The following is a 57,671-nucleotide window of genomic DNA, read 5'->3' as shown; positions in this document are numbered from 1 at the left end:
GATGCGGTCAGAACCGGCATCTTTCAGTTCGCGACGGATGCGGGTCAGCGCTTCCGGATCGTCGAGGTGAACTTTCGGGTCGAAGCCATTAGCTCCGACTTCCAGCCCGCGCAGCGCTTTCTGCATCGATTCCTGGAAGGTGCGGCCAATCGCCATCACCTCACCCACCGATTTCATCTGGGTGGTCAGGCGATCGTTGGCACCGGCAAATTTTTCAAAGTTGAAGCGTGGGATCTTGGTCACCACGTAGTCAATCGAGGGCTCGAACGAGGCTGGCGTTAAGCCGCCGGTGATGTCGTTCATCAACTCATCGAGGGTAAAGCCGACCGCCAGTTTGGCTGCCACTTTAGCAATCGGGAAGCCGGTGGCTTTGGACGCCAGCGCGGAGGAGCGCGAGACGCGTGGGTTCATCTCGATCACAATCAGTCGACCGTTTTTCGGGTTGACCGAGAACTGCACGTTGGAGCCACCGGTTTCGACACCGATTTCACGCAGCACCGCCAGCGAGGCGTTACGCATGATCTGGTACTCTTTATCGGTCAGCGTCTGGGCAGGTGCGACGGTGATCGAGTCACCGGTGTGAATACCCATCGCATCGAAGTTTTCGATTGAGCAGACGATGATGCAGTTGTCGTTCTTATCACGCACCACTTCCATCTCATACTCTTTCCAGCCAATCAGCGACTCATCAATCAGCAGCTCGTTGGTCGGAGAGAGGTCGAGACCGCGTTCGCAAATCTCTTCAAACTCTTCGCGGTTATAGGCGATACCGCCGCCGGTGCCGCCCATGGTGAACGAAGGACGGATGATGCAGGGGAAACCGACATCTTCAGCCACCGCCAGCGCTTCTTCCATATTGTGCGCGATGCCTGAGCGGGCGGTATCCAGCCCGATACTTTTCATCGCCACGTCGAAACGGCGACGGTCTTCAGCCTTATCAATCGCATCAGCAGTGGCACCAATCATGGTGACGCCAAATTCCGCCAGCACGCCCTGACGTTCCAGCTCCAGCGCACAGTTCAGCGCTGTCTGGCCGCCCATGGTCGGCAGGACCGCATCCGGGCGCTCTTTTTCGATGATTTTACGTACTACTTCCCAGTGAATCGGCTCAATGTAGGTCGCATCGGCCATTTCCGGGTCAGTCATAATGGTCGCCGGGTTGGAGTTGACCAGAATGACGCGGTAACCCTCTTCACGCAGCGCTTTACACGCCTGCGCACCGGAATAGTCAAATTCGCAGGCCTGGCCGATCACAATCGGACCGGCGCCAAGAATCAGGATGGATTTTATGTCTGTACGTTTTGGCATGATTAGCTCCTGATTACTTCGCTTTCGAACGGAATGCGTCAATCAATTCAATAAAGTGGTCAAACAGCGGTGCGGCATCGCCCGGTCCCGGACTCGCTTCAGGGTGACCCTGGAAGCTGAACGCGGGCTTGTCCGTGCGGTGAATCCCCTGCACGGTCTGGTCAAACAGCGAAATGTGCGTCACGCGCAGGTTCGCCGGCAGATCGGTTTCATCCACCGCAAAACCGTGGTTCTGCGCCGTAATCATCACGCGGTTGTTATCCAGATCTTTCACCGGATGGTTGCCGCCGTGGTGGCCCAGCTTCATCTTGACGGTTTTCGCTCCGCTGGCCAGCGCCAGTAACTGGTGGCCAAGGCAGATACCAAACAGCGGAATATCGGTTTTCAGGAAGGCCTGAATGGCGCTGATGGCATAGTCACAGGGTTCCGGGTCGCCCGGACCGTTGGAGAGGAAAATGCCATCCGGGTTCAGCTTCAGCACTTCTTCGGCCGGTGTCTGTGCCGGAACGACCGTCAGGCGACAGCCGCGATCCACCAGCATCCGCAGGATGTTACGCTTGGCACCGTAGTCATAAGCGACCACATGGTAAGGCAGCGCTTCCGCTGAGGCCTGCTCTGGCAGTCCTCCTTCCAGCTGCCAGCTGCCCTGCTGCCAGCTATAGGTTTCCGCTGTGCAGACTTCTTTCGCCAGATCCATTCCTTTCAGACCCGGAAACGCCTGGGCTTTTTGCAGCGCCAGCGCAGCATCCGGGTTGTCACCGGCAATGATGCAGCCGTTCTGTGCCCCTTTCTCACGCAGTAAGCGCGTCAGCTTACGGGTATCAATATCGGCAATCGCCACAATGTTATTGCGCTGCAGGTAGGCGGATAAGCCCTCTTCGCTACGGAAGTTGCTGGCGATCAGCGGCAGATCACGAATAACCAGGCCCTGAGCATGAATCTGACTGGATTCTTCGTCGGCGGCATTGGCACCGACATTGCCGATATGAGGATAAGTGAGAGTGACGATTTGGCGGGAATAGGAAGGATCAGTGAGGATTTCTTGATAACCGGTCATTGAGGTATTGAAAACGACTTCCCCCACTGCCGACCCTGTTGCCCCGATGGCCCGACCGTGGAATTGGGTTCCGTCTTCCAGAACCAAGAGCGCTGACTTAATCAAAACATCCTCCAGGGAATAAACAGTCACAATATCTGCATATTAATTCAAAATAGTGGCCTGAATCAATGCAAAAACCGCCTGAATTGTCGATTTTTGGCAAATTGCGCGCATTCTAATGATCGACCTGGTGCTTGTCTACCCTGAGCCGGTATTTTTTCACTATTATCTGCCTTCTGAGTGGTAAAACAGGCATGAGCGGTAAAAAGAGAGGAAAACTCGGTGGAATAATCGTTTGCCAGACAGCAAAAAATCGAAACCGTGACGTAGCGGCGGTTATTTTTGACCAAATGGTCAAAATTAGCAATTTTAAGAGCCGAAAACCAACAATAAAGATTAAAAATAGATTTTACGATGCATTATGACATCGAAACGCCTGTTTTGGATAAAATTAAGGGCAATGAAAACATTGCCCCTTTTCAATCAAGTAATTACCGATTGAAACAACCACATCACGATGGTTCACAACACTCACAACATCGATAAATCCAGCACATCACGCATATCGAACAGGCCAGATTTTTTGTCTTTCAGCCAGGATGCCGCCTTAACGGCACCATTTGCAAAGGTCATCCGGCTTGAAGCCTTGTGGGTAATCTCTACCCGCTCGCCAATATCAGCAAACATCGCCGTGTGCTCACCCACGATATCCCCCGCCCGCACCGTCGCGAAGCCGATGGTCTGTGGCTGGCGCTCACCGGTATGGCCTTCACGGCTATAGACCGCATGCTCATCCAGTTTCCACTGCATGGCATCGGCAATCGCTTCCCCCATCGCCAGCGCGGTGCCAGACGGCGCATCCACTTTATGACGATGGTGAGCTTCAATAATTTCGATATCCGCATAGTCGCCCATTACTTTGGCCGCCTTCTCCAGCAGCTTCAGCACCAGGTTCACGCCCACGCTGAAGTTAGCGGCGAATACAATGGCGATCTCTTCTGCGGCGGCACGGATCGCTGCTTTACCGGCTTCATCAAAACCGGTGGTGCCAATCACCATCGCTTTCCCCTGCTCACGACAGACAGCCAGGTAATCCAGCGTGCCTTCCGGGCGGGTAAAGTCGATCAGCACATCGAAGTCATCGATCACGGCGCCTAAGTCGTCAGCGATAATAATGCCGTTTTTGCCAATACCGGCCATCTCACCGGCGTCGCTGCCGATCAGCGAAGAGCCCGGACGCGCCAGCGCGGCACCCAGTTCTACCCCGTCCGCCTGCTGCGTCGCCTGGATCAGATGACGGCCCATACGGCCCGGTGCGCCGACAATGGCAATGCGGATATTCTTCATATTTATTCATTCCTAAAACAAAACTATGCATCCAAAGCGTCATCAGGTTAACCACGAGTTAACAGGCACGCCACTATTAATCAGGGATAATAAGAATTTTATGCCAGCCGCGCGCGATTATCAGTAAAAGCAATCATGGCAGCGCGTTGGCGAGAGAGAAAAACAAAAAAGGCCGAACAGAGTCGGCCTTTATTTTAAATCACAATCAGTCACTTACTGCACGTTACGCACATCAACCCGCAGTTCTTTCGGCACTTCAAAGACGATATTCTCTTCACGACCAATCAGCTCAATCGCCGCTTCACCGCCCAGGTCACGCAAGCGCTGGATCACCTGCTGCACCAGAATATCGGGCGCTGATGCACCTGCGGTCACGCCGATGCAGTCAACACCTTTGACCCACTCTTCCTGAATATCATCGGCAGAGTCAATCAGCTTCGCCAGTTTACCAGCACGCTGGGCCAGTTCCGCCAGACGGTTAGAGTTAGAGGAGTTTTTCGAGCCTACCACCAGCACCACATCCGCATCTTTAGCCAGGGTACGCACCGCTTCCTGCCGGTTGGTGGTGGCGTAGCAGATGTCATCTTTACGCGGCCCGATGATCGCCGGGAAGCGCTGACGCAGCGCATCAATGATGTCAGAGGTATCATCCACCGACAGCGTGGTCTGCGTCATGAAGCTGAGATTGTTCTCGTCTTTCACCGTCAGCTTAAACACATCTTCCGGCGACTCGACCAGATACATACCACCTTTGGGGTTGTTGTACTGCCCCATGGTGCCTTCCACTTCCGGGTGCCCGGCGTGACCAATCAGAATCGCTTCCACGCCCTTACGGCTGGCGCGCGCCACTTCCATATGTACTTTGGTCACCAGCGGACAGGTAGCATCAAACAGCATGGTGAGATTGCGCGCCTTCGCTTCTGCACGCACCGCCTGAGAGACACCGTGCGCAGAGAAGATCAGAATCGCGTCATCAGGCACTTCACTGATCTCTTCAATGAAGATGGCGCCGCGTTCGCGCAGACTGTTGACCACGTAGCGGTTGTGCACCACTTCATGACGCACATAGATCGGCGCGCCGTACATCTCCAGCGCACGCTCGACAATACTGATTGCCCGATCTACGCCAGCGCAGAAACCGCGCGGATTAGCCAACAGGATTTGCATCGTTCGCCTCCAGTGCCGGATCAATCTCCAGCACCTCGATATCAAACTGAACACGATGACCTGCCAGCGGATGGTTAAAATCGACGGTGATGGAATCACCTGAGACTTCACGGATCACCCCTGGCATTTCACTGCCGCCCATGCCGGTGAACAGCATAATGGCACCCACTTCAGGTTCTCCCGCGTCGATAAAATCACGACGGGAGAAATACTGGATCAGATCAGGACTGACGCTGCCAAACGCCTCTTCGGGCGCCAGGGTGAACTGTTTAGTTTCACCCGCCTTCAGCCCCAGCAGCGCCTGTTCCAGCGCGGCCGACAGGCTGCCATCGCCCAGACGAAACAGCGCCGGCTTGCCGTTTGCACGGGTCGATTCCGCCGTCGAGCCGTCTTCCAGCTTCAGCGTAAAATGCACCAACACCGCGCTGTCGCGCTGTACAGACTCACTCATCACTTACCCTTTCTGTTTTGCCTGTTTGCTGGCCGGGCTGAAAAAGCCCTCCAGCACCACTAACGCCGCACCAATACAGATGCCGCAGTCAGCGATATTAAATGTAGCGAAGTGCCAGTTACCGACGTAGAAATCGATAAAATCGACCACAAAGCCGTGATAAGAGCGATCAAACAGGTTGCCTATCGCTCCGCCGATGATCAGTGCATAGGCGATATTGGCGATCTTCTGACTGGCGCGATTGCGATACATCATCACCAGCAGCGAGACCACAATCGCCAGCGCGATACCGGCAAAGAACCAGCGCTGCCAGCCGCCTTTGTCCGCCAGGAAGCTGAACGCCGCACCGTAGTTGTGGGCGTAGAACAGATTCAGGAACGGCATCAGCGGCTGCGTTTCGTGCAGCATCATGTTGTTCATCACCCACTGCTTGCTGGCGAAGTCGACAACAATCACCACCAGCACCAGCCACAGCCAGCGCAATCCGGTTGAGAAAATAGGTTTACGCATCAGGCAAATTTACGCTCTTCACCGTTGCCGGCTACGTTGGTATAACAGCGACCACACACTTCAGCGTGCTCCGGGTTCTGACCGACGTCGGTAGTGTAATGCCAGCAACGCTGACATTTCTCGCCTTCCGCTTTATGCAGGGCAATTTTCAGACCTTTCAGCAATTCGCTCTGCTGCGCTTCGTCGTTCGCCAGGGCGTAATCCGCCACCTGCGCGCCCGAGGTCAGCAGCACAAAGCGTAGCTCATTGCCCAGCGCCTGCAGTTTGGCCGCCAGCTCTGGCTCGGCATAGAGCGTCACCGTCGCTTCCAGTGCGCCACCGATACGTTTGTCGGCACGCGCCTGCTCGATCACCTTGTTAACTTCGCCGCGCACTTTCAGCAGCTCAGCCCAGTAGGCGTCGTTCAGCGCTTCATCTTCTGCCAGGCCAAACAGGCCCTGATACCACTCTTCGGTGAAGACATACTGCGCGCGATCGCCAGGCAGGTAGCCCCAGATCTCATCCGCGGTAAACGACATGATCGGTGCCATCCAGCGCACCAGCGCCTCAACGATGTGCCACAGCGCGGTCTGACAGCTGCGACGCGCCAGGCTGTCGCCTTTGGCGGTGTACTGACGGTCTTTGATGATGTCGAGATAGAAGCTGCCCATCTCCACCGAACAAAATTGCATCAGGCGCTGGATCACTTCATGGAAGTCATAGTTTTCGTAGGACGCGGTAATATCCGCCTGCGCCGCCTGCGCACGGCCCACGGCCCAGCGATCCACCACCACCATCTCTTCCGGCTGCACCAGGTCGGTCGCCGGATTGAATCCGCTGAGGTTAGCCAGCAGGAAGCGGGCAGTGTTACGGATACGACGATAAGCATCGGCAGAACGCTTCAGGATCTCGTCTGACACCGCCATTTCGCCGGAGTAGTCGGTTGAAGCCACCCACAGACGCAGAATATCAGCGCCCAGTTTGTTCATCACATCCTGCGGCGACACGGTGTTGCCGATCGACTTCGACATCTTGCGGCCCTGACCATCCACGGTGAAGCCGTGGGTCAGTACCTGACGATAAGGCGCTTTGCCTTTCATCGCCGTGGAGATCATCAGTGAGGACATGAACCAGCCGCGATGCTGATCCGAACCTTCCAGATACATATCCGGGGCGTGACCGCCAAACTCCGGACGCGCATCGACCACGGAGTAGCTGGTTGAACCGGAGTCAAACCAGACGTCCAGGGTATCAGGCACCTTAACGTAGTTATCGGCGTCATCGCCCATCAGTTCACGCGGATCGAGATCCCACCATGCCTGAATGCCATCCTGCTCTACGCGCTGCGCGACTTTCTCCATCAGCGCCAGCGTCTCCGGATGCAGCTGCTCGGTCTCTTTATGGACGAACAGCGCCATCGGCACGCCCCAGGTACGCTGACGCGAGATGCACCAGTCAGGACGGTTAGCCACCATCGATTCAATGCGCGCCTGACCCCAGTCCGGGATCCACTGCACGCCTTTGATCTCCTGCAGCGACTGCGCACGCAGGCCTTTCTGATCCATGCTGATGAACCATTGCGGTGTGGCGCGGAAGATGATCGGCGTTTTGTGACGCCAGCAGTGCGGATAGCTGTGCAGCAGTTTCTCAACGTGCAGCAGCGCATCTTTCTCTTTCAACAGCTCAACGATCATGTCGTTGGCTTTAAAGACGTTGACCCCATCCAGCGTCGGATAGGTGCCTGGCAGATAGCTGCCATCCGGACCGACCGGATTGGCGGTTTCGATGCCATATTTCTGGCCGATGATATAGTCATCCGGGCCGTGGCCTGGCGCCGTGTGCACCGCACCGGTACCGGCTTCCAGCGTCACGTGATCGCCCAGTACCACCAGCGACTGAATCGCCATGAACGGATGCTGGAATTTCTGCAGCTCCAGCGCCGCGCCTTTGCATTCGCCCAGCACGCGCCATTCGCTGACGCCAGCGCGCTTCATCACGCTTTCGACCATCTCTTTCGCCAGGATCAGCGCGCGACCGTCGATCTGCAGCAGCTGGTAGTCAAATTCAGCGTTTAATGAGATCGCGCGGTTAGCCGGCAGCGTCCACGGCGTGGTGGTCCAGATCACCAGGGAAATCGGGCCATCAACCTGCGCCGCACCAAACGCCTGACGCACCGCGTCGGCATCGATAGCGTTGAACATCACGTCGATTGAAGGCGAAGTCTTGTCGTAATACTCCACTTCCGCTTCTGCCAGCGCAGAACGGCAGTCGAGGCACCAGTGCACCGGCTTGGCGCCTTTGTGCAGGTGACCGTTACCGATGATTTTACCCAGCGCGCGAATGATGTTGGCTTCGGTGGTGAAATCCATCGTCAGGTAAGGACGATCCCAGTCGCCGAGCACGCCCAGACGAATAAAGTCCGCCTTCTGGCCTTCAACCTGCTCAGCCGCATATTGGCGACAGGCGGCGCGGAACTCGGCGGCAGTGACCTTCTCGCCTGGCTTGCCGATCATCTGTTCAACTTTATGCTCGATCGGCAGACCGTGACAGTCCCAGCCCGGCACGTACGGCGAGTCGTAGCCCGCCATGCCTTTCGACTTGACGATAATGTCTTTCAGAATCTTGTTAACGGAGTGACCAATATGAATGCTGCCGTTTGCATACGGAGGGCCATCATGCAGGATAAAGGTTTTTTTCCCCTTTTTGGCTTCGCGGATAATGCCGTACAGGTTGTCAGCATTCCAGCGTTGCAACATTCCCGGTTCGCGTTTGGCCAGATCGCCACGCATCGGGAATCCCGTTTCCGGCAAATTCAGGGTAGATTTATAGTCACTCATCAGATTCTCGATTCCGTTTTTCGCTCAGGTTAAAGCCCAAAGAACTGCCGGGCCGTTACCACATCTTTCGCAATTTGTTCTTTCAACGCCTCCAGTGAGGCAAAGCGCTGCTCGTTTCGTAATTTATGCTTCAGCACCACGTCGATGTGCCGGCCATACAGATTCATATTGATGTCAAGCAGGTGAACTTCAAGCTGCTGGCGTAAACCTTTTACCGTCGGGCGGGTACCGATGTTGGCGACACCGGGTAGCGGCTCTGGCGTCAGGCCGTGTACCTCTACCGCATAGACCCCTTTCACCGGTGAAACGCTGCGGCGCAGAGGAAGGTTAGCGGTAGGAAAACCCAGCGTGCGTCCCAGTGCATCACCGTGCACCACACGACCTGAAATACTGAAGGGGTGGCCTAACAGCGACTGCGCCAGCGCTAAGTCATCCGCGGCCAGCGCCTGACGAACGGCGGTGCTGCTGATGCGCTTGCCGCCGTCACAGAAGGTTTCGGTGCTGACGACATCAAAGCCATACTCCGCACCGGCTTTCTGTAATAACAGGAAATCCCCCTGGCGACCAGCGCCAAAGCGGAAATCATCGCCCACCGCGAGATAGTTCACGCCCAGTTTTTCGACCAGTAATTCACTGATAAAACTCTGGGCGGACAGGGCCGCAAAGCGGCGGTCAAAGCGAACGCACAACACTTTATCGACCCCAGCTTCAGCCAGGTAGCGCAGTTTTTCACGCAGACGCGTCAGACGAGCCGGGGCTTTGTCACCCGCAAACAGCTCCAGCGGTTGTGGCTCAAAAACCATCACTACCACCGGTAAATTACGCTTCCGTCCCTCTTCACACAGACGGGACATCAGCGCCTGGTGACCGCGGTGCACGCCATCGAAATTACCAATGGTCAGAACGCAGCCGCGATGCTGCTCGTTAAGATTATGAATACCGCGGATAAACTTCATGGCTGACTCAAACCGGTGGAAATCGGCGGATTATACCCTTGAAACCGGCTGAGGTTAACCCGTCAGCACGCCTTTCATGCTTAACGGTGCGCATTTACTGGCGTGGAAGCCCCGGATAAGAATTTTGTCGCGAAATACTGTATTCAGCGAGGCGAAGCTGGTAGAATCTTGCGCCATCAAATACGTAACCGAGTGCTGCTCATAGAGCGACGCTTATTTGCACAAATCCATTGACAAAATCAGGTTGGAAGGGCATAGTCCTCGGCCTTTGATTTGTCTCTATAGAACACATTTGGGAGTTGGACCTTGGCTAATATCAAATCAGCTAAGAAACGCGCCGTAACATCTGAGAAACGCCGTAAGCATAACGCTAGCCGCCGCTCTATGATGCGTACCTTCGTTAAGAAAGTATACGCGGCGATCGCTTCAGGCGACAAAGCTGCTGCGCAGAACGCATTCAATGAAATGCAACCAATCGTGGACCGTCAGGCTGCTAAAGGTCTGATCCACAAAAACAAAGCTGCACGTTATAAAGCAAACCTGACTGCACAGATCAACAAACTGGCTTAATCGCCGCTTGTTCATCGCTTTGTTGAAAGAACCGGCGCTATGCCGGTTTTTTTTCGTCTGCGATATGGCGAGGAAACAGCGCGCTGAAGTCGGCATGGCAGATACGCTGGACGGCCGGATGCTGAATCATTCGCTCAGCAAAGATGATGTGATACTCCTCTAATACCGTATCCAGCCGTCCGATCTCCCTGATCACCTCACGCTGCCAGATCTCCTGCCGGTCCAGTGCCGGAGCGACAAAAAGCGCATTCTGCTGAGCACCAAACGCTTTCATTAACGCGGCATCATCAAACTCGCCCAGAATCTCAACCTGCAAACCCTGACTGTCGATCCAGTTAAGAATCTTACGTCCCAGCATTGAACGGCGTCCCGGAATCAGCAGGCGGCGCGTCTCCAGACAGGCGGGAAAAGGCTGTTCCGGCAGCGGCTGGGTGGACCAGAAACTGACCGGACACTCGCCCAGCTTGACCGAAAACAGCCCTTCCTGCTGGGTCGAGTCGATGGAGCAGTCAGAGATGATCATATCCAGCTTATGCTGACTGAGCTGCTCCAGCAGCATTTCATGGGTCGACTCGAAGCAGCGCAGATGGATCTTCTCTTCCGCCACCACCGCCGTCTCCAGCACTTTGCTCACCAGTTGCTTAGAGAGCGCATCCGCCACGCCCACATCAAACAGCAGATGCGACTCTTTGCGGTAGTTGACGATATCCAGCATCTCCTGACCGAGCATAAACATGCGGTCCGCATAGCGAAACACCAGTTGCCCCAGCTCAGTCGGCACCAGCCCGCGTCCCTGACGGCGGAACAGCTTGCCCTGCAGGCGCTCTTCCAGCGCCTTGATCTGTCCGGTAATGGTTTGCGGCGTCAGGGAGAGCGCCTCCGCCGCACCGACAATCGATCCCTCCCGGCAGGCGTGCCAGAAGTAGTAGAGATGATTGTAATTAATGTGCGACATGGTCCGGATTCCCGCGTAGCTGCGCCGGGCGATTGGCCAGACGCCGCCACAGAATCAGATAGCCCAGCACCGCAGAGAGAATCGATCCAATCAGAATACCGAGCTTCGCCAGGGTAATCAGTTCAGCATTGGTATCGCCATAAGCCAGCGAGCCGATGAAGATCGACATCGTAAAGCCGATACCGCACAGCACGCCCACCGCCGCGATGTCCTTAATGTGGGTATTTTCCGGCAGCCGGGCTAAGCCGGTTTTCACCGCCAGCCAGCAGAACAGGGTGATCCCCAGCGGTTTGCCGATCAGCAGTCCAGCAACAATCCCCAGCGGCAGCAGCGAGAACAGGCTATCAAACGAGACGCCCTTCAGTGAGACCCCGGCATTGGCAAAAGCAAACAGCGGCAGAATCAGCCAGCGCACCCAGGGATGCAGCGCATGCTCCAGGTGAATGGCCGGTGAGTGCCCCTCTTTCTTCGCCAGTGGGATCAGGAAGCCGACCACCACACCAGCCAGCGTCGCGTGGACGCCCGATTTCAGCACCGCCGTCCACAGCACCATGCCAACCAGTAAATAGAGCCCGGTATTGCGGACGTTGAGCAGGTTCATCAGCGCCAGCACGCCAATCGCGGCGGCGGCCACACCCAGTGAAGCGACCGAGAGATCGTGGGTATAGAACAGCGCGATAATCACAATCGCCCCGAGATCGTCGATGATCGCCAGCGCCATCAGGAAGATCTTCAGCGCGGGCGGCACGCGGCTGCCTAACAGCGCCAGAATACCGAGAGCAAAGGCGATGTCGGTGGCGGTCGGGATCGCCCAGCCGCTGCGTGTTTCGGCGTCAGCGCCATTAAACAGCAGGAACAGCACCGCCGGTGCCACCATCCCGCCCAGTGCGGCAATCAGCGGGAAAATCGCCTGGTCACGCTTAGCCAGCGCGCCCATTACCAGTTCCCGTTTGACCTCCAGCCCCACCATCAGGAAAAACAGCGCCATCAGCGCATCGTTGATCCACAGCAGCAGATTTTTGCTGATATCGAGATTGCCAAAACGAAACTCGACCGGTATTGCCAGCAGGTCGCGGTAACCCTGTTGTGTGTCACCGTTGTTGGCAAGAATCATCGCCAGCGCAGCCGCCAGGATCAGCACAACCCCGCCGGTCGCATCACTATTCAGGATTTTTTTTAGTCTGATATTCACACGCGTTATCCTTATCCATCCAGAGATCAATCAAAGTCTCTAAGAGTAACGATAATGATAGCTCGAAAAAAACAGATTATTTAGCGTATATCGCTCGGAAATAGCGAGCTATCGCCCCAGGCAAAAAAAAGCCAGCGACCTGGCGCTGGCTTCGGAGCAGGATGCACTTAGCGGGTTAAGTCATCAAAGAATTTTTTCACGCCGTCGAAAAAGCTCTTGGATCGCGGGCTGTTGTGCTCGCCGCTCGGTCCGCCAAAGCTCTCTTCCAGTTCACGCAACAGCGCTTTCTGTTTCTCGTTGAGGCTGACAGGCGTTTCCACCACCACCCGGCACAGCAGATCGCCAACCGCACCGCCGCGTACCGACTTCACACCGCGTCCGCGCATGCGGAACAGTTTACCGGTCTGGGTTTCAGACGGCACTTTCAGCTTCACGCGACCATCCAGCGTCGGCACTTCAATCTCACCGCCCAGTGCTGCCATCGCAAAGTTGATTGGCACTTCACAGTAGAGGTTGTTCTCTTCACGTTCAAAGATCGGGTGCTTCTTCACCGATACCTGAACGTAGAGATCGCCCGCAGGTGCGCCCTGCTCGCCAGCTTCACCTTCACCACTCAGACGGATGCGGTCACCGGTGTCGACTCCGGCCGGGATTTTCACCGACAGCGTTTTCGACTTCTCTACCCGGCCATGACCATGACAGGCATTGCACGGATCTTTAATCACCGAGCCGCGACCGTGACAGGTCGGACAGGCTTGCTGCACGGTAAAGAAGCCCTGGCGCATCTGCACCTGGCCCGCACCGTGACAGGTCGAACAGGTCTGAGGCTGCGTTCCCGCTTTTGCGCCGCTGCCGTGGCAGACGTCACACTCTTCCAGCGTAGGAATGCGGATCTCTTTGGTCACGCCGCGTACCGCTTCTTCCAGCGACAGCTCCATGTTGTAGCGTAAATCGGCGCCACGGGCTGCGCGCTGACGGCGGCCGCCACCAAAGATGTCACCGAAAACGTCGCCAAAGATATCGCTGAAATCTGCGCCGCCGCCACCAAAGCCGCCGCCACCGAATCCACCGCCGCCCATGCCACCCTGTTCAAAGGCGGCGTGGCCATATTGATCGTAGGCCGCACGCTTCTGCGCATCGGTCAGGATTTCGTAGGCTTCCTTGACCTCTTTGAATTTGGCTTCGGCCTCTTTGTCACCGGGATTACGGTCCGGGTGAAACTTCATCGCCAGGCGTTTGTAAGCCTTTTTGATTTCACGCTCGTCTGCGGATTTGGCGACGCCTAAAATCTCGTAGTAATCACTCTTCGCCATATTTATTTAGCCCTTAACATGATCGCACGGGCGTGGAGAGAACTCCTACGCCCGTGCTGGTTTCAACGGCTGTCAGGCCAACCGTCGCGCCCGGTCAGGGGCAATTATTTCTTGTTGTCTTTCACTTCTTCAAATTCAGCGTCGACAACGTCGTCATCTTTCTTCGCTGACGCATCGCCGGCATCCGCCGCACCCGCCTGAGACTGCTGTGCGGCTTCCATCAGTTTGCCAGACACTTCCATCAGCGCCTGCATTTTGGCGTCGATTTCCGCTTTGTCTTCGCCTTTCAGCGCGGTTTCCAGTGCGGCCAGCGCAGCTTCGATAGGCGCTTTGTCGTCAGCGGTCAGCTTATCGCCCGCTTCATCCAGCTGCTTACGCGTGCTGTGGGCAATCTGGTCACCCTGGTTACGGGTCTGTACCAGCTCTTCGAACTTACGGTCAGATTCAGCGTTCGCTTCCGCGTCACGCACCATTTTTTCGATCTCTTCGTCGTTCAGACCGGAAGAGGCTTTAATGGTGATTTTCTGCTCTTTACCGCTGTTCTTATCTTTCGCTGACACGTGCAGGATACCGTCCGCATCAATATCGAAGGTGACTTCGATTTGCGGCATACCGCGCGGTGCCGCCTGGATACCGTCCAGGTTGAACTGGCCCAGTGACTTGTTGTCATTGGCGCGTTTACGCTCACCCTGCAGCACGTGAATCGTCACGGCTGACTGGTTATCTTCAGCTGTTGAGAACACCTGGCTGTGCTTGGTCGGGATAGTGGTGTTCTTGCTGATCAGCGACGTCATCACGCCACCCATGGTTTCGATACCCAGTGACAGTGGCGTTACGTCCAGCAGCAGCACGTCTTTCACGTCACCGCCCAGTACACCACCCTGAACCGCTGCACCTACTGCAACCGCTTCGTCCGGGTTCACGTCTTTACGTGGCTCTTTACCAAAGAACTCCGTTACTTTGGCCTGAACCAGCGGCATACGCGTCTGACCACCGACCAGAATAACGTCGTTGATGTCAGACACTGACAGACCGGCATCCTGCAGCGCAACTTTCAGTGGCGCAATAGAACGGGCAACCAGATCTTCCACCAGTGACTCCAGTTTCGCACGGGTCACTTTGATGTTCAGGTGCTTAGGACCGGTCGCGTCTGCCGTGATGTATGGCAGGTTAACGTCGGTCTGCTGCGCTGAAGAAAGCTCGATTTTCGCTTTTTCTGCCGCTTCTTTCAGACGCTGCATTGCCAGCGGATCGTTGTGCAGATCGATGCCCTGATCTTTCTTAAATTCTGCGACCAGATAGTTGATCAGGCGGCTGTCGAAGTCTTCACCACCCAGGTGGGTATCACCGTTGGTCGCCAGAACTTCGAAGGTTTTTTCGCCATCAACTTCGTCGATCTCAATGATTGAGATATCGAAGGTACCGCCACCCAGGTCATAAACTGCGATGGTGCGGTTGCCCTGGCCTTTATCCAGACCATACGCCAGCGCGGCTGCCGTTGGTTCGTTGATGATACGCTTCACTTCCAGACCCGCGATACGGCCGGCATCTTTGGTCGCCTGACGCTGCGCATCGTTAAAGTAGGCCGGAACGGTAATAACGGCTTCAGTTACTGGCTCACCGAGGTAATCTTCGGCGGTTTTCTTCATTTTTTTCAGCACTTCAGCAGAGATCTGCGGTGGTGCCATTTTCTGACCTTTCACTTCCAGCCAGGCGTCACCGTTGTCTGCATTGGTGATTTTGTACGGCATGATTTTGATATCACGCTGCACTTCTTCGTCCTGGAAGCGACGACCGATCAGACGCTTAATCGCGAACAGGGTGTTCTGCGGGTTGGTCACTGCCTGACGTTTAGCCGGTTGACCGACCAGAGTCTCGCCATCCTGCGTGTAAGCAATAATTGAAGGCGTGGTGCGATCGCCCTCGGCATTCTCCAGCACGCGTGCTTTAGTGCCATCCATGATCGCAACACAAGAGTTGGTTGTACCCAGGTCAATACCAATAATCTTACCCATCTAAACATCTCCCACTTAAATTCGTTGCCAATTTGGGTTGTGAACCTTTTATGTGGGCGGGTTGTTTGCATTCAACCTGCCAGCACATGCTTTTTTTCCAACGTTCACAACGCTCGATGACAAGTAAATGGGGCCGCTTCGATGCGCATCAAGGGTTAAACCAAAAAAAATTTTCATCATTGGCCCTGTTGGGATCAAAGATCGCTGGCAGGGTGGTGAATATGATGCGGCGCTCCGCTTAGCGTCTGGAGCGAGGCGGAGACCTTTTCTTTCATCAACGATCGTTTAACCGCCGAGGAACTATGGCAAATTCAACGCTGGCTAACCCTGCCCCGCTGGGACTCATGGGATTTGGCATGACAACTATTCTGCTGAACCTGCACAACACTGGCTTGTTCGCCATGGACGTCGCCATTTTAGCGATGGGCATTTTTTATGGTGGGATCGCGCAGGTGCTGGCCGGACTGCTTGAGTTCAAAAAGAACAATACCTTTGGGCTGACCGCCTTTACCTCTTACGGCATGTTCTGGCTGAGCTTTGTGGCGATACTGCTGCTGCCGAAAATGGGTCTGGCAAATGCCACCGACGAACGCTTTCTTGGTGCCTGGCTGGCACTGTGGGGTATCTTCACGCTCTTTATGTTCGTCGGGACGCTGAAGGGTGCGCGGATGCTGCAGTTTGTTTTTGCCTCGCTGACGCTGCTGTTTGCCCTGCTGGCGGTGGCGCATCTGATGCATCTGCCAGCACTGGTGCCCTATGCAGGCTGGGTGGGTATTGTGTGTGGCGCCAGCGCCTGTTATCTGGCAATGGGTGAAGTGCTGAACGAAACCTTCGACCGCGTTGTTCTGCCGATTGGTGCAAAGCAGGTCTGAGCAGCGTTATAAGCGGAGCCTGGCTCCGCTTATGCCGTTACCCTTGTTTCACCGCCTGATACAGGCCAGGCTGATGGCTGATATCACGCCGCAGCCAGATACCCACCACCAGCCCCACCAGCGCCAGGGCCAGCACATACCAGGCGGGCGCGAAGGTCGAAAAACGCATCATCAGCGTAACCACGATAGGCGTCAGACCGCCAAAAATCGCATAGGAAAGGTTGTAAGAGAATGAGAGGCCGGTAAAACGCACCTCAGCCGGAAACGCGCGCACCATCACAAACGGCACCACGCCGACCACGCCGACGCTTAATCCCACCACGCCATACAGCAGAAACAGCTGCTGCGGATGGCTGGCAACCTGATGGTAAAAAAGCCAGCTACACAGCGCCAGTAGCACGCTGCCGACGCACAGCGTGCGGCTGGCACCAAAGCGGTCAGCCGCCATACCGGCAATAATGCAGCCGAAGCAGAGCATCACGGTGGCGATGCTGTTGGCCTGCAGGGTCAGCGCGGGCGCAATCCCTTGCTGCTTCTGCAACCAGACCGGCGACATCAGGATGACCACCACGATGCAGGCTGACAGCAGCCAGGTCAGCAGCATGGAGATCGCCACCGATTTTTTATGCCGGGTGAGCACGGTTTTCAGCGGCAGCGTCTCCGCCAGCGCTTTACGCTGTTGCATCGCCACAAATACCGGCGTCTCATGCAGCCAGCGGCGCAGGTACATCGCCCCCAGCCCAAACAGCCCGCCGAGCAAGAACGGAATACGCCAGCCGCCCTCAAGGATCGCCTGCTGCGTCATCGAGGTATTGATCAGCGTCGCCACCACCGAACCCAGCAAAATACCCACGGTCAGCCCGGCGGTCAGCGTGCCGCAGGCGATACCAATGCGTTTATAAGGAACATGCTCTGCCACAAACACCCAGGCACCCGGCACTTCACCGCCAATCGCCGCACCCTGCAACATACGCAGCAGCAGCATCAAAATCGGCGCAGCGATGCCGAGCGTTTGCCAGGTTGGCAACGCGCCCATCATCAGGGTCGGCAGCGCCATCAGTAAGATGCTCAGGCTGAACATCTTCTTACGCCCGACCTTATCGCCAAAGTGCGCCATGATAATGCCGCCCAGCGGGCGCGCCAGATAACCGGCCGCGAATATCGCGAAGGTTTGCAACTGGCGCAGCCACTCAGGCATATCGGCGGGGAAAAAGAGTTCGCCGATCACTGCGGCGAAGAAGACGAAAATAATGAAGTCGTAAAATTCCAGCGCGCCGCCGAGAGCGGCCAGCGCCAGCGTTTTGTAATCTTTGCCAGTCAGGCGCTGAACAGATGTCGGATTCATAATATTCCAGAGGCAAAAGAGAAAAGTTTGTAAAGCTGGGCTTACTATACCGTCAATCTTTTGCCACACCAGCCAGGCTGTAGCTTATGCCTGAAAAGCGGAATATTTAGTTATTTATCTCACGTATCGCGCTTTTAGGCCGAAAAGCTGCTACCACGTCGGCGTGAGTTTCCACGTATGGTCCTTCCAGCAACTGTAAACAATAAGGTACGGAGGCGAAAATGCCGTGCACCTTCACCTTACCCTCTTCATCCTTCAGACCTTCCAGCGTCTCTTTGATCGATTTCGGCTGGCCGGGCAGATTAAGGATCAGCGACTGTTTGCGGATCACTCCGACCTGACGCGACAGAATGGCGGTCGGCACAAACTGCAGGCTAATCTGGCGCATCTGCTCACCAAAACCGGGCATTTCGCGATCGGCAACGGCTAAGGTAGCGTCCGGTGTGACATCGCGCCGTGCCGGTCCGGTGCCGCCGGTGGTCAGTACCAGATGGCAAAAACGTTCATCAACCAGTTCGCAAATGGCCTGTTCGATCATCGGCTGCTCATCCGGTACCAGCCGTGATTCGATCTCAAATGGCGTGCTGATGGCGCTGTTCAGCCAGCTTTCCAGCGCCGGAATGCCCTGATCCTGATAAATGCCGTTGGCGGCGCGATCGGATACCGAGATCAGGCCTATGCGTAATGTGTTCATGATTATCTTCGCTGTGATTTACCGCGGTGCGGTGGAATAAAAGGGGAAGAGCAGAAAGGATAATACAAAGCGAAAGTGACGGAAAAGGGAAACCGTGACGGACAGTGCCGTCACGGTCAGGCATTACAGCAGTTCTGCCAGCATCTTCTCAAGTTTGCCCTGATCAACGGCAAAATTGCGGATACCTTCGGCCAGCTTCGCCACCGCCATTGGGTCCTGGTTGTGCTGCCACAGGAACTCAGACTCGGTCATGCGGGCCGGACGCGCTTTCACTTCACCGCTGTAGCTCAGCTTGCGCTCCAGCGTGCCTTCGCTTTCTGCCAGCTCTTTCAGCAGCGCAGGTGAAATGGTCAGACGATCACAACCAGCCAGTTCGATGATTTCGCCGACGTTACGGAAGCTGGCACCCATCACCACGGTTTCATAGCCGTGCTGCTTGTAGTAGTTGTAGATTTCAGAAACCGATACCACGCCTGGATCTTCGTGCGCGGCATACTCTTTCTTATCGGTGTTGGCTTTGTACCAGTCGAGAATACGGCCAACAAACGGTGAAATCAGGAACACGCCCGCTTCAGCACAGGCACGCGCCTGGGCGAAGGAGAACAGCAGCGTCAGGTTACAGTTGATGCCTTCTTTTTCCAGCTGCTCCGCCGCGCGGATACCTTGCCAGGTTGAAGCCAGTTTGATCAGGATGCGATCGTTGCTGATACCGGCATCGTTATAGAGTTTGATCAGACTGCGGGCTTTGGCGATGCTGCCTTCAGTGTCGTAAGAGAGACGGGCATCGACTTCGGTCGAAATGCGGCCGGGGATCAGTTTGAGAATTTCCAGACCGATGTTAACCGCCAGCTTGTCAGAAACCAGCTGCAACTGCTCTTCTTTGTTGCTGCTCTGCTCACGCGCCCAGCCGATCGCTTCATCGATCAGTTTGCGGTATTCAGGGATTTGTGCGGCGTTAAGAATCAGAGAAGGGTTGGTAGTAGCGTCCTGCGGCTGGTACAGCTTCATGGCTGCAATATCACCGGTGTCGGCTACCACGGTGGTGAGCTGACGCAGGGAAGTAAGTTTGTCCGTCATGTTCTTTTCTCTTAGTTAACTGTCAGGGTGAAAAAAGGCTGTTGCGATAATATCACGCGTCAACGGTGGCGCAAGGTCAGGGAATGCCGTTTACCATAGCGTGAACAAATAGGTGTGATTCGTCATTCTTTGCGGCTTTTTTGGTACACTGCGTGGCTTAACGAACAGCCAATCCCCTGTAAAACCAGGTGTTAACCGAGGAAGCAACTATGTTGATGGTGATCTCGCCCGCCAAGACGCTGGATTACGAAAGTCCGCTGGCGACCCCGCGGTTTACCCAGCCAGCCCTGTTAGAAAAGTCACAACAGCTGATTGAAATTGCGCGCGTTCTGTCACCCGCCAGCATCGCCTCGTTAATGGGCATCAGCGACAAGCTGGCGCACCTCAATGCCGAGCGTTTTAACAGCTGGCAGCCCGATTTCAGCCCGGACAACGCCCGCCAGGCGATTCTGGCGTTCAAAGGGGATGTCTACACCGGCTTGCAGGCTGAGACCTTCAGCGATCAGGATTTCGATTTCGCTCAGCAGCATTTACGTATGTTGTCCGGCCTGTATGGCGTCCTGCGTCCGCTGGATCTGATGCAGCCCTACCGGCTGGAGATGGGCATCCGGCTGGCCAATCCGGCTGGCAAAGATCTCTACAGCTTCTGGGGCGATCTGCTGACGGAGACGCTGAACGCCGCGCTGGCGGAACAGGGTGATGCGGTGCTGATTAACCTCGCCTCTGATGAATACTTCAGGGCGATCAAACCGAAAAAGCTGCAGGCGCAGCTGATTAAGCCGGTGTTCCTCGATCAGAAGAACGGCAGTTATAAAGTGATTAGCTTCTATGCCAAGAAGGCGCGCGGATTAATGAGTCGCTTCGTGATTCAGCAGCGTCTGACAAAGCCGGAACAGCTTAAAGCGTTTGATGTGGATGGCTATGCTTTTGATGCTGCCAGCAGCAGCGAGACGGAGCTGGTGTTTAAGCGCGCCGGGCTGTAACCGGCTGCGCCCGTGGTGCCTCCCGTTATTCGGGAAGCACCACAAAGGGTTATTTCAGCAGAAAGGCCCGCAGTGCGGCAAAATCGGCCTGCATCTGATGTGACAGCAACGGCAGTTCTGCCCGCTCCGCCAGTTCCGGTGGCAACGTCAGCGTCTGCTCCAGAATCTCTTCCACGCTCTCTCTGAATTTCGCCGGATGCGCGGTGCCAAGGAACAAACCATACTCCCCATCCTGCAGCTGATCGCGCAGCAGACGCCAGGCAATCGCAGCGTGCGGCTCAGAGATATAGCCCAGTTCCGCCAGCTCACGCATGGCGGCGCGGGTGGTCTCATCCGAAACCGCGCCGTAGGCCAGATCGGTTAACCGCCAGGTCTTACGGCGGAATAGCTCTTCAACGCGCGGCCAGTTGTTAGGCTGGCTGACATCCATGGCATTCGACAACGTCGAGACCGTCAGATTGGGCTGCCACTCGCCGTTACCCAGGAAGCGCGGCACCGTATCGTTGGCGTTAGTGGCTGCGATAAAGCGCTTGATCGGCAGACCCAGCGATTTCGCCAGCAGACCGGCGGTCAGATCGCCAAAGTTGCCGCTCGGCACCGACACCACCAGCTGATTACGTTTTTCCTGTGGCAACTGGGCGACCGCTTCAAAGTAGTAGCAGATCTGCGCCAGCAGGCGGCTGATGTTGATGGAGTTGGCTGAGTTCAGACCAATCGCCTGCTTCAGCTCTGCATCATCAAACGCCTGTTTCACCAGCGACTGACAGGCATCGAAATCGCCGTCGATAGCGATGGTTTCGATGTTGCCGCCCAGGGTACAGAAGAGTTTCTCCTGCAGCGGGCTGATTTTGCCCTGCGGATAGAGGATCACCACCCGCACGTTCTTCATGCCGTAGAAAGCGTGCGCCACGGCCGCACCGGTATCGCCGGAGGTGGCGGTTAAAATGGTGATCTGCTCATCTGAGCCGCTGACATACGCCAGCATTTGCGCCATAAAACGGCCGCCGAAATCTTTAAACGCCAGCGTCGGGCCGTGGAACAGTTCCAGACAGGCGATATCTTCACTGACCGCCTTGACCGGTGCCGGGAAAGCAAACGCGGCTTTAACACGCTCAGCCAGCTGGTGGGCCGGGATTTCGTCACCAATATAGGCCGAGAGAATTTTGCTGCTGCGGCTGACAAAATCCATCTCCAGCATCGCGTCGATGTCGGTCAGTTCAAACTCTGGCAGCTCAAGCGGGAAAAACAGCCCCTGCTGCGAACCCAGACCCTGTTTCACCGCCTGGGCGAAGCTGACCTGCTCGTTGTGATCCTTTAGATTGTAGAGTTTCATGCGTTATCCCAATTGTCGTGCGCCAGCCGTGTCAAGACGGCAGATATGGACGAAGCCTTCATCATTCTGCAGATAGTGCTGGCTCAGCCAGTCAGCCATCCGCTGTGCCGTTTCCATCTGATTGCAAACGGCGAAAAGTGTCGGACCGGAGCCGGAAATCCCGCAGGCCAGCGCGCCAATATCCTGCGCGGCCTGCCGTGCATCGGCGAAGCCTGGCAGCAGTCGGGTGCGATAAGGCTCGGCGATCACATCCTGCATCAGTTTAGCTGCCAGCTGCGGCTGACGCGTATGGCAGGCATGAATGAAGCCCGCCAGCAGACGGCCATGCTTGATGCAGTCCTCTTTACGATACTGCGCCGGCAGAATCGCGCGCGCTTCGGCGGTAGAAACTTTAATGCCTGGGTAGGCCATCACCCACAGCCAGTCATCAAAGCCCGGCACCGGCTGGCTGATAATGTCGTTCTCTTCCAGCATCAGCTGAATGCCGCCGAGGAAGCACGGTGCCACATTATCATAATGGACGCTGCCGGAAATCCGCCCTTCCAGCTCACCCATCAGCAACAGCAGCTGGCTGTCGCTGAGTGGCTTGCCGCAAAATTCGTTCATTGCCATCAGGCCAGCCACCACCGAACAGGCGCTCGACCCCAGCCCGGAGCCGATCGGCATGTTCTTCTCCAGCGTCATCGCCACCGGAATCTCTTTCCCCAGCGCCTCGCAGAACCGCTGCCAGCACTGATAAACGATATTCTCTTTGGGATCGGCTGGCAGCTTAGTCACGAAACGGCCCGCGTTGGTCAGGCTGAAGCGATCGGCCGCTTCGACCGAGACGCAGTCGCCCAGCAGCGAGCCATCCACCGGCGACACCGCCGCGCCCAGCACATCGAAGCCGACGCTGACGTTACCAATTGAGGCCGGTGCATAAATTTTTACCATTATTAAACTCCCAACTTCCATGACAGCGTGCGCAGCAGGTCAGCAAAAACACCGGCTGCCGTCACATCATTTCCTGCACCGTATCCGCGCAGTACCAGCGGAATCGGCTGATAGTAGCGGCTGTAAAAGGCCAGCGCGTTCTCGCCGTTTTTCACTTTATACAGCGGATCGTTACCGTCAACGGCATCGATTTTCACTTTGCAGACGCCGCCCTCTTCAATCACCCCGACGAAGCGCAACACTTTCCCTTCATCGCGTGCCTGCGCCACCCGTGCGGCAAAGGCGTTATCCAGCTCCGGCAGGCGCTGCATAAACTGTTCGACATCCTGAATGGCGGTCAGACTCTCCGGCAGCAATGGTTCGATCTCAATGTCGCTCAGCTCCAGCTGGTGACCCGCTTCACGGGCCAGAATCAGCAACTTACGCGCCACATCGGTGCCGGAGAGATCGTCACGCGGATCGGGTTCAGTGAAGCCCATTTCGCGGGCCATATTCGTCGCCTGAGACAGCGTTACGCCCTCATCCAGCTTGCCGAAGATAAACGACAGCGAGCCGGAGAGAATACCGGAAAAGCGCAGCAGTTCGTCACCGGCATTCATCAGGTTCTGCAGGTTTTCGATCACCGGTAAGCCTGCGCCGACGTTGGTGTCGTAGAGGAATTTACGTCGTGACTTCGCCGCCGCCGAGCGCATCTGCTGGTAATAATTCCACGACGAGGTGTTGGCCTTTTTGTTCGGCGTCACCACGTGGAAACCCTCGCTGAGGAAATCCGCATATTGATCGGCCACCGCCTGGCTGGAGGTACAGTCGACGATCACCGGGTTCAGCAGATGGTACTCTTTCACCAGACGGGTCAGACGGCCGAGGTTAAACGGCTCTTTGGCTTCGCTCAGCGCCGCTTTCCAGTTGCTCAGATCGATGCCGTGTACATGGGTCAACAGCGCGCGTGAATTGGCAATGCCGCAGACCCGCAGATCGATATGCTTCTGCTTCAGCCACGCCTGCTGACGGTGTAACTGATCCAGCAGCGCGCCGCCCACCCCGCCAACGCCGACCACAAACACTTCGATGACCTGATCGGTGGCGAACAACATCTGATGCACCACACGCACCCCGGTGATCACTTCGTCATTATTCACCACCACCGAGATCGAGCGCTCGGACGAGCCCTGGGCAATCGCCACGATATTGATGTTGGCGCGCGCCAGCGCCGAGAAGAATTTTGCCGAAATGCCGCGCAGCGTGCGCATACCGTCACCGACCACCGAAATCACCGCCAGGTTTTCAATGATATCCAGCGGATCGAGCAGGCCATCTTTCAGTTCAAGATAGAACTCCTCTTCCAGCACGTGGCGCGCCCGCGCCAGCTCATTCTGCGGTACACAGAAGCTGATGCTGTATTCGGAAGAGGATTGGGTGATCAGCACCACCGAGATACCGGTGCGTGACATCGCAGCAAACACCCGAGCCGCCATTCCGACCATCCCTTTCATGCCAGGACCGGAGACGTTAACCATCGCCATATTATTCAGGTTGGTGATGCCTTTGACCGGATTCTCATCCAGCTCGCCCTGGCCGCCGATCAGCGTGCCGGGCGCCTGCGGGTTGGCGGTATTTTTAATCAGGCACGGGATCTGGAACTGGGCAATAGGCGCGATGGTACGCGGATGCAGCACTTTGGCACCAAAATAGGAGAGCTCCATCGCCTCCTGGTAGGACATCGATTTCAGCAGGCGCGCATCCGGCACCTGGCGCGGGTCGCAGGTATAGACGCCATCGACATCGGTCCAGATTTCACAGCAGTCGGCGCGCAGACAGGCCGCCAGCACCGCTGCCGAATAGTCTGAGCCGTTACGTCCCAGTACCACCAGTTCACCGCGCTCATTGCCGGCGGTGAAGCCGGCCATCAGGATCATATTCTGTGGCGGGATCTGGCTGGCGGCAATGCGACGGGTCGATTCGGCGATATCTACGGTCGATTCGAGGTAGTGACCAACTGCCAGCAGTTTCTCGACCGGATCGATAACGCTGACCTCGTGGCCTCGCGCCTGCAGCAGCGCTTCCATAATGGCGATCGAGAGTTTTTCACCGCGGCAGATAATCGCCGCATTCACGCTGTCGGGACATTGCCCTAACAGGCTGATGCCATGCAGCACCTGTTTCAGCTGAGCAAACTCAAGGTCAACGCGGGTTTTCAGGCGATCGTACTCAAAGCCGGGCTGCGCGTCCGCCAGGCCCTGCAGCAGCGCGCTGAAGATGCGTTCGGCATCGCTGATATTCGGCAAAGCGTCCTGACCACTGATGGTTTTTTCGATCATCGCCACCAGATGGTTAGTAATCTTCGCTGGCGCAGAGAGCACGGTTGCAACCTGTCCTTGTTGCGCATTATTTTCCAGAATGTCGGCGACGCGGAGAAACCTTTCCGCATTCGCCACCGAGGTCCCGCCGAATTTCAGCACTCGCATAATTTAAACTCTCCTGAATTTAAGCCGAAAAAAAAGCCCGCACTGTTTAGGTGCGGGCTTTTTTCTGTTTTTTCCTGTATGCGTCAGCCCGCACCGTTACCTGAGGTAATGGTGGTGGTAATGATTGTGATGTTCAGGCTGTTTTTACGCATTGAGATTTATTTTCTGTCTGTTTTTGTCTGTCCGTCTGGCCTTCAGAAGTAAAGCAAAGCGCACGTTAAGTCAACGAATTTGTCCGAAGGTCAAATTTTCGGCACTGCGCACAGCTGCCTGTGAAAGCACTAAATCGTGTGCGATCGTTTGCCATGCTAAAATTCTCTACGATCTGTCGCTGGAAAATCCGCTTTTTCCCGAGGATTTATCTATAAGTTTTTTTTCTATGTCATGCAGCAGGCGGTGCAGCATCGCGCTGTCACGCTGTTCCAGCAGGCCAATGCGCTGGTTAATCCAGTCTGCCATTTTCTCGTCGTCGCTGACTTCCAGCGTCTGCAGTAACTGATGAAAACGCTGACGCAGCGCCTGTAGCTGCTGAGCGTCTGCCGCCGCGACTGCCGGTGCCGCCACCTGATTCAGCTTCGCCAGCTGATAGCAGTAGACCATGACCGCCTGCCCCAGATTCAGCGATGGGTAGTCGTTCGCCATCGGAATGCCGGTCAGCAGATCAACCTGCTCCAGCTCCTCATTGGTCAGCCCGCTGTCTTCACGTCCAAAGACCAGCGCCATGCTGTTCACCCACTGACGCTTTTCCAGCAGCTGAATTTCAACCTGTTCAGGCGTGGCGTAATAGCGGAATTTTGCCCGGCTGCGGGCGGTGGTCGCCACCGAGAAGTCAATATCCGCTAACGCCTCAGCCAGGGTCGCGTAGGTCTGGAGGTTATCGAGGATGTCGCCGGCACCATGCGCAACCCGGCGCGCTGCCGGGTCCTGCCAGGCGTCACTGGCGACAATCCGCAGCTGGCTAAAGCCCATGGTTTTCATCGCGCGCGCCGCAGCGCCAATATTTTCTGCCCGGGCAGGCGAGACCAGAATCAGGGGAAAAAGCATGTTTATTCCGTTGGGTTTGCTGACATAACGCCATATTAACACGGCTGTTAATGATTTAGCCGCCTCGCAGAAACAACAAAAGCAGATGTTAAAACCGCCAGAAATCGATGCCAAACGCGTTTTTGCGGCTCAGATGGGCCTTATTTATAAAATCGTTATAAATTCATTGAAATTCAGTAAGCTAAAATACCGTTCCCTTCCGGTTATAGTTTGCAAATTACGCGCCGCAAATGTAGCAAAAATGCTGCTTTTTGTGAGCTAAGCAGGCAATCTACGAGAAGTTTTTCACAAAAGTGTTAACGTGCTACAATTGCATTTGATATAAGTCAACGAAGCGTTGTTTTTATGCTTATCGGTTGTAGTTGGTGCTGTTAGGTTGCTGTTAATGCAGTTAGGATATGCGCCATTATCTTTCTCTCACGGGGCATGCGATTTTCATCCTGACTGGCTGAGCTAATACTGTTGTTGACGTTGATAGATGGCTTATCAAAATAGTATTCCGTACAACGGTTCAGCACGGTCCGCCGCTCTCGATGATGAAGAACGCCATAGCGCTGTACGCCCTGTTTTTAATTTGTTGGCAAATTTTAGGTAGCTAAACATGCAGACCCCGCACATTCTTATCGTTGAAGACGAACTGGTCACGCGTAATACCCTCAAAAGCATTTTTGAGGCGGAAGGTTATGTGGTGTATGAGGCGACGGATGGTGCTGAAATGCATCAGGTGCTGACCGACAATGACGTCAATCTGGTCATTATGGACATCAACCTGCCCGGTAAAAACGGCCTGTTACTGGCCCGTGAACTGCGCGAACAGGCTAACGTCGCTCTGATGTTCCTGACCGGCCGTGATAACGAAGTCGATAAAATTCTCGGTCTGGAAATTGGCGCTGACGACTACATCACCAAGCCCTTTAACCCGCGTGAACTGACGATCCGTGCCCGCAACCTGCTGTCACGTACCATGAATCTGGCGCTGCCAAGCGAAGAGCGTCGTCAGGTTGAGAGCTATAAGTTCAACGGCTGGGAGCTGGATATTAACAGCCGCTCGCTGATCAACCCGAACGGTGAACATTACAAGCTGCCGCGCAGTGAGTTCCGCGCCATGCTGCACTTCTGCGAGAACCCGGGCAAGATTCAGACCCGTGCGGATCTGCTGAAAAAAATGACCGGTCGCGATCTCAAACCGCATGACCGTACCGTCGATGTGACCATCCGCCGTATTCGTAAGCATTTCGAATCAACGCCGGATACGCCAGAGATTATCGCCACCATTCATGGTGAAGGTTATCGCTTCTGCGGCGACCTGCAGGACTAACCGGTCCGCTGGTAAAAAAACGCCCTGACGGGCGTTTTTTTTTGCCTTAGCGCCACGGCATAATCGGGACTGCGCTCAGGGCATTTTTCGGCGAGCCTTCCACCACTTTATCGGAGTAGGTCAGATAGACTAAGGCGTTGCGCTTTTTATCGAAGAAGCGTACAACCTGCAGCTTCTTGAAGATCAGTGAGGTGCGCTGGCGAAACACCACGTCACCCTGCGCTTTGCCCTGCGCAATCTTCTCACTCAGCTCGACCGGCCCGATCTGCTGGCATGAGATGGCTGCGTCAGAGGTGTCTTCCGCCAGACCTAATCCGCCCTTGATGCCGCCGGTTTTCGCCCGACTGATATAACAGGTTACATTTTTAACATCGGGGTCATCGAAGGCCTCAACGACAATCTTGTGGTCGGGTCCGAATATCTTGAACACCGTATCTACCGAGCCAATTTCCTCGGCGAGCAGCGGGCTGGAAAAGGTCAGAGTGGCAAACGCGGCGATCATAAGACGAGATATTGTCATGGAGTTACCATTGCAAATGGAATAGACGAGACTGTAATGTACTGTCAATCGAGTTAATGACCAAACCAAAACGGGTTTAAGCCCGCACTGATGTAGCACCATCTTCCTGAGAAAGCTGCCCACGCCTTTTGAGCATTTAGTGCTATTATTCGACGACTGCGTTTAGCTGCACCACCAGAGTATGAGGATGTTTTATGGACCAAGCCGGTATCATTCGCGATTTGCTTGTCTGGCTGGAGAGCCATCTGGATCAACCCCTTTCACTGGACAATGTCGCCCTGAAAGCAGGTTACTCTAAATGGCATTTACAAAGGATGTTCAAGGACGTCACTGGCCATGCAATTGGCGCTTATATCCGTGCGCGACGTCTGTCAAAGGCCGCAGTTGCACTGCGTCTGACCAGCCGCCCGATTCTGGATATTGCCCTGCAGTATCGTTTTGACTCGCAGCAGACCTTTACCCGTGCGTTTAAAAAGCAGTTTAACCAGACGCCGGCCTGGTATCGCCGCTCTTCAGAGTGGAATTCATTTGGCATCCGTCCGCCAATTCGCCTCGGCGATGAGACGCAGCCTGAACCGAGCTTCGTTACCTTGCCGGAAACGGTGCTGGTGGGGCAAACCCAGAACTACACCTGTACTCTGGAGCAGATCTCCAGTTACCGCGACGAAATGCGCATCCACTTCTGGAAGCAGTTCCTGCTGGAGACCGATACGGTGCCGCCGGTGCTGTATGGCCTGCACCAGGTGCGCGCCAGCCAGGATAAGGATGATGAGCAGGAGATCCTCTACACCACCGCAGTGCCGGCCGACAGCGCCATGAATCTGCACTCCGGCCAGAGCGTGATCCTCGAAGCGGGCGATTATGTGCAGTTCACCTACACCGGACCGCGCGTTGAGCTGCAGGAGTTTATCCTGTTGCTGTACGGCACCTGTATGCCGACGCTGGGCCTGACCCGCCGCCAGGGACAGGATATTGAACGGTTTATCACCGACGGTGGTAAAAAGCGCAGCGAGCCGCCAACAGAGATCCGCTGTGAATATCTGATTCCGATTCGTCGCCAGCCCGCCGCCAGTTAAGCCCTTCTGCCGTCATGCCGACGGCAGAAAGTACTTCTCTTTAGCGCTGCAGCTCGTCGAGCGCCGGCGCATCAAGATGGGAAATATCCCCGGCCGTTTCCACCACCCAGCCCTGCGCCAGCCAGGCGCTCTGTTGATGATCGACGCGTGAGATCGAGCAGTTACGCAGCCGCAGACGCCGCTCCGCATGGGCTGGCAGGCCGAGGATGGTGCTGACCAGTACCCCCAGCGCCATGCCGTGACTGACAATCAGTGGCCGGCTGCCCGCAGGCAGATCGAGACAGGCATTCAGCGCCTGATGCATCCGCGTGGCCATCTCGGTCATCGACTCACCGTTCGGGATACGTCCCCCTTCGGTACCGTTAACCAGCGTGGCGCGCCACTGCTCCTCTTCGGCGGTTAACCCGTCGAGCGGACGCTTCTCCAGCACCCCCATGTTCAGTTCGCGCAGGCGAGGATCGAGCGTCACCACGCAACCACAGGCATCGGCGATGATCTCAGCCGTGTGGCGCGTACGCCCGAGATCGCTGGCGATAATGTGCGTGATGCCCAGACTCCTGACGCGTTCACCCACCTGATGGGCTTGTTGCTCACCTTTTTCCGTCAGCGGACTGTCGGACTGACCCTGAATGCGGCGTTCCGCATTCCATACCGTTTCACCGTGACGAACAAGATAGACCTGTAGCATGCTTAGTTTCCGTTATACTGCGACAAAAATCGCCTTAGAGCCTTCCCCATCAGACGTCATCGTTGCAGGCAGTCTGGCGAGAGGCAGCGCGAAACAACCGGAGCGTACAGGCAGTACGTAAGGGTTGTGGCACTGCTCAGGTTCAGGCTGGCCAGTAAAATAGCCTGATGGGCCAGGCTCTTAATCACCTAAGGGTTCAATCAATTATGTACCATGTTGTCGCAGCCACCACCAACCCAGCGAAGATTCGCGCGATTGCGCAGGCATTCAACGACGTTTTCGGCGAGGGATCCTGCCATATTGAAGGGGTCGAGGTCGATAGCGGCGTTGCCGCACAGCCGTTAACCCATCTTGAAACGCGAACTGGCGCACGTCAGCGGGTAATGAATGCCCGACAGGTCCGACCTGAAGCAGCATTCTGGGTGGCCATTGAGGCCGGCATTGAAGATGACTGCGCCTTTGCCTGGATGGTGGTGGAAAATCAGAAACAGCGTGGAGAATCCCGCTCGGCCAGCTTCACGTTGCCGCCGGTGGTACTGGCTGGACTGCGTGAAGGCCGCGAGCTGGGCGAGGAGATGGCACGGTTAACCGGCATTGAGAATATTAAACAGCAGGGCGGCGCGATTGGTGCTTTTACTCAGGGCCTGCTCAGCCGCTCCAGCGTCTATCATCAGGCACTGATCCTGGCGCTCTGCCCGTTTGTTCATCCGCTTTATCAGCAGTGATCAGCGACGGCCCAGATGCGCTTCCAGCCAGCGTTTCAGCTCGGGCGGGGCCTCTTTCAGGCTGTTTGAGCCACGCGTGATGGTTGCAATGCCGACCCCAAGCTCGTTTTTCAGCTCGCGCTGGCTCATCTCGCCGTTCATCAGCTCTTCAATAATCCGCAGACGGGTGCCAAAGGCTTCGCGCTCATCCGGCGTCATCATCAGCTGCATCAGCGGCAGCGCATGGCCGTCCGCAAACGCCTGCTGCATCAGCCCGACAAAGCGATGCCAGCTATCCTCTGCCAGGTGCGCATCGGTGGGGGAATCAGGTTGGGTCATGAAGAGGCTTCCGTACTCGCTAAAGAGTACGGAAGCTTAGCACAGCTAGTAACGGCGATTCCACTCAGCATCTGACAGGATCTTGTCAGGCTGGCCCATGAAGTGACGATAGTAGGCGTCATACGCCAGAACATTCTTCACGTAGCCACGGGTTTCTGAGAACGGAATGGTCTCAATAAACGCCACCGCATCGAGGTTACCGCCACTGACTTTCTGCCAGCTGCGTACCCGTCCAGGCCCGGCATTGTAAGCCGCCGAGGCGAAGATCCGGTTCTGACCAAACTGCTGATAGACATACTCCAGGTACTGCGTCCCGATCTGGATATTGGTCTCCGGGTCCAGCAGCTGACTGGTATTGGCGTAACCCGGAATATTGTACATTTTGACGGTATGCGCCGCAGTGGCTGGCATGATCTGCATCAGGCCGCTGGCACCGACCGGTGAGCGCGCTTTCGGGTTCCACGCACTCTCCTGACGTGAGATAGCCATCGCGTAGCTCGGCGGGATCTGCTTATCCTGGGTATTACGCTGATAGACGCTCTGCCACGCCAGCGGGAAGCGCTCTTTCAGGCTGTCCCACATTTTGGCGGTAATAGTGGCCTGCACGCTGAGATCCCACCAGTCCTGCTCGTTGGCGTAACGCGCCAGCATCTGCTGCTGACTGTGCGGCCGGCTGGCAATCAGGTTAGCCCATTCGCTGCGCGCCAGGTTATCCAGTCCCCAGTACATCAGCTCACGAACCCGGGCCAGCTCTGCGCCCTGAACCGTGGAACTATCGGGCTTCGGCGCTTCATCGACCTGCAGCGGATAGTCCACGCCCAGTCGCTGCGCGGCTACCATCGGATAGAAGCCGCGCGCCTGCATCAGCTTACGCAGGATCTCTTCCGCTTCCTCTTTGCGATCTTTTTCAAACAGCAGATCCGCCTGCCAGTATTGCCACTCATCCTTCTCTTTAGCTTCCAGCGGCAGGCGGGCGATCCAGGTATTCAGGCCGCGACGATCGTGCTGGGAGAGCGCCAGCCGCACCCGGCGTTCCACCAGCGCGGTCGATTCGCTGTTCATCACTACCGCATCACGCCAGCGCGCCTGTTCTGAAGTCAGGTCGCTGCCCATCATGCGCCACACCACGATCTCCTTCAGCGCCTGCTCATCCTCCGGCCCCATTTTCTGGGCACGCGCCAGAATCGGGATCAGGCTGCGGGCGTTTTCCATATCCTGCCGTGCTACCCGCGTGAAGGCGTAAAGAGTGGCCTGACGGGTAAAGTCTGTTGGTCCGACGGCGCTGGCAAAGGTGCTGACCGTCAGCGGGTCCTGCTGCAGCGCCTGGATCGCATCTGACATGGTCTGGTAATCGGCCGGCAACGATTTCGCCAGATAGCTCACCAGGCTGTCGTTGCCCGCTTTCATCGCCAGCCGGATGCGTTCCAGAATGGTAATCGGTGAGAGCTGGCCGGAGGCCTGCCATACCGAGAAGAGCTTATCGCAATCGTTGGGCAACGCCGTGCCGCGCAGCCAGATCTGCTTCGCGCCGTCAAAAGCCGCCTGCTGCTGGCCGGTGGCCCATTTGGCGTAGTACCAGTTACAGCGCGCCTGCACCGGTTTCGGCTCGGTCGGACTGAAATTAAGCACGCCCTGCCAGTCCTGGCGATGCGCCAGCACGTTGATAAAACGGGTGCTGAGCGAACGCGCCGGTGGCAACGTCGGATACTGGCGGATAAAGTTTTGCACCGCCAGGCTGGTCTCCTGATCGAGATCCTGCGCCAGCAGACGATACTGCAGATAAGGATAAAGGGGATAATCCTGTAGCGTTGGCAACAGCTGATCCACCGTGGCCATCTGGTTACTGTCCCAGGCCTGTTTAATTTGTTGATAACGCTGTCGTTGTTGATCAAGCGAATCGGCCCATGCGCTGCTGGCCGTGCCGACCAGGCAGATCCCTATCATCCAGTTACGCCACTTCACCACGTAAATCTCCTCTGTTGCTGGGCGCCGGCAGGTTGCCAGACTCCCTTCATGCTAACCAGGCCACCCGGCTCTTGCCATGTTCTTCACAAAATTTACGCACGCAGAGGTTAAACGCACCGTCATCGCCCGTCCGCTGCGCCGCAATTGTGCAAATAATCATCACAAAAACTTATGGCAACCACACTTAACGCGTTGAATCATAGCGTTAAAAAAATGGCACAGCCTTTGCTCTGTTGAACCCCATCTTGTATACCAGCTGGAATTCAACGTATGGCTTCGACCTTTGGCTTGACCCTTCACGACTGGCAGCAACGCTATCAATCGGCACCGCAGCAGATTATTCCGCTGCTGGAGGCGCATCTGGCGGCGCTGGACCCGCAGGATAACGCCTGGATCTATCTCGCGACCCCGGCTCAGCTGATGGCGCAGCTGGAACCGCTGCTGGCGCAGTACCAGCGCGATCCCGCATCGCTGCCGCTGTTTGGCGTGCCGTTCGCCGTCAAGGACAACACCGATATTGCTGGCTGGCCGACCAGCGCCGCCTGCCCGGCCTTTACCTATATCGCAGATAACGACGCGACGGTGGTCGCCAGACTAAAAGCCGCTGGCGCGGTGGTGATTGGCAAAACCAACCTCGATCAGTTTGCCACCGGCCTGGTGGGCACCCGTTCACCCTATGGCGCGGTCTCTAACACCTTTGATGCCGATTACGTCAGCGGCGGCTCCAGCTCCGGTTCCGCCTCGGTGTTAGCGCGCGGGCTGGTCGGCTTCTCACTCGGCACCGACACCGCCGGTTCGGGTCGGGTCCCGGCCGGATTTAATAATATTGTTGGCCTGAAACCCACCAAAGGCTGGTTTTCTGCGCACGGCGTGGTGCCGGCCTGTCGGCTGAATGACACGCTCTCCGTCTTTGCCCTGACGGTGGAGGATGCCTTTACCGTCGCCACTCTGGCCGGTGGTTATGACGCCGCTGACGCCTACTCGCGCGTCAATCCGCATACCGCACCGGCCAGCCTGCCCGCTCACCCTCACTTTGCCATCCCGGCGAATCCAGAATTCTTTGACGATGCGGCAGCCGAAGCGGCCTGGGATCGGGCGCTGGAAGCGCTGCTGATTGCGGGCGTAACGCTGCAGCCGATTGATTTCACGCCGTTCAGCCAGCTGGCAGAGCAGCTCTATTCCGGTCCCTGGGTGGCCGAGCGTACCGCCGCGGTCGGCGACATGCTGCATCGTCCGGCGGAGATGGACCCGGTGGTGCACGGCATCGTCGCCAGCGGCCTGAAATACAGCGCCGTTGAGGCGTATCAGGCGGAGTACCTGCGGGCGGAGCTGACGCGTCAGATTCAGCAGACTCTGGCGCAGTTTGACGCGCTGGTGGTACCGACCTCGCCCACCATCCACACGCTGGCGGAGATGAAGCAGGAGCCGGTGGCGTACAACTCACAGTTCGGCACCTACACCAACTTCACCAACCTGGCCGATCTCGCCGCGCTGGCGCTGCCCGGACCGTTCCGCAATGACGATTTACCGGCGGGCATCACGCTGATCGCGCCTGCCTGGCACGATCGTGCGCTGGCCGACTTTGGGTTGCGCTGGCAGCAGCAGTTAGCGCTACCGCTCGGTGCCACCGGCCAGCCGCAGCCGACCCGGTCGCGCGCCCTGCCGCCTTCAGCCGATCACGTACGGGTGGCGGTGGTCGGCGCGCATCTCACCGGTATGCCGCTTAACTTCCAGCTCACCAGCCGTCAGGCGGTGTGGGTGGAGGAGACGCAGACCGCGCCAGATTATCGCCTGTTTGCGCTGCTGAATGGGCCGATCAAAAAACCTGGCCTGATGCGCGACGATCGCGGTGCCGCTATCACCGTCGAGCTGTGGGATATCCCGCTGGCGCGGTTTGGTGAGTTCGTGGCGGAGATCCCGCCGCCGCTGGGCATCGGCAGCCTGACGCTGGCGGACGGCCGGATAGTAAAAGGCTTTATCTGTGAAGGGTCCGCGCTCAAAAACGCGCTGGAAATTACTGAAACGGGCGGCTGGCGCAACTGGCTGGCGACGCAAGGGAGTCACTAAACCATGTTCAGCACCGTACTCATTGCCAACCGTGGCGAAATCGCCTGTCGCGCCATCCGTACCCTGAAACGCCTGGGCGTGAAAAGCGTGGCGGTCTACTCCGATGCCGATCGTAATGCGCAGCACGTTAAGCAGGCCGATATGGCGATCGCGCTGGGCGGCGATAAAGCCAGCGACAGCTATCTGCGCATCGACAAAATTCTGGCAGCAGCGCAGCAGAGCGGCGCTGAAGCCATCTGGCCGGGCTATGGATTCCTGTCCGAGAGCCTGCCGTTTGCCGAAGCCTGTGAGCAGGCGGGCATCGCCTTTGTCGGCCCGACAGCGCAACAGATCGGCGAGTTCGGTCTGAAACACCGCGCCCGTGAACTGGCCGCACGCGCCGGTGTGCCAATGACGCCCGGCACGCCGCTACTGGATTCGCTGGAGGCGGCATTGCAGGCCGCCGATGAGATCGGTTATCCGGTGATGCTGAAAAGCACCGCGGGCGGCGGCGGGATTGGCCTGACGCGCTGCGCCGATGCCGCGGCGTTAGCCAGCGCCTGGGAGAGCGTGCGTCGTCTGGGCGAACAGTTCTTCAGTGATGCTGGCGTATTTCTGGAGCGCTGCATCGATCGCGCCCGCCATGTGGAAGTGCAGATCTTTGGCGACGGTCGCGGCACCGTGGTCGCGCTGGGTGAGCGCGACTGCTCACTGCAGCGGCGTAATCAAAAAGTGGTGGAAGAGACCCCGGCTCCGGGCCTGTCGGCCGCCACGCGTGACGCCCTGCTCGCCTCGGCGGTGCGTCTGGGTGAGCTGGTCAACTACCGCAGCGCCGGTACCGTCGAGTATATCTATGACGTCACTCAGCAGGCGTTTTACTTTCTCGAAGTGAATACCCGGCTGCAGGTTGAGCATCCGGTCACCGAATGCGTGACCGGGCTGGATCTGGTCGAGTGCATGTTAAAAGTGGCGGCGGGCGATGAGATCGACTGGCCGCGCCTGCAGCAGCCACCGCAGGGCGCCGCCATTGAAGTGCGGCTCTACGCGGAAGATCCGCTGAAAAACTTCCAGCCGAGCCCCGGCCTGCTCACTGCCGTCAGCTTTCCCGCCGGCGTGCGCGTCGACAGCGGCATTGAAACCGGCAGCGAAGTCTCCAGCTTCTACGATCCGATGATCGCCAAACTGATTGTGCACGCCGACAGCCGCGAGGCGGCGCTGGAGAAGATGCAACAGGCGCTGGACGCCACTCAGCTGCATGGCATCGCTACTAACCTCGACTATCTGCGGCAGATCGTGGCGACCGGGGCGTTTCGCAGCGGCGCGGTCTGGACCCGATATCTTGATAGCTTCACCCCCTCCGCGCCGGTGATTGAAGTGCTGCAGCCCGGTACCTTCAGCTCGGTTCAGGATTATCCCGGCCGCCTCGGCTACTGGGACATTGGCGTTCCACCTTCCGGCCCGATGGATGATTTCGCCTTTCGGCTGGCGAACCGGATTGTCGGTAACGACGAATCAGCGGCGGGTCTGGAGTTTACCCTGCAGGGCCCGACGCTGCGCTTCCACTGCGATGCGATTATCGCCCTGACCGGCGCAGACTGTGCGGCGACGCTGGAGGGCGAGCCGGTCAGCAACTGGCAGCCGCTGACGATCAAAGCGGGACAGACGCTGGCGCTGGGTCGCGCGCAACAGGGCTGCCGCGGCTATCTGGCGGTACGCAACGGCCTCGACGTGCCGGAATACCTCGGCAGCCGCAGCACCTTCTCGCTGGGCCAGTTTGGCGGCCACGCCGGACGGACGCTGCGCGTCGCGGACATGCTGACCCTCTCCCGGCCTGAACTGCCAGCCTGCACCACACCGCCGCCGATCAGCGCGCCACAGGCACCCGATCCGGCCATGATCCCGCACTACGGCACCGAATGGCGCATTGGCGTGCTCTACGGCCCGCACGGCGCGCCAGACTTCTTCACCCAGGCCGCTATCGACGAATTTTTTGCCAGCGACTGGCAGGTCCATTACAACTCCAACCGCCTCGGCGTGCGGCTGGTCGGCCCGAAACCGAGCTGGACCCGCGCCAACGGCGGCGAGGCGGGCCTGCACCCTTCTAACGTCCACGACTGCGAATATGCCATTGGTGCCATCAATTTTACCGGCGACTTCCCGGTGATCCTGACGCATGACGGCCCGAGCCTGGGCGGGTTCGTCTGTCCGGTCACCATCGCCAAAGCCGAGCTGTGGAAAGTCGGTCAGGTTAAACCGGGCGATCGCATTCGTTTCCATCCGATCGCGGCTGATGAAGCACTGGCGCGGGAAAAGGCACAGCAGCAGGCGATCGCCACGCTGCGCCCACATCATTCCCCCGCGTTTGCTATCCCTTCGCTGGCCGAAACCGAGCACGGTTCCGCCACCGTGCTGGCCGCACTGGACGCCACCGCAACCACACCGCAGGCGGTTTACCGTCAGGCGGGCGACAAATATGTGCTGATTGAATATGGCGATAACGTGCTGGATCTGGCGCTGCGACTGCGCGTTCACCTGCTGATGGCTGCACTACGCGAGCGGGCGGTGCCCGGCGTCGAAGAGCTGTCGCCCGGCGTGCGTTCGCTGCAGGTGCGCTACGACAGCCGCATCCTCAGTCAGTCTGAACTGATGTCGCTGTTGCTGACGCTGGAAGCGACGCTGGGCGACGTCAGCACGCTGAAAGTGCCGTCGCGCGTGGTCTGGATGCCGATGGCGTTTGAGGACAGTGCCACGCTGGATGCGGTAACCCGCTATCAGGAAACGGTGCGGTCCAGCGCGCCCTGGCTGCCAAACAACGTTGATTTTATTCAGCGTATCAATGGATTAACCGATCGCGAACAGGTGCGCGACACCCTGTTCAACGCCAGCTATCTGGTGCTTGGGCTGGGCGATGTCTATCTCGGCGCGCCCTGTGCGGTGCCGATCGATCCGCGCCATCGTCTGCTGAGTTCCAAATACAGTCCGGCACGCACCTTCACCGCCGAAGGCACGGTCGGCATCGGCGGCATGTACATGTGCATTTACGGCATGGATTCACCCGGCGGCTATCAGCTGGTTGGCCGCACGTTACCGATCTGGAACACCTTCCTGAAAAACCCGCAGTTCGCGGCTGAAGAGCCGTGGCTGCTGCGCTTCTTCGATCAGGTGCGTTTCTATCCGGTGAGCGAAGCCGAACTGACGCAGCTGCGGGAAGATTTCCGCGAAGGCCGCGCCAGCGTAAGGATTGAAGAGACAGAGTTTGATTTCGCTGCCCACCAGCAGTTCCTGGCGGACAACGCCGGGGAGATTGCGGCCTTCCGCCAGCGTCAGGCGGCCGCGTTTGAGCGGGAAGTAACGCTGTGGGCAGAGGAAGAGCAGAACGCGCCGCTGACGCCGGATGCCCCGCCGCCGGTCGCTGAGCAGGATGAGAGCGCGCTGGCGGTGCAGGCCGATATGAATGGCAACATCTGGAAAGTGCTGGTGCAACCGGGTGAGACGGTCAGCGCCGGTCAGACGCTGGTGATCGTCGAGGCGATGAAGATGGAGCTGGCGATTGTCGCGCCGCAGAACGGACGGGTGAAACGTATTGCCTGCCAGGCGGGTCGTCCGGTGAGTCCGGGCGAAAGCCTGCTGTGGCTGGAATAAGGAGTCACGATGACGATGCATTCTCCCACCCCGAAAGTCCGGCCGGAAGCGCTGGCGGAACGGGTTTATCAGGCGCTGAAGGAGGATATTTTTGCCTTTCGCCTGATGCCCGGTGACCGCTTCAGCGAAAGTGAAATTGCCGGTCGCATGGCGGTCAGCCGCACCCCGGTCCGTCAGGCGCTGTTCCGGCTGGAACGTGAAGGCTTCGTTGAGGTGTGGTTCCGCAGCGGCTGGCAGATCAGGAATTTCGATTTTGCCTGGTTCGAGTCGCTGTATGACCTGCGTACCGTGCTGGAGTGTGAGGCGGTGAAACGGTTGTGCGCCCTGCCCGCCGCGCAGTGCAGCGCCCTGTTAAGCGGGCTGACACGCTTCTGGTGCCAGGACGAGCGGCTGACTGCCGGCCTTACCGTGTCACAACATGATGAGGCGTTTCACATGACGCTGGTCGCCGCCGCAGGCAATCTGGAGATGGCGCGTATTCACGCTGAGCTGACGGAGAAAATCCGCATCATCCGCCGTCTCGACTTCACCTCTGACGATCGGATAACCGCGACCTATCAGGAGCATGAACAGATTTTACAGGCGATTTTTCAGCAACAGACCGAGGAGGCACAACGCATCCTGACTGACCATATCGCCGTCAGCAAGGCGGAAGTCAGGAAAATTACTTTGCACCGACTCCAGCAGGCCCGGCTTCAACCCATTGAATAACAAACATCACAATTAGGGGTTTTATCACCATGAAAAGACGTTCATTGCTCAAGGCTTTCGCGCTTTCCGCTACCGTTGCCAGCATGGGTCTCGCCTGGAGTGCTCAGGCGGCTGACACCATTAAGGTCGGTATTATGCATTCCCTCTCCGGGACTATGGCAATTTCGGAAACGCCGCTGAAGGATGTGGCGCTGATGACCATTGATGAGATCAACGCCAAAGGCGGCGTGCTGGGGAAAAAGCTGGAGCCGGTGGTGGTCGATCCCGCCTCCAACTGGCCACTGTTTGCCGAGAAGGCGCGGCAGTTACTGACCCAGGATAAAGCGGCCGTGGTGTTTGGCTGCTGGACCTCGGTATCGCGTAAATCGGTGCTGCCGGTGTTTGAGGAGCTGAATGGCCTGCTGTTCTATCCGGTGCAGTATGAAGGTGAAGAGATGTCACCTAACGTGTTCTACACCGGCGCAGCGCCTAACCAGCAGGCGATCCCGGCGGTGGAATATCTGATGAGCGAGGATGGCGGCAGCGCGAAACGCTTCTTCCTGCTCGGCACCGATTATGTCTATCCGCGCACCACCAATAAGATCCTGCGCGCCTTCCTGCACAGCAAAGGCGTACAGGATAAAGATATCGAAGAGGTCTACACGCCGTTTGGTTACAGCGATTATCAGACCATCGTCGCCAACATCAAAAAGTTTGCTGCCGGCGGCAAAACGGCGGTGGTCTCCACCATCAACGGCGACTCCAACGTTCCCTTCTATAAAGAGCTGGCGAATCAGGGCATTAAAGCCACCGATATTCCGGTGGTGGCCTTCTCGGTCGGCGAAGAGGAGCTGCGCGGTATCGATACCAAACCGCTGGTCGGTCAGCTAGCTGCCTGGAACTATTTTGAGTCGATCGATAACCCGACCAACGCGAAATTTGTCGCCGACTATCGCGCCTATGCGAAGGCCCACAACCTGCCAAACGCCGCGACGGTAGTAACCAACGATCCGATGGAAGCGACCTATGTCGGCATTCATATGTGGGCGCAGGCGGTAGAAAAAGCCGGTACCACCGACGTGGATAAAGTGCGGGCGGCGATGGCCGGTCAGACCTTTAAGGCACCAGACGGCTTTACCCTGACCATGGATCAGACCAACCACCATCTGCATAAGCCGGTGATGATTGGCGAAGTGGAAGAGAACGGCCAGTTCAACGTGGTGTGGCAGACCGATCAGCCGGTACGCGCGCAGCCGTGGAGCCCGTACATTGCCGGTAATGATAAGAAACCGGATCACCCGATGAAAGCCGCGCAGTAAGTGCGTCAGGTGCCGGCCTGCGGCTTTGCAGACCGGCGCCCCGCTGCGTAGATGGCACAACGCAGATCGTCTGCCGCTTATCTCTTTAACGAGGTCCTCTCTATGAACCTTTGCCGCTGCCTTTTCAGCCTGCTGCTGCTGATGCCGCTGCTTGCCAGCGCCGGACCGGCGGCCGACTTCGCCGCTGCCAGCCGCAGCCAGCAGGCGACACTGCTGCAACAGTGGGCCGCCGCGCCAGACAGCAGCCGGTTACCGCTGCTGGAAGCGCTGAATGCCGAAAGCGTGGTCATCGACCAGAATAAACAACCGTTCAGCCAGCAGGGCAACAGGCTGCTGCCGCTGGATGCCCAGCCACAGCCAGACGGCCCTCTGAAAAAACTGTTTATCAACAACCGGCTGCGGGTGCTGATTAACGGCGCACTGGCGGCCCACCAGCTGGTGAGTGACGATGCCGATCTGCGGCTGCGTGCTGCACGACAGCTACAAAATGATGGCGCGGCCGATCAGCTGCCGCTGATTGAGCAGCGGCTGGCGGCCGAAAAAGATAGCCGGGTACATGCCGCGCTGACGCTGGCGCTGGCTAACCTGCAACTGGCGGATGCCCAGCCGATGGTGCGGCTCAAGGCGGTGACGCTGCTGGGTGAGTCCAGCGATCCCAATACCCAGGCCAGCCTGCAACGCTTAACCCAGCCGACGAATGAACCGGACGCCACGGTGCGCGCCGCCGCCGCCGACAGCCTGCAACAGATCCAGAAACGCCTGATGTGGGGCGATCTGCTGGGCCAGGCGTTCAGCGGTCTGTCGCTGGGCTCGGTATTGCTGCTGGCGGCGCTGGGGCTGGCGATCACTTACGGCCTGCTTGGGGTGATCAATATGGCGCACGGCGAAATGCTGATGCTCGGTGCCTATGCCACCTGGTGGGTACAGAGCCTGTTTCAGCAGTTTGCCCCGCACTATTTAGCCTGGTATCCGCTGCTGGCGCTGCCGGTGGCGTTTATGGTGACGGCCGCAATCGGGATGGCGCTGGAGCGCACGGTGATCCGCCATCTCTACGGTCGCCCGCTGGAGACGCTGCTGGCGACCTGGGGAATCAGCCTGATGCTGATCCAGGCGGTGCGGATGCTGTTCGGGGCGCAAAACCTCGAAGTGGCGAATCCGCAATGGCTGTCGGGCGGATTGCAGGTCCTGCCTAACCTGGTGCTGCCGTGGAACCGCATCGCGGTGATCCTGTTTGTGGTGTTTGTGCTGGCGCTCACCTGGCTGCTGCTGAATCGCACCCGTCTTGGCATGAACGTGCGCGCCGTGACCCAGAACCGCGCCATGGCGGACTGCTGCGGCGTGCCGACTGGTCGCGTCGATATGCTGGCGTTTGGCCTGGGTTCCGGCATTGCCGGTCTGGGCGGCGTGGCGCTGTCGCAGCTCGGCAACGTCGGACCGGAACTCGGCCAGGGCTACATTATCGACTCGTTTCTGGTGGTGGTGCTGGGCGGCGTCGGCCAGCTGGCGGGCACCGTGGTTGCCGCCTTCAGCCTCGGCATTCTCAATAAAGTGCTGGAGCCGCAAATTGGCGCGGTGCTCGGCAAGATCCTGATTCTGGTGATTATCGTGCTGTTTATCCAGAAACGTCCTCAGGGGCTGTTTGCGGTGAAAGGAAGGGTGACTGACTGATGACGCAACCCATGACGCTCCGTGCTGCGCGCAAAGCGCCGCGCCTGACGCTCAGCATCGGCCTGGTGGTGACGCTGGCGCTGCTGGTGATGCCGTTTCTGGCACTGCTGCCAGCCAGTCATCCGCTGGCGATCTCCACCTATACCCTGACGCTGGTCGGCAAAATCCTCTGCTATGCGGTAGTGGCGGTAGCGCTCGATCTGGTGTGGGGCTACGCCGGTCTGCTGTCGCTGGGGCACGGTCTGTTTTTCGCCCTGGGCGGCTACGCGATGGGCATGTACCTGATGCGCCAGGCGGCGGGCGAAGGCCTACCGGCCTTTATGTCCTTTCTGTCATGGCGTGAGCTGCCGTGGTTCTGGAGCGGGACCGAGCACTTCGCCTGGGCGCTCTGCCTCAGCGTACTGGCGCCGGGCCTGCTGGCGCTGGTATTTGGCTTTTTTGCCTTTCGATCCCGCATCAAAGGCGTTTACTTCTCCATCATCACCCAGGCGCTGACCTACGCCGGTATGCTGCTGTTTTTCCGCAATGAAACCGGCTTTGGCGGCAACAACGGTTTCACCGGCTTTACCACCCTGCTCGGCTTTTCAGTCAGCGCGACCGGCACCCGCATCGGCCTGTTTATCGCGACGGTAGGATTGCTGTTGCTGAGCCTGGCGATCGGCTTCGCGCTGGCGCGCAGCAAGTTTGGCCGGGTACTGACCGCGGTGCGCGACGCCGAAAACCGTCTGATGTTCTGCGGTTACGATCCGCGCGGCTTTAAGCTGTTTGTCTGGACGCTGTCGGCGATGCTGTGCGGGCTGGCCGGAGCGCTTTACGTGCCGCAGGTCGGGATTATTAATCCCGGTGAGATGTCGCCAGCCAACTCAATTGAAGCCGCCATCTGGGTGGCGCTGGGCGGTCGCGGTACGCTGATCGGTCCGCTGCTGGGTGCGGCGATCGTGAACGGCGCGCGCAGCTTTTTCACCGTCGCGTTTCCGGAATACTGGCTGTTTTTCCTCGGCCTGATGTTTATCCTGGTGACGCTCTTTCTGCCGCACGGCGTGATTGGCCTGCTGCGCCGGAGGAAACATGACTGACGCACTCTTTACCCAACCTCACCCGGCGGATCGCCATCGGGCGCAGCGCGATCCGGTACTGCAGCTGGAGAAGATCAGCGTCTCGTTCGACGGCTTCCGCGCTCTGACCGATCTCTCGTTGCAGATCGGCGTCGGCGAACTGCGCTGCGTGATCGGCCCTAACGGCGCGGGCAAAACCACGCTGATGGACGTGATCACCGGCAAGACGCGGCCCGATTCCGGCCGGGTAATCTACGATCAGGACAGCGATCTTACCCGCCTGTCGCCGGTGGAGATCGCCCGCGCCGGGATCGGCCGTAAGTTCCAGAAGCCGACGGTGTTTGAAGCGTTAACCGTGTTTGAGAACCTGGAGATCGCCCTGAAGGCTGACAAATCGGTGTGGGCCAGCCTGCGCGCTCGCCTCAGTGGCGAGCAGCAGGATCGGATTGATGAGGTGCTGAAGCTGTTGCGGCTCGGCGCTGAACGGCAGCGTCGCGCGGGCCTGCTGTCGCACGGTCAGAAGCAGTTTCTGGAGATCGGTATGCTGCTGGTGCAGGAGCCGCATCTGCTGCTGCTGGATGAACCGGCGGCGGGCATGACCGATGCCGAAACGGACTACACCGCCGAGCTGTTTCGCAATCTGGCGGGTAAGCATTCGCTGATGGTGGTGGAGCATGATATGGGCTTTGTCGAAACCATTGCCGACCACGTCACGGTGCTGCATCAGGGACAGGTACTGGCCGAAGGCTCGTTGCGCGAGGTGCAGGCCAATGAGCAGGTTATCGACGTTTATCTGGGGCGCTGAGATGTTACAGGTTACTGAACTGAATCAATATTATGGCGGCAGTCATATTCTGCGCGGCCTGTCGTTTGAGGTGAAAGTCGGTGAGATCACCTGCCTGCTGGGCCGCAACGGCGTGGGGAAAACCACGCTGCTGAAGTGCCTGATGGGCTTGATTCCGGCGAAATCGGGCGAGATCCACTGGCAGCAGCAGAAGCTCAACGGCCGTAAACCGCACCAGCGGGTGCAGTCCGGCATCGCCTATGTGCCGCAGGGCCGGGAGATTTTTCCGCGGCTGACGGTGGAGGAGAACCTGCTGCTGGGGTTGTCCCGCTTTCCGGCATCGCAGGCACGTCAGGTCCCGGATGAGATCTACCAGCTGTTCCCGGTGCTGTTTGCCATGAAGTCACGCCGCGGCGGCGATCTCTCCGGTGGTCAGCAGCAGCAGCTGGCGATCGGCCGGGCGCTGGCCTGCCGCCCGCAGCTGTTGATCCTGGATGAGCCAACTGAAGGGATCCAGCCGTCGGTGATCAAAGAGATCGGGGCGGTGATCCGCCAGCTGGCGCAGCGCGGAGATATGGCGATCCTGCTGGTTGAGCAGTTTTATGATTTTGCCGCTGAACTGGCGGACAGCTATCTGGTGATGTCACGCGGCGAAATCGTGCAGCGTGGCCGCGGCGACAGCATGGAAGCCGATGGCGTGCGCGGCCTGGTGGCGATTTAAGGCCGCGCATCGCGCTTACAGCAAGCCGGTCTCGACGGAGAAGTGGCACTGTTCGCCGCTGGCCAGGGTGATCAGGGTGCCGGCCTGCTGCGCCGCCAGAAAGCCTTCCGGCCGACAGGTGGCGGGCAGGATATAGGCCGCGACCTGTTGATCGGCGTTGTGCAGCAGCCAGCGGGTGGCGTGAGGAAACTGCGCGGTAGAGAAGCGCGTCATCAGGGCGTAGCCCGCCGGCGCGTGCAGCTCAAACTGCACCTCATCGCCATACTGCGGCAGATCGTCGGCGAAAAAGACGATCTCCGGATCGCACAGCTGCGGCTGATCGAGTTGCTGTAACGCCTGTGGATCGGCAGCCAGCTGCGCGGTGTAGTCGCGCCAGGCAGGCGTTGGTTTGAGATGGGCCGGGATCGAGCGACGCAGCTGAAAAGCCTGTTCGGGGATCGACTGCCGGAAACGTCCCTGATCGATCCACGCGCTGTTAAGATGACACATATACTGCAGCGGCATCGGCGCGCCAGCCAGGTTAGTCACCGTCATCGCGATCGTCAGCCGGGGCCGATCGGCCTGAATGCGGACGGCGGGTGCCGCCAGGTAGTGATGGCCGAAGCCTTTGACATATTCACACTCCCCTTCAAGCGACAGCGTCTGATCCTCCAGCACCAGCCAGGCGCTCTCCATCCGGGCGCAGGCCATCTCACCGTGCAGCGGATGATTGTCCTCGGGCGACGGGCAGCCGTTCGCCAGCAATCCCGAGTGGAACGCGAAGCAGCCGTAGGTATCGATGATCGAATCGCCGGGCAGCGGCTGCTTAAAGCTGTTGCCCATGGTCAGGTTATGATCGTCGAACTGCACGTCCCAGATCATCTGACCGAGAAACGGCAGTATGGTCACGCTGCCGCGCCGGTTATGTATGCGCACCGCTTCAATCCCCGCCGGGTAGCGAAACAGCACCACCCGGAAGTCATCGCTCTCCAGCAACACCTCAGGGGTAAAATGGAACTGCTCACGGCGTAACGGTAAACGGGTTTTCATGATGCCTCCTCCAGCAGACGACCGCCAGACACCGGTTTCTTATGGCGCAGCTCGCCATAGAAGTAAAAGCCGACCCAGGCGAAGCAAAGCAGCGAGACGCCAAACGCCAGCTGCATTGAGCCAGCCAGATCAGACACCAGCCCCTGCAGCGCCGGGACGAATGCAGCACCGACAATCGCCATCACGATAAACGCACCGGCCACTTCGGTATATTTATTATCGACCGTCGCCAGGGTTCCGGCGTAAATGGTCGCCCAGCAGGGACCAAACAGCACGCTGACGAACACGGCGGCGTAGACGGCGGTAAAGTTCGGCACCAGCATCACATACGCCAGCGTCAGCACGCCCAGCACCGAATAGGCGATCAGCACCTTCTCGGCGCGGAAACGGGTCATCAGGAAATTCGCCACGAACTTGCCGATAAAGAAGCAGATAAAGCTGTAGATCATGAAGTTGGAGGCGTGACGTTCATTAGTCGCACCCAGCGTCAGCGCCAGACGAATGGTGAACGACCAGACTGCCACCTGCATCCCGACATAGAGAAACTGCGTCACGATGCCGCGTTTAAAATGGCGGTTAGTCGCCAGATAGCGAAAGGTCTCCGCCAGCGAAGGCAGCGATGATTCGTTGCTTTGCGGTTTGCAGCGCGGATAGCGGGTAAACATAAACAGCAGCATCACCACCACTAATACCATCACCAGATATTTGTAGGGCTCCAGCGTATGTTCCAGCATCGTCAGGCGGAACGCGTGCGCCTGCTCTGCGGTCATGGACGCCATCTGACTCTCAAGGCTGTCGCCATCCTGGAACACCAGATATTTACCCAGCACAATGCCCATCAGCGCCCCAATCGGATAGAAGGTCTGGCTGATGTTGAGCCGCAGCGTGGCGTGGTCGCGATGGCCAATCATCGAGCTGTAGGTGTTGGCGGCGGTTTCAAGAAAGCTCAGGCCGATGGCGATAGCAAAGATCGCCGCCAGAAACATGGTGTAGGTCGCCATATGCGAGGCGGGATAAAACGCCACACAGCCAAGGATGTAGAGCGCCAGGCCGGTCAGGATCGCCAGCTTGTAGCTGGTTTTGCGGATCACCAGCGACGCCGGGATCGCAATCAGAAAATAGCCGCCATAAAAGGCGCTCTGCACCAGCGCGCTGGCAAAGTCGCTTAACGCGAACACGCTTTTAAACTGGGTAATCAGGATATCGTTGAGGCTGGCAGCGCAGCCCCACAGCGGAAACAGGCACGACAGCAGGATGAACTGAAAGCGCGGCGTTTTATTCAGATAGCCATCAGATTGCTGAACAATATTCTGTTGCATAGCGTGACCTCAGTGAAGGTTAAGAAAGCGCTGAAAACTCTCTGCGTCGGGATAGGCGCGCTGGGTGCCGCGTCCGGTGACGCTGCAGGCGGCATAGGCCGACGCCTGGGTCATGGCGGCCGCGACATCGCCGGTTTTAACCAGCAGGTGCGCAAAACAGCCAATAAAAGCATCGCCCGCGCCGCTGGTGTCGACGGCCTGAACCGGCGTGGCGGCCACCCGATGCACCCTATCGCCGCTCATCCAGACCGAGCCGCGACTGCCGAGCGTGATGATCAGGTTTTTCAGCCCGCGCTTTAACAGCGACTGTCCGGCGAGGATCACCTCTTCATCGCTGCTGACCGGCAGCCCGGTGAGGATCTCCAGCTCGGTTTCGTTAGGCATAAAGAAGTCGCACTTGCAGGCGTAGTGGATGTCGAGATCGGCCACCGCTGGCGCAGGATTGAGGATCACGGTGATCTGATGCTGACGGGCAAAATCGATGGCGTAATAGACCGTTTCCAGCGGGATCTCCAGCTGCAGGATGATCAGCTGGCAGGCTTTCAGCGCCTCTGCGGCAGCGTCGATATCGGCCGGCTTCAGCTGCTGGTTGGCGCCTTTGATAATCAGAATGCGGTTCTGCGACTGGTCATCGACAAAGATCGGCGCGACGCCGCTGGAGGTGCCCGGTGCGGTGGTGACAAAGCGCGTGTCCACGCCCTGCTGTTGCAGATTAGCCACGGTGTTGGGGGCAAAGAGGTCATCACCGACCTTGCTGACCATCATCACCTTGCCGCCCATTTTCGCTGCCGCGACGGCCTGGTTAGCGCCTTTACCGCCACAGCCAAGGGCAAAGTCGGGCGCTTCAAGGGTTTCGCCCGCTTTCGGCAGGCTGTTGGTATAGGTAATCAGATCGACCATATTTGAGCCGATGACTGCGATATCCATGACTGTTTTCTCCCGGATGTTTTTTAACCAGCAAATGTTATAAAAGTAACAATAACAATTCCTGCTGGTTAAATATGTGATAAAAACCACATCCTGAAGGGGCGGAATCTGCTGTTCAGGCCGAATTAAGGCCGGTTATCGTGTTACGATTGTAACAATCAGACAGCAGAGCAGACTGCCGCCAGGGTCGCGGCCTGGCGGCTGAAAGGCCACCGCCGGGCGACGGCGCTGGAGGTTTGCGGGGTTTAGCAATTGCAGGTAAGATTGAAAATCAGCCTGACGGAGAGGACGCAACCCCTTAAAATCTGTGAGGTTTGTCGCGATGATTACGCCGGTTTCCGGTCCCTCAATCAGCCCAGCAGGATACTCAACAGACAGAGATGAACATGGAAACCCGGCGCGACGAACGTATTCATAAGCTGACGCAGGCGCTTAAACGCACCGATAAACTGCATCTGAAAGACGCGGCGCAGCTGCTTGGCGTGTCAGAGATGACTATCCGCCGCGATCTGACCGAGCCGGCCTCCAGCGTCGTGCTGCTGGGCGGCTACATCGTCAGCGATCCAAAAAGCCACGCCGGCCACTACTTTGTCACCGACCAGCACGGCCAGAATGCGGCCAGAAAACAGCGGCTGGCACAGGCTGCCGCCAGCCTGATCGGTGAAAATGACACGGTGTTTTTTGACTGCGGCACCACCCTGCCCTACATCGTCGATGCCATTCCTGACGCGCTGCCGTTTACCGCGATCTGTTGCGCCATGAACACCTTCCTGGCGTTAAAAGAGAAACCGGCCTGTAACGTGATCCTCAGTGGCGGCGAATTTCATGCCGACAACGCGCTGTTTACGCCGATCGGCGCCCATTCGATCCTCGACGATCTCTGTCCGACCCTGGCGTTTATCTCAGCGGCCGGGATCGATAAAGATCAGGGCGCGACCTGCTACAACATCAATGAGCTGGCGATGAAGCATCACGCAATGCGTCGGGCACGCCAGTGCATTCTGGTGGCTGACAGCAGTAAATATGGCAAGGTGCTGCCTGCCCGCATCGCCGAACTGCGCCGCTTTGATCTGCTGGTGAGTGACAGCGCACCCGATCAGGCTCTGCAAAACTGGCTGGCGCAACAGGCGATTCCGCTGCGCCTGCCGTAAAGGTCTGCCTGACGGCGGCAGAACGCTTCGCCGTCAGCCGTTCACGTTACTCTTGCCACTCCCCGGAACAGCATCCCGCCAGCGAGACGCTGATGACGCGTCCGATCCCCTTTTCCGACAAAACGCCTGTGCATTATCGGCTGCGCGGAAATCAGGCAGTCAGGCCGAACTGCGGCACACGTCGGAAATTCGCCGCGCCCCGGCTGTGATTAGACGGTGAAAAAGGCTAAACTTCGACATCATCCCAATGACCAACAGACCCAGAGGCTCAATACAACGTGGCTCAATTCGTCTATAGCATGCACCGCGTCGGCAAAGTGGTTCCGCCGAAGCGACACATCCTGAAGAACATCTCCCTTAGCTTCTTCCCTGGCGCGAAAATCGGCGTCCTCGGCCTGAACGGTGCCGGGAAATCCACCCTGCTGCGCATCATGGCCGGCATCGATAAAGATATCGAAGGGGAAGCGCGCCCGCAGCCAGGCATTAAGATTGGCTACCTGCCGCAGGAGCCGCAGCTCAACCTGGAACACACCGTGCGTGAGTCGGTTGAAGAGGCGCTGTCTGAAGTGGTTGGCGCGTTAAAACGTCTCGACGAAGTCTACGCGCTGTATGCCGAAGAAGGCGCGGACTTTGACAAACTGGCCGCTGAACAGGGCCGTCTGGAAGAGATTATCCAGGCACACGATGGTCACAATCTGAATACTCAGCTGGAGCGCGCTGCGGATGCATTGCGCCTGCCAGACTGGGATGCGAAAGTCGCCACGCTCTCCGGTGGTGAACGTCGCCGCGTCGCACTCTGCCGTCTGCTGCTGGAAAAGCCAGACATGCTGCTGCTCGACGAACCTACCAACCACCTGGACGCCGAATCTGTCGCCTGGCTGGAACGCTTCCTGCATGACTTCGAAGGTACCGTAGTGGCGATTACCCACGACCGTTACTTCCTTGATAACGTGGCGGGCTGGATTCTGGAACTGGACCGCGGCGAAGGCATCCCGTGGGAAGGCAACTACTCCTCCTGGCTGGAGCAGAAAGATGCCCGTCTGGCGCAGGAAGCCTCGTCTGAAGCGGCCCGCCGCAAGTCGATTGAGAAAGAGCTGGAGTGGGTTCGTCAGGGCACTAAAGGCCGTCAGTCTAAGGGTAAAGCCCGCCTGGCGCGCTTCGAAGAGCTGAACAACACCGAATACCAGAAGCGTAACGAAACCAACGAACTGTTTATTCCGCCTGGCCCGCGTCTGGGTGACAAAGTGCTGGAAGTCAGCAATCTGCGTAAATCGTACGGTGACCGCGTGCTGATTGACGATCTGTCGTTCTCGGTACCGAAAGGGGCGATTGTCGGCATCATCGGTCCGAACGGCGCCGGTAAATCGACGCTGTTCCGCATGATGTCCGGTCAGGAACAGCCTGATTCCGGCAGCATCGTGCTCGGCGATACCGTCAAGCTGGCGTCAGTCGATCAGTTCCGTGACAGCATGGACAACTCCAAAACCGTATGGGAAGAGGTCTCCGGCGGTCAGGACATCATGCGTATCGGCAACACCGAAATGCCAAGCCGCGCCTATGTTGGTCGCTTTAACTTTAAAGGCGTCGATCAAGGCAAACACGTCGGTGAACTGTCGGGCGGTGAGCGCGGTCGTCTGCACCTCGCCAAGCTGCTGCAGGTTGGCGGCAACATGCTGCTGCTCGATGAACCGACCAACGACCTGGACATTGAAACCCTGCGTGCGCTGGAAAACGCCCTGCTGGAGTTCCCGGGTTGCGCGATGGTGATCTCGCATGACCGCTGGTTCCTGGACCGTATCGCGACCCACATCCTGGACTATCAGGATGAAGGCAACATCGAATTCTTCGAAGGTAACTTTACCGAATACGAAGAGTACAAGAAGCGCACCCTCGGTGCCGAAGCGCTGGAGCCGAAGCGTATCAAGTACAAGCGTATGATTAAGTAATCGCAGCGTGATTGATGTTAAAAAGGGAAGCGAGTGCTTCCCTTTTTTATTAAATTAATAAATCTGAGTCCATTGTTCAATAAGCCCTTGATGCTCCTCATCATTTGTTTTAAATAAAATGCAGGTGAATATATTCTTTTTATCAAAACCAATCACAATATTATCTCCGGGAACCGCCAGTTCTGTTATCGGATTGCTTTCATAGTAAAGTCGGAACTCGGAACGAGTTTCATGTGACTCTCTGGCATCATACCAGGTAACGGATGCATTGCAGCTGACATTACTGCCCCTAAGGATAAAAGTAGTTTCAATCACCCTATTTTCATCACCCAGAATATTTTTAAGAGCCGTTACGCCATTAAACTCTCGCTGATCGTAAAGCTCACTTTTTGATAAGGTTTTGATACATGCAGTCTTTAAATTTTGAGCTTTCATAAAAATCCTCTTCCTCTGAGAACCACAGGAAACATCATCATATTTAATGAAATATAATTTTCTGCTACAGGTATCAAACTTATAAGTTAATGTAATTACTGTTATATAAAAGTCAGCGATAAAAATCCCTGAACACCGGGGATAGCAGCGCGAACTCAACAAAGCGCGCCAGCGCCGGCGAGTTGAGTTTACGTCCCGGATAGACCAGCCACAGTTCATTCCCTTCCATCTGCCAGTCCGGCAGCACCGGCACCAGACGCGGGTCCGCCATCGCACCGTCGGTAAGAAAATGCGGCAACAGCGTAATGCCAGCATCTGCCAGCGCAGATTCACGGGCGTAGATTAAATTATCCGTCAGATGGCCCGGCGGCAGCAGCCAGCGATAATACTCATCGTCACGCTGTAATACCCACTCGTTCCAGGCGCGATGGGCGATGCAGCGATGCGCAGCCAGCTGTTGCGGATGCACCAGCGGCGGATGCCGATCAAGATAGTGTTGCGAGGCCACCAGCAGGCGCTGGCAATAGCCAACCCGACGACCAATCAGCGATGACTCCTGCGGCTGACCGGTACGCAGCGCCACATCAAACCCCTCCTGCACCAGATCACGCATATCATCCGAGATCGAGACATCCAGCGTTACGTCGGGATAAAGCTGTAAAAACGCCGCATTGCAGCGCGCCAGCAGCGTGGCGCCAATGCCGGCCGGACTGGTGATACGCAGCCGGCCGCTGGGATTCTCGCGCAGGCTGGCGATCGCCTGATCGGCGCGTTCGCTGGCCTGCATCATCTCCTGGCAGTGCAGCAGATAGCGTTCTCCGGCAAAGGTCAGATTAAGCTGGCGAGTGGTTCGGTTCAGCAGCCGGATGCCAAGCCGTTGCTCCAGCTGGCTGATGCGCTGGCTGACGCTCGATTTTGGCAACCCCGCGCGTTCCGCCGCAGCGGTAAAACTGCCACACTCCGCCACCAGCGCAAAAAGCGCCATGTCCTGCCACTGACGAAACGCCATTGTTCACCTCAGACGAACACTCTATGAAAGATTGTCCATCTTATCACCGCTAAATCCAGGTTCTACACTTAGCGTAATCACACAGGAGAATCACTATGTCTATTCGCGCTATTGCTATTAATCCAGAGAGTCCTGAAAACTTTATTGAAATCTTTCCTGAAACCCCAACGCCAGGCGAGTATGACCTGCGGGTTGAGGTTAAAGCCGCCTCGGTGAATCCGGTTGATACCAAGGTTCACAAAGGCGCGGTCAAAAACGGGCTGCAGGTGCCCCGTATTCTCGGCTGGGATGCCAGCGGCGTGGTGCTGGAAGTCGGCAGCAAAGTCAGCAATTTTAAGCCGGGCGATGAAGTCTACTATGCCGGCGATCTGACCCGTCCCGGCAGTAACAGCACCGAGCAGCTGATCGACGCACGCATTACCGGCCACAAGCCGAAGAGCCTCGACTGGGCGCAGTCGGCGGCGATCCCCCTGACGGCGCTGACCGCCTGGGAAGGACTGTTTGAGCGGCTGAATCTGACCGCTGCCCGCGAAGATCAAACGCTGCTGATCGTCGGTGGCGCAGGCGGTGTCGGATCGCTGGCGATCCCGCTGGCGAAGCTGCACAGCAAGGTAAAAGTCATTGCTACCGCCTCCCGGGAAGATTCGGCGCAGTGGTGCCGCGATCGCGGTGCCGATCTGGTGATCAACTATAAAGATATGCCGGGTGAACTGGAAAAACAGGGGATCAAGCAGGTCGATTATATCTTCTGCCTCAACGATACCGACGGTCACTGGGAAACCATGGCGAAGCTGATCGCGCCGCAGGGCCATATCTGCACCATCGTGGAGAACGAGCATCCGCTGTCGATGGATCAGCTGAAGCTGAAAAGCGCAGCACTGCACTTTGAGCTGATGTATACCCGCAGCATGTTTAATACGCCGGATATGGCGCGTCAGGGTGAAATTCTGGATGCCGTGGCGGCACTGCTGGATGAAGGTAAGCTGCAAACCACCCTGAGCGAGACGCTGCAGGGATTAAGCGTTGAGACGCTGAAAGCGGCCCATCAGCGGGTACTGGAAGGCCACATGCGTGGCAAAGTAGTGATGGTTTATTAATTGAGCAAGGGGACCCGCCACGGTCCCCTTTCGCTTCAGGGCTGGGCGTTCTTCTCGCCCAGCATCCCTTTCACCACTTCAATGCAGCGCAGGAAACGGGTGTCGTAGTCATCTTCCCGCACATGAACGAAATCGATATTGTTTTCACGCAGCATCGTCACCAGCATCGACTGAAATTCGCGGCGGTCTACGGAGCTGCCGAGACTGCGCAATCCGTCTGCCACCCACGGCACATTATTTTCCAGCAAAATCACTAAATCGAAGCGATATTCGTCGATCAGGGCCTGAACGAAAGGATGTTCGCGCCCTTCGTACTTCAGGCAAAACGCCTGAGTTGTGACAAAATCGGTGTCGATAAACGCCACCTTGTTGGCATATTTGACCGCAAAGTCGATGTACTGCGCCTGACCCAGTGCAATCTTGTCGTAGTCAGAATATTGCAGCGCCATTTCGTCACCACCGAGGTGCGAAAAGACATAGTCGCGGCCATATTCCCAGGCACTGGTGGTGTTGAAAATATTGGCGAGCTTATTCACCAGCGTCGATTTACCACTCGACTCGCCGCCGAGGATCGCCACGGTACGCACGAAAAACGGCTTCACTTCGGTCGGAATGTATTCCCAGAAACGGAACGGGTCCTGGCGGATCTGTGCGCCGCTGATGCTCATAAAGGATCGGTTGGGATCGACCAGTATCGTCTGAATCCCCAGATGCTGCTGATACATCTCCGCATCGGGCGCTTCACTGGTATAAATGCAATCCGGGGTGATGCCGTGCTCGTTCAGGAAGCCGCTGACGCCTTCACTCCAGACATCCCAGCCGTGCGGATAGGGCTCTATTCCCTCTTCATTGAAGGCGTGGATGCGGATGTTTTTCTGGTATTTGAAGGTTTGCAGTAGCCAGCGCAACCGATCACTGACCGTCGGCTGCTGCGACATGGCGCTGTTATCAAACAGCTCACGATCGCGCGGCTCGTCATAGCCCATGATGATATGCAGCTCATCCACCTGGCTACAGGCGCGCTGGATCAGATAGATATGCCCGGTGTGCAGCGGATAAAACTTGCCAAACACCACGCCAACCGTTTTATCACGACGCGGAAATTCCAGCCCGAGAAAGCGATGCAGCGCTTCCAGCTTTTGCGCGCTGGGGCTTTTGATTTTGGCATTGAGCAACTGGCTCAGATAGCCTTTGGTCATGCCGCTGGCGTCAGCGACCTGTTGCAGCGTGTGACCCTGCTGGCGAATGGCCGTTTTTAGATAATCAAACGACGACATGTCGTGCCTCCTGCGTGAATGCGGTTAAGGTTGAACGCGTCTCCTCGCCCGCTGACGGCACGCCATCAGCGGACGTCAGGCGCATTACAGGTCGTCCAGAATCGCCAGCGCATCCGCCAGCTTCTTCGCGCTGAAAACCTGCATTCCATCGATCGGTTTTTTCGGTGCATTGCCAGCCGGCACAATGGCCCGTTTAAAGCCATGCTTTGCCGCTTCGGAGATACGTTCCTGACCGCTGGGGACCGGCCGGATTTCGCCTGCCAGCCCCACTTCGCCGAAGATCACCAGATCCTGCGGCAGCGGACGATCGCGCAGGCTCGACACCATCGACAGCATCAGCGCCAGGTCAGCACTGGTTTCGGTGACTTTGACGCCGCCGACCACGTTAACGAACACATCCTGGTCCGCCATCTGCAGCCCGCCATGACGGTGCAGCACCGCCAGCAGAATCGCCAGGCGGTTCTGTTCCAGCCCCACCGCCACGCGCCGCGGATTGCCCATCATCGAATGGTCCACCAGCGCCTGAATCTCCACCAGCAGCGGACGCGTTCCTTCCCACAGCACCATGACCGAGCTGCCGGAAGTGACCTCTTCGCCACGCGAAAGGAAGATGGCCGACGGGTTGCTGACTTCACGCATCCCCTGCTCGGTCATGGCAAACACGCCTAATTCATTCACCGCGCCAAACCGGTTTTTATGGCTGCGCAGGGTGCGGAAGCGGGAATCGGCATCGCCATCCAGCAGCACTGAACAGTCGATACAGTGCTCCAGCACTTTGGGACCGGCCAGCGAACCATCTTTGGTGACGTGACCGACCATGATGATCGCCACGCCGCGCGTTTTGGCGAAGCGCGTCAGGTAGGCGGCGGTTTCTCGCACCTGCGCCACGCTGCCCGGCGAAGACTGGATCTCCGCCATGTGCATTACCTGGATCGAGTCAATCACCATCAGCTGCGGCTGCTCCTGCTCGGCGATCAGGCAGATCTGCTCGATGCTGGTTTCCGACAGCATATTGACGTTTTCGGTCGGTAATCCCAGACGATGGGCGCGCATTGCTACCTGTTGCAGCGACTCTTCCCCGGTGACGTACAGGGTTTTCATCCCTTCCGACAGGCGACACATGACCTGCAGCAGCAGGGTCGATTTACCGGCTCCCGGACTGCCGCCGATCAGTATGGCGCTGCCCGGCACTACGCCGCCGCCGAGCACCCGGTCAAACTCTTTGAAGCTGGTCGAGAAGCGCGGTAACGCCTCCAGACTGATTTCAGACAGCTTCTGTACCCGACTGGTACCGGCGCTGCCCGCGTAACCGCTCAGACGCTCGTTACGCGCCGCAGCAGGCGAGGCGGCGATCCGCACCTCGGTGATGGTGTTCCAGGCGTGACAGGCGCTGCACTGCCCCTGCCAGCGTGGATAGTCTGCGCCGCATTCGTTACAGACAAATGCGCGTTTTGCCGCTTTGGCCAAATCAATACCTCAGTTAACGCTCTTCATGGATCAGGCTGCCGGTGAGGATGCAGAACACCCCCATTAAATCGGCATGGCGAATGGTGACCGCAGTCTGCTCATTCACCTTAGGTTTCGCATGGTAGGCAATGCCCAGCGCTGAGGCTTTAATCATCAGCAGGTCATTGGCCCCATCGCCAACCGCCACGGTCTGTTCCGGCGCGATGTCAAAACGCTGCGCCAGCTTTTTCAGCGTGTCGGCTTTGTATTGTGCGTCGACAATCGGTCCCAGCAGGTTGCCGGTGAGTTTGCCGTCGCGGATTTCCAGTTCATTGGCGACTACCGCTGACAGATGCAGCTTGTCGCGCAGGTATTCGGCGTAATAGGTAAAGCCGCCCGAGGCGATCGCGACCTGCCAGCCCAGCGCCTGCAGTTTTTGCGTCAGGGTGGTCAGGCCCGGCATCAGCGGCAGCGCATCGCGCACCTGCTTCAGAATATTAGCATCGGCCCCTTGCAGGGTCGCCACCCGCTCACGCAGGCTGGCGGTGAAGTCGAGTTCGCCGCGCATTGCGCGTTCGGTGACGTCTGCCACCCGCTCGCCACTGCCGGCCAGTTTTGCAATCTCGTCGATGCACTCGATCTGAATCGCGGTGGAGTCCATATCCATCAGCAACAGGCCCGGCGTTTTCAGGTGCGGAATTTTACCCAGCGGCGCCACGTCCATCCCGGCGTCATGCGCCAGTTTGCTGGCGAACGGCGTTAGCGAGCCCGCCAGGCGAATCACCTGATACTCATCGACGTTCCAGGCGCTGACGATCACCATCGCGGCACCCAGCTGATGCTGGTAGTCGGTCAGCCGTTGCTTATCCAGCCCGCGGCCGTACAGTAGCCAGCCAGTCCGGCCAGCGCGATAATCCAGCGGCATCACTTCATCACCGCTAAGGGAAAGGGGCAAACCCGGCCAGAGAGAGACATCGGCGGGCAGATCGCACCAGGTTAAACGATTTGGCATCACAGCTCCTGTAGGGACAACAAAACCACGCAAGAGGCTACCT

The 57,671-nt window shown here is 57.6% G+C and carries 49 protein-coding genes and 1 other annotated feature (1 of these 50 cut by a window edge); of the genes, 17 read left to right on the top strand and 32 right to left on the bottom strand.

The window, feature by feature from the left end; all coding sequences use genetic code 11:
• The 8 genes from carB to ribF form a co-directional block, all read right to left on the bottom strand.
• Positions 1–1,308: the beginning of a carbamoyl-phosphate synthase large subunit gene (gene carB, locus ACX3P5_RS02685; RefSeq protein WP_458968263.1), read on the bottom strand. The gene continues 1,920 nt to the left of window position 1, outside the view; 1,308 of the gene's 3,228 nt are visible here — the first part of the coding sequence; the start codon lies at positions 1,306–1,308; its stop codon lies off the left edge, out of view.
• 13 nt (positions 1,309–1,321) lie between these two features.
• Complete coding sequence (gene carA, locus ACX3P5_RS02680; protein WP_233985332.1) at positions 1,322–2,470, bottom strand: glutamine-hydrolyzing carbamoyl-phosphate synthase small subunit; 1,149 nt, start codon at positions 2,468–2,470, stop codon at positions 1,322–1,324.
• A gap of 468 nt (positions 2,471–2,938) precedes the next feature.
• Complete coding sequence (gene dapB / locus ACX3P5_RS02675; protein ID WP_336755866.1) at positions 2,939–3,754, bottom strand: 4-hydroxy-tetrahydrodipicolinate reductase; 816 nt, start codon at positions 3,752–3,754, stop codon at positions 2,939–2,941.
• A 213-nt stretch (positions 3,755–3,967) separates the two neighbouring features.
• Complete coding sequence (ispH, locus tag ACX3P5_RS02670; RefSeq protein WP_233985334.1) at positions 3,968–4,921, bottom strand: 4-hydroxy-3-methylbut-2-enyl diphosphate reductase; 954 nt, start codon at positions 4,919–4,921, stop codon at positions 3,968–3,970.
• On the bottom strand, positions 4,902–5,372 hold the full coding sequence (gene fkpB / locus ACX3P5_RS02665; RefSeq protein ID WP_233985335.1) for an FKBP-type peptidyl-prolyl cis-trans isomerase: 471 nt from the start codon (positions 5,370–5,372) through the stop codon (positions 4,902–4,904). Before fkpB ends, ispH begins: the two co-directional genes overlap by 20 nt.
• A gap of 3 nt (positions 5,373–5,375) precedes the next feature.
• A complete protein-coding gene (lspA, locus tag ACX3P5_RS02660) occupies positions 5,376–5,882 on the bottom strand; it encodes a signal peptidase II (protein ID WP_233985336.1) in 507 nt (168 codons plus the stop codon).
• Positions 5,882–8,698 (bottom strand): isoleucine--tRNA ligase, encoded by a 2,817-nt coding sequence (gene ileS, locus ACX3P5_RS02655; protein ID WP_233985337.1) that lies wholly within the window; start codon positions 8,696–8,698, stop codon positions 5,882–5,884. The genes lspA and ileS overlap by 1 nt, the downstream gene beginning before the upstream one ends.
• 29 nt (positions 8,699–8,727) lie before the next feature.
• Positions 8,728–9,654, bottom strand: a complete 927-nt coding sequence (gene ribF, locus ACX3P5_RS02650; protein WP_336755867.1) for a bifunctional riboflavin kinase/FAD synthetase — start codon at positions 9,652–9,654, stop codon at positions 8,728–8,730.
• Between the two features lie 306 nt (positions 9,655–9,960).
• Here ribF and rpsT point away from each other — a divergent pair, with 306 nt between their 5' ends.
• Complete coding sequence (gene rpsT / locus ACX3P5_RS02645; RefSeq protein ID WP_006117633.1) at positions 9,961–10,224, top strand: 30S ribosomal protein S20; 264 nt, start codon at positions 9,961–9,963, stop codon at positions 10,222–10,224.
• 37 nt (positions 10,225–10,261) lie between these two features.
• Here rpsT and nhaR read toward each other — a convergent pair whose 3' ends face one another.
• From nhaR to dnaK, 4 genes are all read right to left on the bottom strand, one after another.
• Positions 10,262–11,179 carry a transcriptional activator NhaR gene (gene nhaR / locus ACX3P5_RS02640; protein ID WP_233985339.1) on the bottom strand — a complete coding sequence of 306 codons (918 nt, stop codon included), beginning with the start codon at positions 11,177–11,179 and terminating at the stop codon, positions 10,262–10,264.
• A complete protein-coding gene (gene nhaA, locus ACX3P5_RS02635) occupies positions 11,166–12,371 on the bottom strand; it encodes a Na+/H+ antiporter NhaA (protein WP_233985340.1) in 1,206 nt (401 codons plus the stop codon). Before nhaA ends, nhaR begins: the two co-directional genes overlap by 14 nt.
• Positions 12,372–12,538: 167 nt before the next feature.
• The gene (dnaJ, locus tag ACX3P5_RS02630; protein ID WP_031376015.1) at positions 12,539–13,684 is read right to left on the bottom strand and encodes a molecular chaperone DnaJ; all 1,146 of its coding nucleotides are present in this window, start codon (positions 13,682–13,684) and stop codon (positions 12,539–12,541) included.
• Positions 13,685–13,788: 104 nt separating this feature from the next.
• Positions 13,789–15,699, bottom strand: coding sequence for a molecular chaperone DnaK (gene dnaK / locus ACX3P5_RS02625; RefSeq protein ID WP_031376016.1), 1,911 nt, complete (start codon positions 15,697–15,699; stop codon positions 13,789–13,791).
• 302 nt (positions 15,700–16,001) lie between these two features.
• Between dnaK and satP the strand changes: the two genes are divergently transcribed.
• Complete coding sequence (gene satP, locus ACX3P5_RS02620) at positions 16,002–16,571, top strand: acetate uptake transporter (protein ID WP_458968262.1); 570 nt, start codon at positions 16,002–16,004, stop codon at positions 16,569–16,571.
• Positions 16,572–16,608: 37 nt separating this feature from the next.
• Here the strand turns inward: satP and ACX3P5_RS02615 are convergent, their stop codons facing one another.
• The 3 genes from ACX3P5_RS02615 to tal all read right to left on the bottom strand — a co-directional run bounded on the left by ACX3P5_RS02615 (position 16,609) and on the right by tal (position 19,687).
• Complete coding sequence (locus ACX3P5_RS02615) at positions 16,609–17,916, bottom strand: MFS transporter (protein ID WP_233985343.1); 1,308 nt, start codon at positions 17,914–17,916, stop codon at positions 16,609–16,611.
• Between the two features lie 106 nt (positions 17,917–18,022).
• Positions 18,023–18,610 (bottom strand): molybdopterin adenylyltransferase, encoded by a 588-nt coding sequence (mog, locus tag ACX3P5_RS02610; protein ID WP_233985344.1) that lies wholly within the window; start codon positions 18,608–18,610, stop codon positions 18,023–18,025.
• A 123-nt stretch (positions 18,611–18,733) separates the two neighbouring features.
• Complete coding sequence (gene tal / locus ACX3P5_RS02605; RefSeq protein WP_013356716.1) at positions 18,734–19,687, bottom strand: transaldolase; 954 nt, start codon at positions 19,685–19,687, stop codon at positions 18,734–18,736.
• Positions 19,688–19,896: 209 nt separating this feature from the next.
• Between tal and yaaA the strand changes: the two genes are divergently transcribed.
• Positions 19,897–20,670 (top strand): peroxide stress protein YaaA, encoded by a 774-nt coding sequence (gene yaaA / locus ACX3P5_RS02600; RefSeq protein ID WP_458968261.1) that lies wholly within the window; start codon positions 19,897–19,899, stop codon positions 20,668–20,670.
• A 49-nt stretch (positions 20,671–20,719) separates the two neighbouring features.
• Here the strand turns inward: yaaA and thrC are convergent, their stop codons facing one another.
• From thrC to ACX3P5_RS02575, 5 genes are all read right to left on the bottom strand, one after another.
• Positions 20,720–22,003: a threonine synthase gene (gene thrC / locus ACX3P5_RS02595; RefSeq protein ID WP_233985346.1), complete on the bottom strand. Its 1,284-nt coding sequence runs from the start codon at positions 22,001–22,003 to the stop codon at positions 20,720–20,722.
• Positions 22,004–22,006: 3 nt separating this feature from the next.
• Entirely contained in the window at positions 22,007–22,936 is a 930-nt protein-coding gene (gene thrB, locus ACX3P5_RS02590; RefSeq protein WP_233985347.1) for a homoserine kinase, read from the bottom strand.
• Positions 22,937–22,938: 2 nt separating this feature from the next.
• Positions 22,939–25,401, bottom strand: coding sequence for a bifunctional aspartate kinase/homoserine dehydrogenase I (gene thrA, locus ACX3P5_RS02585; protein WP_233985348.1), 2,463 nt, complete (start codon positions 25,399–25,401; stop codon positions 22,939–22,941).
• Between the two features lie 26 nt (positions 25,402–25,427).
• Positions 25,428–25,546 (bottom strand) — a sequence feature (Thr leader region).
• The gene (gene thrL / locus ACX3P5_RS02580; protein WP_409520461.1) at positions 25,485–25,553 is read right to left on the bottom strand and encodes a thr operon leader peptide; all 69 of its coding nucleotides are present in this window, start codon (positions 25,551–25,553) and stop codon (positions 25,485–25,487) included. (Overlaps the previous feature by 62 nt.)
• Before the next feature lie 166 nt (positions 25,554–25,719).
• On the bottom strand, positions 25,720–26,445 hold the full coding sequence (locus tag ACX3P5_RS02575) for a tRNA/rRNA methyltransferase (protein ID WP_233985349.1): 726 nt from the start codon (positions 26,443–26,445) through the stop codon (positions 25,720–25,722).
• A 601-nt stretch (positions 26,446–27,046) separates the two neighbouring features.
• On the opposite strand from ACX3P5_RS02575, the gene arcA reads away from it, so the two are divergent.
• A complete protein-coding gene (gene arcA / locus ACX3P5_RS02570) occupies positions 27,047–27,763 on the top strand; it encodes a two-component system response regulator ArcA (protein WP_046289182.1) in 717 nt (238 codons plus the stop codon).
• 46 nt (positions 27,764–27,809) lie between these two features.
• On the opposite strand, the gene creA is transcribed toward arcA, so the two are convergent.
• Complete coding sequence (gene creA / locus ACX3P5_RS02565) at positions 27,810–28,283, bottom strand: protein CreA (RefSeq protein WP_233985350.1); 474 nt, start codon at positions 28,281–28,283, stop codon at positions 27,810–27,812.
• A gap of 194 nt (positions 28,284–28,477) precedes the next feature.
• Here creA and robA point away from each other — a divergent pair, with 194 nt between their 5' ends.
• Positions 28,478–29,359: an MDR efflux pump AcrAB transcriptional activator RobA gene (robA, locus tag ACX3P5_RS02560; RefSeq protein ID WP_233985351.1), complete on the top strand. Its 882-nt coding sequence runs from the start codon at positions 28,478–28,480 to the stop codon at positions 29,357–29,359.
• A gap of 40 nt (positions 29,360–29,399) precedes the next feature.
• On the opposite strand, the gene gpmB is transcribed toward robA, so the two are convergent.
• Complete coding sequence (gpmB, locus tag ACX3P5_RS02555; RefSeq protein WP_233985352.1) at positions 29,400–30,047, bottom strand: 2,3-diphosphoglycerate-dependent phosphoglycerate mutase GpmB; 648 nt, start codon at positions 30,045–30,047, stop codon at positions 29,400–29,402.
• Between the two features lie 206 nt (positions 30,048–30,253).
• On the opposite strand from gpmB, the gene yjjX reads away from it, so the two are divergent.
• Positions 30,254–30,772, top strand: a complete 519-nt coding sequence (gene yjjX, locus ACX3P5_RS02550) for an inosine/xanthosine triphosphatase (RefSeq protein ID WP_031376028.1) — start codon at positions 30,254–30,256, stop codon at positions 30,770–30,772.
• Here yjjX and trpR read toward each other — a convergent pair whose 3' ends face one another.
• Both trpR and sltY read right to left on the bottom strand, forming a co-directional pair.
• Positions 30,773–31,090, bottom strand: coding sequence for a trp operon repressor (gene trpR, locus ACX3P5_RS02545; RefSeq protein WP_233985353.1), 318 nt, complete (start codon positions 31,088–31,090; stop codon positions 30,773–30,775).
• A 45-nt stretch (positions 31,091–31,135) separates the two neighbouring features.
• Complete coding sequence (gene sltY / locus ACX3P5_RS02540) at positions 31,136–33,055, bottom strand: murein transglycosylase (protein ID WP_458968260.1); 1,920 nt, start codon at positions 33,053–33,055, stop codon at positions 31,136–31,138.
• 270 nt (positions 33,056–33,325) lie between these two features.
• Here sltY and atzF point away from each other — a divergent pair, with 270 nt between their 5' ends.
• The 8 genes from atzF (at position 33,326) to urtE (ending at position 44,980) form a co-directional block, all read left to right on the top strand.
• Positions 33,326–35,122 carry an allophanate hydrolase gene (gene atzF / locus ACX3P5_RS02535; protein WP_458968259.1) on the top strand — a complete coding sequence of 599 codons (1,797 nt, stop codon included), beginning with the start codon at positions 33,326–33,328 and terminating at the stop codon, positions 35,120–35,122.
• A 3-nt stretch (positions 35,123–35,125) separates the two neighbouring features.
• Entirely contained in the window at positions 35,126–38,743 is a 3,618-nt protein-coding gene (gene uca, locus ACX3P5_RS02530; protein ID WP_458968258.1) for an urea carboxylase, read from the top strand.
• Between the two features lie 9 nt (positions 38,744–38,752).
• A complete protein-coding gene (locus ACX3P5_RS02525) occupies positions 38,753–39,454 on the top strand; it encodes a GntR family transcriptional regulator (protein WP_458968257.1) in 702 nt (233 codons plus the stop codon).
• A 29-nt stretch (positions 39,455–39,483) separates the two neighbouring features.
• Positions 39,484–40,752: an urea ABC transporter substrate-binding protein gene (urtA, locus tag ACX3P5_RS02520; protein WP_233985358.1), complete on the top strand. Its 1,269-nt coding sequence runs from the start codon at positions 39,484–39,486 to the stop codon at positions 40,750–40,752.
• Between the two features lie 102 nt (positions 40,753–40,854).
• On the top strand, positions 40,855–42,420 hold the full coding sequence (urtB, locus tag ACX3P5_RS02515; protein WP_233985359.1) for an urea ABC transporter permease subunit UrtB: 1,566 nt from the start codon (positions 40,855–40,857) through the stop codon (positions 42,418–42,420).
• Positions 42,420–43,496 carry an urea ABC transporter permease subunit UrtC gene (urtC, locus tag ACX3P5_RS02510; protein ID WP_233985360.1) on the top strand — a complete coding sequence of 359 codons (1,077 nt, stop codon included), beginning with the start codon at positions 42,420–42,422 and terminating at the stop codon, positions 43,494–43,496. The genes urtB and urtC overlap by 1 nt, the downstream gene beginning before the upstream one ends.
• Complete coding sequence (gene urtD, locus ACX3P5_RS02505; protein WP_233985361.1) at positions 43,489–44,280, top strand: urea ABC transporter ATP-binding protein UrtD; 792 nt, start codon at positions 43,489–43,491, stop codon at positions 44,278–44,280. Before urtC ends, urtD begins: the two co-directional genes overlap by 8 nt.
• Position 44,281: 1 nt before the next feature.
• Positions 44,282–44,980, top strand: a complete 699-nt coding sequence (gene urtE / locus ACX3P5_RS02500; protein WP_069728458.1) for an urea ABC transporter ATP-binding subunit UrtE — start codon at positions 44,282–44,284, stop codon at positions 44,978–44,980.
• A gap of 15 nt (positions 44,981–44,995) precedes the next feature.
• On the opposite strand, the gene ACX3P5_RS02495 is transcribed toward urtE, so the two are convergent.
• From ACX3P5_RS02495 to rbsK, 3 genes are read right to left on the bottom strand one after another with little or no spacing between them, the layout of a single operon-like run.
• Positions 44,996–46,009 (bottom strand): aldose 1-epimerase family protein, encoded by a 1,014-nt coding sequence (locus tag ACX3P5_RS02495; protein WP_458968256.1) that lies wholly within the window; start codon positions 46,007–46,009, stop codon positions 44,996–44,998.
• Positions 46,006–47,328: an L-fucose:H+ symporter permease gene (gene fucP / locus ACX3P5_RS02490; protein WP_233985363.1), complete on the bottom strand. Its 1,323-nt coding sequence runs from the start codon at positions 47,326–47,328 to the stop codon at positions 46,006–46,008. Before fucP ends, ACX3P5_RS02495 begins: the two co-directional genes overlap by 4 nt.
• A 9-nt stretch (positions 47,329–47,337) precedes the next feature.
• Positions 47,338–48,255, bottom strand: a complete 918-nt coding sequence (gene rbsK, locus ACX3P5_RS02485; protein ID WP_458968255.1) for a ribokinase — start codon at positions 48,253–48,255, stop codon at positions 47,338–47,340.
• A gap of 386 nt (positions 48,256–48,641) precedes the next feature.
• Between rbsK and deoR the strand changes: the two genes are divergently transcribed.
• Positions 48,642–49,406 carry a DNA-binding transcriptional repressor DeoR gene (gene deoR / locus ACX3P5_RS02480; RefSeq protein ID WP_233985365.1) on the top strand — a complete coding sequence of 255 codons (765 nt, stop codon included), beginning with the start codon at positions 48,642–48,644 and terminating at the stop codon, positions 49,404–49,406.
• 278 nt (positions 49,407–49,684) lie between these two features.
• Positions 49,685–51,352, top strand: a complete 1,668-nt coding sequence (gene ettA, locus ACX3P5_RS02475) for an energy-dependent translational throttle protein EttA (protein ID WP_458968254.1) — start codon at positions 49,685–49,687, stop codon at positions 51,350–51,352.
• A 54-nt stretch (positions 51,353–51,406) separates the two neighbouring features.
• Here the strand turns inward: ettA and ACX3P5_RS02470 are convergent, their stop codons facing one another.
• Entirely contained in the window at positions 51,407–51,787 is a 381-nt protein-coding gene (locus tag ACX3P5_RS02470; RefSeq protein ID WP_094119198.1) for a hypothetical protein, read from the bottom strand.
• 112 nt (positions 51,788–51,899) lie between these two features.
• A complete protein-coding gene (locus ACX3P5_RS02465; RefSeq protein WP_336755877.1) occupies positions 51,900–52,796 on the bottom strand; it encodes a LysR family transcriptional regulator in 897 nt (298 codons plus the stop codon).
• Positions 52,797–52,891: 95 nt separating this feature from the next.
• On the opposite strand from ACX3P5_RS02465, the gene ACX3P5_RS02460 reads away from it, so the two are divergent.
• Positions 52,892–53,893, top strand: a complete 1,002-nt coding sequence (locus ACX3P5_RS02460; RefSeq protein WP_233985368.1) for a zinc-binding alcohol dehydrogenase family protein — start codon at positions 52,892–52,894, stop codon at positions 53,891–53,893.
• Between the two features lie 35 nt (positions 53,894–53,928).
• On the opposite strand, the gene nadR is transcribed toward ACX3P5_RS02460, so the two are convergent.
• The 3 genes from nadR to serB all read right to left on the bottom strand — a co-directional run bounded on the left by nadR (position 53,929) and on the right by serB (position 57,628).
• Positions 53,929–55,170 carry a multifunctional transcriptional regulator/nicotinamide-nucleotide adenylyltransferase/ribosylnicotinamide kinase NadR gene (nadR, locus tag ACX3P5_RS02455; RefSeq protein WP_094119195.1) on the bottom strand — a complete coding sequence of 414 codons (1,242 nt, stop codon included), beginning with the start codon at positions 55,168–55,170 and terminating at the stop codon, positions 53,929–53,931.
• Between the two features lie 84 nt (positions 55,171–55,254).
• Positions 55,255–56,637 carry a DNA repair protein RadA gene (gene radA, locus ACX3P5_RS02450; protein WP_031376046.1) on the bottom strand — a complete coding sequence of 461 codons (1,383 nt, stop codon included), beginning with the start codon at positions 56,635–56,637 and terminating at the stop codon, positions 55,255–55,257.
• Between the two features lie 13 nt (positions 56,638–56,650).
• Positions 56,651–57,628, bottom strand: a complete 978-nt coding sequence (serB, locus tag ACX3P5_RS02445) for a phosphoserine phosphatase (protein ID WP_233985369.1) — start codon at positions 57,626–57,628, stop codon at positions 56,651–56,653.
• Positions 57,629–57,671: the final 43 nt, after the last annotated feature.

This window comes from Pantoea sp. S-LA4, from assembly GCF_054482835.1.
Note: the sequence above shows the minus strand (reverse complement) of the source record. Positions and strands in the feature narration are given on the sequence as shown.

What these genes read in the sequence shown, in the direction of transcription:
- urtA (WP_233985358.1), top strand. Translation starts at nt 39,484, where the DNA reads ATGAAAAGACGTTCATTGCTCAAGGCTTTCGCGCTTTCCGCTACCGTT.
- fkpB (WP_233985335.1), bottom strand. Translation starts at nt 5,372, where the DNA reads ATGAGTGAGTCTGTACAGCGCGACAGCGCGGTGTTGGTGCATTTTACG.
- fucP (WP_233985363.1), bottom strand. Translation starts at nt 47,328, where the DNA reads ATGCAACAGAATATTGTTCAGCAATCTGATGGCTATCTGAATAAAACG.
- nhaR (WP_233985339.1), bottom strand. Translation starts at nt 11,179, where the DNA reads ATGTCGCACATTAATTACAATCATCTCTACTACTTCTGGCACGCCTGC.
- ACX3P5_RS02615 (WP_233985343.1), bottom strand. Translation starts at nt 17,916, where the DNA reads ATGAATCCGACATCTGTTCAGCGCCTGACTGGCAAAGATTACAAAACG.
- tal (WP_013356716.1), bottom strand. Translation starts at nt 19,687, where the DNA reads ATGACGGACAAACTTACTTCCCTGCGTCAGCTCACCACCGTGGTAGCC.
- thrA (WP_233985348.1), bottom strand. Translation starts at nt 25,401, where the DNA reads ATGCGAGTGCTGAAATTCGGCGGGACCTCGGTGGCGAATGCGGAAAGG.
- trpR (WP_233985353.1), bottom strand. Translation starts at nt 31,090, where the DNA reads ATGACCCAACCTGATTCCCCCACCGATGCGCACCTGGCAGAGGATAGC.
- dnaJ (WP_031376015.1), bottom strand. Translation starts at nt 13,684, where the DNA reads ATGGCGAAGAGTGATTACTACGAGATTTTAGGCGTCGCCAAATCCGCA.
- serB (WP_233985369.1), bottom strand. Translation starts at nt 57,628, where the DNA reads ATGCCAAATCGTTTAACCTGGTGCGATCTGCCCGCCGATGTCTCTCTC.
- yjjX (WP_031376028.1), top strand. Translation starts at nt 30,254, where the DNA reads ATGTACCATGTTGTCGCAGCCACCACCAACCCAGCGAAGATTCGCGCG.
- rbsK (WP_458968255.1), bottom strand. Translation starts at nt 48,255, where the DNA reads ATGGATATCGCAGTCATCGGCTCAAATATGGTCGATCTGATTACCTAT.
- robA (WP_233985351.1), top strand. Translation starts at nt 28,478, where the DNA reads ATGGACCAAGCCGGTATCATTCGCGATTTGCTTGTCTGGCTGGAGAGC.
- arcA (WP_046289182.1), top strand. Translation starts at nt 27,047, where the DNA reads ATGCAGACCCCGCACATTCTTATCGTTGAAGACGAACTGGTCACGCGT.
- yaaA (WP_458968261.1), top strand. Translation starts at nt 19,897, where the DNA reads ATGTTGATGGTGATCTCGCCCGCCAAGACGCTGGATTACGAAAGTCCG.
- ACX3P5_RS02575 (WP_233985349.1), bottom strand. Translation starts at nt 26,445, where the DNA reads ATGCTTTTTCCCCTGATTCTGGTCTCGCCTGCCCGGGCAGAAAATATT.
- ribF (WP_336755867.1), bottom strand. Translation starts at nt 9,654, where the DNA reads ATGAAGTTTATCCGCGGTATTCATAATCTTAACGAGCAGCATCGCGGC.
- urtE (WP_069728458.1), top strand. Translation starts at nt 44,282, where the DNA reads ATGTTACAGGTTACTGAACTGAATCAATATTATGGCGGCAGTCATATT.
- dapB (WP_336755866.1), bottom strand. Translation starts at nt 3,754, where the DNA reads ATGAAGAATATCCGCATTGCCATTGTCGGCGCACCGGGCCGTATGGGC.
- deoR (WP_233985365.1), top strand. Translation starts at nt 48,642, where the DNA reads ATGGAAACCCGGCGCGACGAACGTATTCATAAGCTGACGCAGGCGCTT.
- urtC (WP_233985360.1), top strand. Translation starts at nt 42,420, where the DNA reads ATGACGCAACCCATGACGCTCCGTGCTGCGCGCAAAGCGCCGCGCCTG.
- gpmB (WP_233985352.1), bottom strand. Translation starts at nt 30,047, where the DNA reads ATGCTACAGGTCTATCTTGTTCGTCACGGTGAAACGGTATGGAATGCG.
- nadR (WP_094119195.1), bottom strand. Translation starts at nt 55,170, where the DNA reads ATGTCGTCGTTTGATTATCTAAAAACGGCCATTCGCCAGCAGGGTCAC.
- ispH (WP_233985334.1), bottom strand. Translation starts at nt 4,921, where the DNA reads ATGCAAATCCTGTTGGCTAATCCGCGCGGTTTCTGCGCTGGCGTAGAT.
- creA (WP_233985350.1), bottom strand. Translation starts at nt 28,283, where the DNA reads ATGACAATATCTCGTCTTATGATCGCCGCGTTTGCCACTCTGACCTTT.
- urtB (WP_233985359.1), top strand. Translation starts at nt 40,855, where the DNA reads ATGAACCTTTGCCGCTGCCTTTTCAGCCTGCTGCTGCTGATGCCGCTG.
- ACX3P5_RS02525 (WP_458968257.1), top strand. Translation starts at nt 38,753, where the DNA reads ATGACGATGCATTCTCCCACCCCGAAAGTCCGGCCGGAAGCGCTGGCG.
- satP (WP_458968262.1), top strand. Translation starts at nt 16,002, where the DNA reads ATGGCAAATTCAACGCTGGCTAACCCTGCCCCGCTGGGACTCATGGGA.
- uca (WP_458968258.1), top strand. Translation starts at nt 35,126, where the DNA reads ATGTTCAGCACCGTACTCATTGCCAACCGTGGCGAAATCGCCTGTCGC.
- ACX3P5_RS02470 (WP_094119198.1), bottom strand. Translation starts at nt 51,787, where the DNA reads ATGAAAGCTCAAAATTTAAAGACTGCATGTATCAAAACCTTATCAAAA.
- atzF (WP_458968259.1), top strand. Translation starts at nt 33,326, where the DNA reads ATGGCTTCGACCTTTGGCTTGACCCTTCACGACTGGCAGCAACGCTAT.
- dnaK (WP_031376016.1), bottom strand. Translation starts at nt 15,699, where the DNA reads ATGGGTAAGATTATTGGTATTGACCTGGGTACAACCAACTCTTGTGTT.
- lspA (WP_233985336.1), bottom strand. Translation starts at nt 5,882, where the DNA reads ATGCGTAAACCTATTTTCTCAACCGGATTGCGCTGGCTGTGGCTGGTG.
- thrC (WP_233985346.1), bottom strand. Translation starts at nt 22,003, where the DNA reads ATGAAACTCTACAATCTAAAGGATCACAACGAGCAGGTCAGCTTCGCC.
- urtD (WP_233985361.1), top strand. Translation starts at nt 43,489, where the DNA reads ATGACTGACGCACTCTTTACCCAACCTCACCCGGCGGATCGCCATCGG.
- ACX3P5_RS02460 (WP_233985368.1), top strand. Translation starts at nt 52,892, where the DNA reads ATGTCTATTCGCGCTATTGCTATTAATCCAGAGAGTCCTGAAAACTTT.
- ileS (WP_233985337.1), bottom strand. Translation starts at nt 8,698, where the DNA reads ATGAGTGACTATAAATCTACCCTGAATTTGCCGGAAACGGGATTCCCG.
- mog (WP_233985344.1), bottom strand. Translation starts at nt 18,610, where the DNA reads ATGAACACATTACGCATAGGCCTGATCTCGGTATCCGATCGCGCCGCC.
- ACX3P5_RS02465 (WP_336755877.1), bottom strand. Translation starts at nt 52,796, where the DNA reads ATGGCGTTTCGTCAGTGGCAGGACATGGCGCTTTTTGCGCTGGTGGCG.
- ACX3P5_RS02495 (WP_458968256.1), bottom strand. Translation starts at nt 46,009, where the DNA reads ATGAAAACCCGTTTACCGTTACGCCGTGAGCAGTTCCATTTTACCCCT.
- thrB (WP_233985347.1), bottom strand. Translation starts at nt 22,936, where the DNA reads ATGGTAAAAATTTATGCACCGGCCTCAATTGGTAACGTCAGCGTCGGC.